At 65.0% G+C, this 50546-nt stretch carries 83 protein-coding genes and 1 pseudogene (1 of these 84 running past the window's edge); 73 read left to right on the top strand and 11 right to left on the bottom strand.

Annotation, left to right across the window (positions count from 1 at the left end; all coding sequences use genetic code 11):
• The 15 genes from OG716_RS10895 to OG716_RS10825 form a co-directional block, all read left to right on the top strand.
• Nucleotides 1–34, top strand: the end of a protein-coding gene (locus tag OG716_RS10895) for a phage tail protein (RefSeq protein WP_405137512.1). Its footprint begins 863 nt before the window's first position; 34 of the gene's 897 nt are visible here — the last part of the coding sequence; its start codon lies beyond the left edge, outside the window; it ends in the stop codon at nt 32–34.
• Nucleotides 31–1719 (top strand): phage tail protein, encoded by a 1689-nt coding sequence (locus tag OG716_RS10890; RefSeq protein WP_405137511.1) that lies wholly within the window; start codon nt 31–33, stop codon nt 1717–1719. Before OG716_RS10895 ends, OG716_RS10890 begins: the two co-directional genes overlap by 4 nt.
• A 43-nt stretch (nt 1720–1762) precedes the next feature.
• Entirely contained in the window at nt 1763–2236 is a 474-nt protein-coding gene (locus OG716_RS10885) for a DUF2744 domain-containing protein (RefSeq protein WP_405137510.1), read from the top strand.
• Nucleotides 2233–3711 (top strand): hypothetical protein, encoded by a 1479-nt coding sequence (locus tag OG716_RS10880; protein WP_405137509.1) that lies wholly within the window; start codon nt 2233–2235, stop codon nt 3709–3711. The genes OG716_RS10885 and OG716_RS10880 overlap by 4 nt, the downstream gene beginning before the upstream one ends.
• Before the next feature lie 16 nt (nt 3712–3727).
• Entirely contained in the window at nt 3728–4612 is an 885-nt protein-coding gene (locus OG716_RS10875) for a GH25 family lysozyme (protein WP_405137508.1), read from the top strand.
• Nucleotides 4612–4908 (top strand): hypothetical protein, encoded by a 297-nt coding sequence (locus OG716_RS10870; RefSeq protein WP_405137507.1) that lies wholly within the window; start codon nt 4612–4614, stop codon nt 4906–4908. Before OG716_RS10875 ends, OG716_RS10870 begins: the two co-directional genes overlap by 1 nt.
• Nucleotides 4909–5298 carry a hypothetical protein gene (locus OG716_RS10865; protein ID WP_405137506.1) on the top strand — a complete coding sequence of 130 codons (390 nt, stop codon included), beginning with the start codon at nt 4909–4911 and terminating at the stop codon, nt 5296–5298.
• On the top strand, nt 5295–5636 hold the full coding sequence (locus OG716_RS10860) for a hypothetical protein (protein ID WP_405137505.1): 342 nt from the start codon (nt 5295–5297) through the stop codon (nt 5634–5636). Before OG716_RS10865 ends, OG716_RS10860 begins: the two co-directional genes overlap by 4 nt.
• A gap of 47 nt (nt 5637–5683) precedes the next feature.
• On the top strand, nt 5684–6028 hold the full coding sequence (locus OG716_RS10855) for a hypothetical protein (RefSeq protein WP_405137504.1): 345 nt from the start codon (nt 5684–5686) through the stop codon (nt 6026–6028).
• Between the two features lie 38 nt (nt 6029–6066).
• A complete protein-coding gene (locus OG716_RS10850) occupies nt 6067–7335 on the top strand; it encodes a hypothetical protein (protein WP_405137503.1) in 1269 nt (422 codons plus the stop codon).
• A gap of 29 nt (nt 7336–7364) precedes the next feature.
• Nucleotides 7365–7727, top strand: a complete 363-nt coding sequence (locus OG716_RS10845; RefSeq protein ID WP_405137502.1) for a hypothetical protein — start codon at nt 7365–7367, stop codon at nt 7725–7727.
• A gap of 13 nt (nt 7728–7740) precedes the next feature.
• The gene (locus OG716_RS10840; RefSeq protein ID WP_405137501.1) at nt 7741–9552 is read left to right on the top strand and encodes a glycosyl hydrolase family 28-related protein; all 1812 of its coding nucleotides are present in this window, start codon (nt 7741–7743) and stop codon (nt 9550–9552) included.
• Nucleotides 9553–9617: 65 nt separating this feature from the next.
• Nucleotides 9618–9977, top strand: coding sequence for a hypothetical protein (locus tag OG716_RS10835; protein ID WP_405137500.1), 360 nt, complete (start codon nt 9618–9620; stop codon nt 9975–9977).
• A gap of 9 nt (nt 9978–9986) precedes the next feature.
• A complete protein-coding gene (locus OG716_RS10830) occupies nt 9987–10745 on the top strand; it encodes a PE-PPE domain-containing protein (protein ID WP_405137499.1) in 759 nt (252 codons plus the stop codon).
• A gap of 209 nt (nt 10746–10954) precedes the next feature.
• A complete protein-coding gene (locus tag OG716_RS10825) occupies nt 10955–11932 on the top strand; it encodes a tyrosine-type recombinase/integrase (protein WP_405137498.1) in 978 nt (325 codons plus the stop codon).
• 32 nt (nt 11933–11964) lie between these two features.
• Here the strand turns inward: OG716_RS10825 and OG716_RS10820 are convergent, their stop codons facing one another.
• From OG716_RS10820 to OG716_RS10800, 5 genes are all read right to left on the bottom strand, one after another.
• A complete protein-coding gene (locus tag OG716_RS10820; protein ID WP_405137497.1) occupies nt 11965–12573 on the bottom strand; it encodes a DUF732 domain-containing protein in 609 nt (202 codons plus the stop codon).
• 139 nt (nt 12574–12712) lie between these two features.
• Nucleotides 12713–13222 carry a hypothetical protein gene (locus tag OG716_RS10815; RefSeq protein WP_405137496.1) on the bottom strand — a complete coding sequence of 170 codons (510 nt, stop codon included), beginning with the start codon at nt 13220–13222 and terminating at the stop codon, nt 12713–12715.
• A gap of 132 nt (nt 13223–13354) precedes the next feature.
• The gene (locus tag OG716_RS10810; RefSeq protein ID WP_405137495.1) at nt 13355–13813 is read right to left on the bottom strand and encodes a hypothetical protein; all 459 of its coding nucleotides are present in this window, start codon (nt 13811–13813) and stop codon (nt 13355–13357) included.
• A gap of 493 nt (nt 13814–14306) precedes the next feature.
• Nucleotides 14307–14486 carry a hypothetical protein gene (locus OG716_RS10805; protein ID WP_405137494.1) on the bottom strand — a complete coding sequence of 60 codons (180 nt, stop codon included), beginning with the start codon at nt 14484–14486 and terminating at the stop codon, nt 14307–14309.
• Entirely contained in the window at nt 14483–14800 is a 318-nt protein-coding gene (locus tag OG716_RS10800; RefSeq protein ID WP_405137493.1) for a hypothetical protein, read from the bottom strand. Before OG716_RS10800 ends, OG716_RS10805 begins: the two co-directional genes overlap by 4 nt.
• A gap of 213 nt (nt 14801–15013) precedes the next feature.
• Here OG716_RS10800 and OG716_RS10795 point away from each other — a divergent pair, with 213 nt between their 5' ends.
• Together OG716_RS10795 and OG716_RS10790 are read left to right on the top strand one after the other, a co-directional pair.
• Nucleotides 15014–16276, top strand: a complete 1263-nt coding sequence (locus OG716_RS10795) for a helix-turn-helix domain-containing protein (RefSeq protein WP_405137492.1) — start codon at nt 15014–15016, stop codon at nt 16274–16276.
• Between the two features lie 667 nt (nt 16277–16943).
• Nucleotides 16944–17342: a hypothetical protein gene (locus OG716_RS10790; RefSeq protein WP_405140310.1), complete on the top strand. Its 399-nt coding sequence runs from the start codon at nt 16944–16946 to the stop codon at nt 17340–17342.
• Here OG716_RS10790 and OG716_RS10785 read toward each other — a convergent pair.
• Complete coding sequence (locus tag OG716_RS10785) at nt 17234–17590, bottom strand: helix-turn-helix domain-containing protein (protein ID WP_405137491.1); 357 nt, start codon at nt 17588–17590, stop codon at nt 17234–17236. The genes OG716_RS10790 and OG716_RS10785 overlap by 109 nt on opposite strands.
• Nucleotides 17591–17753: 163 nt before the next feature.
• Here OG716_RS10785 and OG716_RS10780 point away from each other — a divergent pair, with 163 nt between their 5' ends.
• The 34 genes from OG716_RS10780 (at nt 17754) to OG716_RS10615 (ending at nt 33033) form a co-directional block, all read left to right on the top strand.
• Entirely contained in the window at nt 17754–17993 is a 240-nt protein-coding gene (locus tag OG716_RS10780; protein WP_405137490.1) for a helix-turn-helix domain-containing protein, read from the top strand.
• 94 nt (nt 17994–18087) lie between these two features.
• On the top strand, nt 18088–18321 hold the full coding sequence (locus OG716_RS10775; RefSeq protein WP_405137489.1) for a hypothetical protein: 234 nt from the start codon (nt 18088–18090) through the stop codon (nt 18319–18321).
• Nucleotides 18322–18546: 225 nt separating this feature from the next.
• Nucleotides 18547–18771: a hypothetical protein gene (locus OG716_RS10770; RefSeq protein ID WP_405137488.1), complete on the top strand. Its 225-nt coding sequence runs from the start codon at nt 18547–18549 to the stop codon at nt 18769–18771.
• Nucleotides 18771–18983: a hypothetical protein gene (locus tag OG716_RS10765; protein WP_405137487.1), complete on the top strand. Its 213-nt coding sequence runs from the start codon at nt 18771–18773 to the stop codon at nt 18981–18983. The genes OG716_RS10770 and OG716_RS10765 overlap by 1 nt, the downstream gene beginning before the upstream one ends.
• A complete protein-coding gene (locus OG716_RS10760; protein ID WP_405137486.1) occupies nt 18980–19162 on the top strand; it encodes a hypothetical protein in 183 nt (60 codons plus the stop codon). The genes OG716_RS10765 and OG716_RS10760 overlap by 4 nt, the downstream gene beginning before the upstream one ends.
• Nucleotides 19159–19428: a hypothetical protein gene (locus tag OG716_RS10755; RefSeq protein ID WP_405137485.1), complete on the top strand. Its 270-nt coding sequence runs from the start codon at nt 19159–19161 to the stop codon at nt 19426–19428. Before OG716_RS10760 ends, OG716_RS10755 begins: the two co-directional genes overlap by 4 nt.
• The gene (locus OG716_RS10750) at nt 19418–19588 is read left to right on the top strand and encodes a hypothetical protein (protein WP_405137484.1); all 171 of its coding nucleotides are present in this window, start codon (nt 19418–19420) and stop codon (nt 19586–19588) included. The genes OG716_RS10755 and OG716_RS10750 overlap by 11 nt, the downstream gene beginning before the upstream one ends.
• Nucleotides 19585–19779, top strand: coding sequence for a hypothetical protein (locus OG716_RS10745; RefSeq protein ID WP_405137483.1), 195 nt, complete (start codon nt 19585–19587; stop codon nt 19777–19779). The genes OG716_RS10750 and OG716_RS10745 overlap by 4 nt, the downstream gene beginning before the upstream one ends.
• The gene (locus OG716_RS10740) at nt 19776–20354 is read left to right on the top strand and encodes a hypothetical protein (protein WP_405137482.1); all 579 of its coding nucleotides are present in this window, start codon (nt 19776–19778) and stop codon (nt 20352–20354) included. The genes OG716_RS10745 and OG716_RS10740 overlap by 4 nt, the downstream gene beginning before the upstream one ends.
• A complete protein-coding gene (locus tag OG716_RS10735; protein ID WP_405137481.1) occupies nt 20351–20620 on the top strand; it encodes a hypothetical protein in 270 nt (89 codons plus the stop codon). Before OG716_RS10740 ends, OG716_RS10735 begins: the two co-directional genes overlap by 4 nt.
• Before the next feature lie 242 nt (nt 20621–20862).
• Entirely contained in the window at nt 20863–21315 is a 453-nt protein-coding gene (locus OG716_RS10730) for a hypothetical protein (protein ID WP_405137480.1), read from the top strand.
• Nucleotides 21312–21668 (top strand): hypothetical protein, encoded by a 357-nt coding sequence (locus OG716_RS10725; RefSeq protein ID WP_405137479.1) that lies wholly within the window; start codon nt 21312–21314, stop codon nt 21666–21668. The genes OG716_RS10730 and OG716_RS10725 overlap by 4 nt, the downstream gene beginning before the upstream one ends.
• Nucleotides 21669–21674: 6 nt before the next feature.
• Nucleotides 21675–22409 carry a 3'-5' exonuclease gene (locus tag OG716_RS10720; RefSeq protein WP_405137478.1) on the top strand — a complete coding sequence of 245 codons (735 nt, stop codon included), beginning with the start codon at nt 21675–21677 and terminating at the stop codon, nt 22407–22409.
• Nucleotides 22406–23434 carry a YqaJ viral recombinase family protein gene (locus tag OG716_RS10715; RefSeq protein WP_405137477.1) on the top strand — a complete coding sequence of 343 codons (1029 nt, stop codon included), beginning with the start codon at nt 22406–22408 and terminating at the stop codon, nt 23432–23434. Before OG716_RS10720 ends, OG716_RS10715 begins: the two co-directional genes overlap by 4 nt.
• A gap of 3 nt (nt 23435–23437) precedes the next feature.
• On the top strand, nt 23438–24301 hold the full coding sequence (locus OG716_RS10710) for a recombinase RecT (protein WP_405137476.1): 864 nt from the start codon (nt 23438–23440) through the stop codon (nt 24299–24301).
• Nucleotides 24298–24864, top strand: coding sequence for a WhiB family transcriptional regulator (locus OG716_RS10705; protein WP_405137475.1), 567 nt, complete (start codon nt 24298–24300; stop codon nt 24862–24864). The genes OG716_RS10710 and OG716_RS10705 overlap by 4 nt, the downstream gene beginning before the upstream one ends.
• On the top strand, nt 24861–25307 hold the full coding sequence (locus OG716_RS10700; protein ID WP_405137474.1) for a hypothetical protein: 447 nt from the start codon (nt 24861–24863) through the stop codon (nt 25305–25307). The genes OG716_RS10705 and OG716_RS10700 overlap by 4 nt, the downstream gene beginning before the upstream one ends.
• A complete protein-coding gene (locus tag OG716_RS10695; RefSeq protein WP_405137473.1) occupies nt 25304–25717 on the top strand; it encodes a hypothetical protein in 414 nt (137 codons plus the stop codon). The genes OG716_RS10700 and OG716_RS10695 overlap by 4 nt, the downstream gene beginning before the upstream one ends.
• The gene (locus OG716_RS10690) at nt 25717–26232 is read left to right on the top strand and encodes a hypothetical protein (protein ID WP_405137472.1); all 516 of its coding nucleotides are present in this window, start codon (nt 25717–25719) and stop codon (nt 26230–26232) included. Before OG716_RS10695 ends, OG716_RS10690 begins: the two co-directional genes overlap by 1 nt.
• Nucleotides 26233–26280: 48 nt before the next feature.
• Entirely contained in the window at nt 26281–27036 is a 756-nt protein-coding gene (locus OG716_RS10685) for a helix-turn-helix domain-containing protein (protein WP_405137471.1), read from the top strand.
• A 366-nt stretch (nt 27037–27402) separates the two neighbouring features.
• Complete coding sequence (locus OG716_RS10680) at nt 27403–27678, top strand: hypothetical protein (RefSeq protein WP_405137470.1); 276 nt, start codon at nt 27403–27405, stop codon at nt 27676–27678.
• Nucleotides 27671–28003, top strand: coding sequence for a hypothetical protein (locus OG716_RS10675; protein ID WP_405137469.1), 333 nt, complete (start codon nt 27671–27673; stop codon nt 28001–28003). Before OG716_RS10680 ends, OG716_RS10675 begins: the two co-directional genes overlap by 8 nt.
• Nucleotides 27996–28265 carry a hypothetical protein gene (locus tag OG716_RS10670; RefSeq protein WP_405137468.1) on the top strand — a complete coding sequence of 90 codons (270 nt, stop codon included), beginning with the start codon at nt 27996–27998 and terminating at the stop codon, nt 28263–28265. Before OG716_RS10675 ends, OG716_RS10670 begins: the two co-directional genes overlap by 8 nt.
• Complete coding sequence (locus tag OG716_RS10665) at nt 28258–28536, top strand: hypothetical protein (protein ID WP_405137467.1); 279 nt, start codon at nt 28258–28260, stop codon at nt 28534–28536. Before OG716_RS10670 ends, OG716_RS10665 begins: the two co-directional genes overlap by 8 nt.
• Nucleotides 28537–28630: 94 nt before the next feature.
• Complete coding sequence (locus tag OG716_RS10660) at nt 28631–28828, top strand: hypothetical protein (RefSeq protein WP_405137466.1); 198 nt, start codon at nt 28631–28633, stop codon at nt 28826–28828.
• Between the two features lie 61 nt (nt 28829–28889).
• A complete protein-coding gene (locus OG716_RS10655; RefSeq protein WP_405137465.1) occupies nt 28890–29090 on the top strand; it encodes a hypothetical protein in 201 nt (66 codons plus the stop codon).
• Nucleotides 29091–29137: 47 nt separating this feature from the next.
• Nucleotides 29138–29530 (top strand): hypothetical protein, encoded by a 393-nt coding sequence (locus OG716_RS10650; protein WP_405137464.1) that lies wholly within the window; start codon nt 29138–29140, stop codon nt 29528–29530.
• A gap of 224 nt (nt 29531–29754) precedes the next feature.
• Nucleotides 29755–30267, top strand: coding sequence for a hypothetical protein (locus tag OG716_RS10645; protein ID WP_405137463.1), 513 nt, complete (start codon nt 29755–29757; stop codon nt 30265–30267).
• Nucleotides 30260–30826, top strand: coding sequence for a hypothetical protein (locus tag OG716_RS10640; protein WP_405137462.1), 567 nt, complete (start codon nt 30260–30262; stop codon nt 30824–30826). The genes OG716_RS10645 and OG716_RS10640 overlap by 8 nt, the downstream gene beginning before the upstream one ends.
• Entirely contained in the window at nt 30819–31361 is a 543-nt protein-coding gene (locus OG716_RS10635) for a hypothetical protein (RefSeq protein WP_405137461.1), read from the top strand. The genes OG716_RS10640 and OG716_RS10635 overlap by 8 nt, the downstream gene beginning before the upstream one ends.
• The gene (locus OG716_RS10630) at nt 31354–32028 is read left to right on the top strand and encodes a hypothetical protein (RefSeq protein ID WP_405137460.1); all 675 of its coding nucleotides are present in this window, start codon (nt 31354–31356) and stop codon (nt 32026–32028) included. The genes OG716_RS10635 and OG716_RS10630 overlap by 8 nt, the downstream gene beginning before the upstream one ends.
• Nucleotides 32021–32293, top strand: coding sequence for a hypothetical protein (locus tag OG716_RS10625; RefSeq protein WP_405137459.1), 273 nt, complete (start codon nt 32021–32023; stop codon nt 32291–32293). The genes OG716_RS10630 and OG716_RS10625 overlap by 8 nt, the downstream gene beginning before the upstream one ends.
• The gene (locus OG716_RS10620) at nt 32286–32663 is read left to right on the top strand and encodes a hypothetical protein (RefSeq protein ID WP_405137458.1); all 378 of its coding nucleotides are present in this window, start codon (nt 32286–32288) and stop codon (nt 32661–32663) included. Before OG716_RS10625 ends, OG716_RS10620 begins: the two co-directional genes overlap by 8 nt.
• Nucleotides 32656–33033, top strand: a complete 378-nt coding sequence (locus OG716_RS10615) for a hypothetical protein (protein ID WP_405137457.1) — start codon at nt 32656–32658, stop codon at nt 33031–33033. Before OG716_RS10620 ends, OG716_RS10615 begins: the two co-directional genes overlap by 8 nt.
• A gap of 41 nt (nt 33034–33074) precedes the next feature.
• On the opposite strand, the gene OG716_RS10610 is transcribed toward OG716_RS10615, so the two are convergent.
• The gene (locus OG716_RS10610) at nt 33075–33356 is read right to left on the bottom strand and encodes a hypothetical protein (RefSeq protein ID WP_405137456.1); all 282 of its coding nucleotides are present in this window, start codon (nt 33354–33356) and stop codon (nt 33075–33077) included.
• On the opposite strand from OG716_RS10610, the gene OG716_RS10605 reads away from it, so the two are divergent.
• From OG716_RS10605 to OG716_RS10535, 15 genes are all read left to right on the top strand, one after another.
• A complete protein-coding gene (locus OG716_RS10605; protein WP_405137455.1) occupies nt 33355–33720 on the top strand; it encodes a hypothetical protein in 366 nt (121 codons plus the stop codon). The two genes, OG716_RS10610 and OG716_RS10605, sit on opposite strands and share 2 nt — an antisense overlap.
• Nucleotides 33713–34054 carry a hypothetical protein gene (locus tag OG716_RS10600; RefSeq protein ID WP_405137454.1) on the top strand — a complete coding sequence of 114 codons (342 nt, stop codon included), beginning with the start codon at nt 33713–33715 and terminating at the stop codon, nt 34052–34054. The genes OG716_RS10605 and OG716_RS10600 overlap by 8 nt, the downstream gene beginning before the upstream one ends.
• Before the next feature lie 189 nt (nt 34055–34243).
• Nucleotides 34244–34684 carry a hypothetical protein gene (locus OG716_RS10595; protein WP_405137453.1) on the top strand — a complete coding sequence of 147 codons (441 nt, stop codon included), beginning with the start codon at nt 34244–34246 and terminating at the stop codon, nt 34682–34684.
• The gene (locus OG716_RS10590; RefSeq protein ID WP_405137452.1) at nt 34677–35165 is read left to right on the top strand and encodes a hypothetical protein; all 489 of its coding nucleotides are present in this window, start codon (nt 34677–34679) and stop codon (nt 35163–35165) included. The genes OG716_RS10595 and OG716_RS10590 overlap by 8 nt, the downstream gene beginning before the upstream one ends.
• Nucleotides 35158–35394, top strand: coding sequence for a hypothetical protein (locus OG716_RS10585; RefSeq protein WP_405137451.1), 237 nt, complete (start codon nt 35158–35160; stop codon nt 35392–35394). Before OG716_RS10590 ends, OG716_RS10585 begins: the two co-directional genes overlap by 8 nt.
• On the top strand, nt 35391–35573 hold the full coding sequence (locus tag OG716_RS10580) for a hypothetical protein (protein ID WP_405137450.1): 183 nt from the start codon (nt 35391–35393) through the stop codon (nt 35571–35573). The genes OG716_RS10585 and OG716_RS10580 overlap by 4 nt, the downstream gene beginning before the upstream one ends.
• A gap of 334 nt (nt 35574–35907) precedes the next feature.
• The gene (locus tag OG716_RS10575) at nt 35908–36138 is read left to right on the top strand and encodes a hypothetical protein (RefSeq protein ID WP_405137449.1); all 231 of its coding nucleotides are present in this window, start codon (nt 35908–35910) and stop codon (nt 36136–36138) included.
• Between the two features lie 11 nt (nt 36139–36149).
• Complete coding sequence (locus OG716_RS10570; RefSeq protein WP_405137448.1) at nt 36150–36344, top strand: hypothetical protein; 195 nt, start codon at nt 36150–36152, stop codon at nt 36342–36344.
• Nucleotides 36341–36661, top strand: a complete 321-nt coding sequence (locus OG716_RS10565; RefSeq protein ID WP_405137447.1) for a hypothetical protein — start codon at nt 36341–36343, stop codon at nt 36659–36661. The genes OG716_RS10570 and OG716_RS10565 overlap by 4 nt, the downstream gene beginning before the upstream one ends.
• The gene (locus OG716_RS10560) at nt 36658–36939 is read left to right on the top strand and encodes a hypothetical protein (RefSeq protein ID WP_405137446.1); all 282 of its coding nucleotides are present in this window, start codon (nt 36658–36660) and stop codon (nt 36937–36939) included. The genes OG716_RS10565 and OG716_RS10560 overlap by 4 nt, the downstream gene beginning before the upstream one ends.
• Nucleotides 36936–37271, top strand: coding sequence for a hypothetical protein (locus OG716_RS10555; RefSeq protein ID WP_405137445.1), 336 nt, complete (start codon nt 36936–36938; stop codon nt 37269–37271). The genes OG716_RS10560 and OG716_RS10555 overlap by 4 nt, the downstream gene beginning before the upstream one ends.
• Complete coding sequence (locus OG716_RS10550) at nt 37268–37963, top strand: hypothetical protein (protein WP_405137444.1); 696 nt, start codon at nt 37268–37270, stop codon at nt 37961–37963. The genes OG716_RS10555 and OG716_RS10550 overlap by 4 nt, the downstream gene beginning before the upstream one ends.
• Nucleotides 37960–38271 (top strand): hypothetical protein, encoded by a 312-nt coding sequence (locus OG716_RS10545; RefSeq protein ID WP_405137443.1) that lies wholly within the window; start codon nt 37960–37962, stop codon nt 38269–38271. Before OG716_RS10550 ends, OG716_RS10545 begins: the two co-directional genes overlap by 4 nt.
• On the top strand, nt 38268–38420 hold the full coding sequence (locus OG716_RS10540) for a hypothetical protein (RefSeq protein WP_405137442.1): 153 nt from the start codon (nt 38268–38270) through the stop codon (nt 38418–38420). The genes OG716_RS10545 and OG716_RS10540 overlap by 4 nt, the downstream gene beginning before the upstream one ends.
• 343 nt (nt 38421–38763) lie before the next feature.
• Entirely contained in the window at nt 38764–40050 is a 1287-nt protein-coding gene (locus OG716_RS10535) for a tyrosine-type recombinase/integrase (protein ID WP_405137441.1), read from the top strand.
• Here OG716_RS10535 and OG716_RS10530 read toward each other — a convergent pair.
• Nucleotides 40047–40652 carry a cytochrome P450 gene (locus OG716_RS10530; RefSeq protein ID WP_327139412.1) on the bottom strand — a complete coding sequence of 202 codons (606 nt, stop codon included), beginning with the start codon at nt 40650–40652 and terminating at the stop codon, nt 40047–40049. The two genes, OG716_RS10535 and OG716_RS10530, sit on opposite strands and share 4 nt — an antisense overlap.
• A gap of 122 nt (nt 40653–40774) precedes the next feature.
• Here OG716_RS10530 and OG716_RS10525 point away from each other — a divergent pair.
• Together OG716_RS10525 and OG716_RS10520 are read left to right on the top strand one after the other, a co-directional pair.
• Nucleotides 40775–42001, top strand: a pseudogene (locus OG716_RS10525) (epoxide hydrolase family protein).
• A gap of 68 nt (nt 42002–42069) precedes the next feature.
• Nucleotides 42070–42714: a maltokinase N-terminal cap-like domain-containing protein gene (locus tag OG716_RS10520; RefSeq protein ID WP_405137440.1), complete on the top strand. Its 645-nt coding sequence runs from the start codon at nt 42070–42072 to the stop codon at nt 42712–42714.
• On the opposite strand, the gene OG716_RS10515 is transcribed toward OG716_RS10520, so the two are convergent.
• Nucleotides 42677–43846 (bottom strand): erythromycin esterase family protein, encoded by a 1170-nt coding sequence (locus OG716_RS10515; RefSeq protein ID WP_405137439.1) that lies wholly within the window; start codon nt 43844–43846, stop codon nt 42677–42679. The two genes, OG716_RS10520 and OG716_RS10515, sit on opposite strands and share 38 nt — an antisense overlap.
• A gap of 81 nt (nt 43847–43927) precedes the next feature.
• Between OG716_RS10515 and OG716_RS10510 the strand changes: the two genes are divergently transcribed.
• Entirely contained in the window at nt 43928–44656 is a 729-nt protein-coding gene (locus OG716_RS10510) for a MerR family DNA-binding transcriptional regulator (protein ID WP_405137438.1), read from the top strand.
• 43 nt (nt 44657–44699) lie between these two features.
• Nucleotides 44700–45119 (top strand): DUF4440 domain-containing protein, encoded by a 420-nt coding sequence (locus tag OG716_RS10505; RefSeq protein WP_405137437.1) that lies wholly within the window; start codon nt 44700–44702, stop codon nt 45117–45119.
• Between the two features lie 5 nt (nt 45120–45124).
• Here the strand turns inward: OG716_RS10505 and OG716_RS10500 are convergent, their stop codons facing one another.
• A complete protein-coding gene (locus tag OG716_RS10500; protein ID WP_405137436.1) occupies nt 45125–45691 on the bottom strand; it encodes a dihydrofolate reductase family protein in 567 nt (188 codons plus the stop codon).
• An 82-nt stretch (nt 45692–45773) separates the two neighbouring features.
• Between OG716_RS10500 and OG716_RS10495 the strand changes: the two genes are divergently transcribed.
• Nucleotides 45774–47225, top strand: a complete 1452-nt coding sequence (locus tag OG716_RS10495; RefSeq protein WP_405137435.1) for an amidase — start codon at nt 45774–45776, stop codon at nt 47223–47225.
• Between the two features lie 106 nt (nt 47226–47331).
• Here OG716_RS10495 and mqo read toward each other — a convergent pair whose 3' ends face one another.
• A complete protein-coding gene (gene mqo, locus OG716_RS10490) occupies nt 47332–48816 on the bottom strand; it encodes a malate dehydrogenase (quinone) (RefSeq protein WP_405137434.1) in 1485 nt (494 codons plus the stop codon).
• Between the two features lie 92 nt (nt 48817–48908).
• On the opposite strand from mqo, the gene OG716_RS10485 reads away from it, so the two are divergent.
• Nucleotides 48909–49823: a LysR family transcriptional regulator gene (locus OG716_RS10485; protein WP_405137433.1), complete on the top strand. Its 915-nt coding sequence runs from the start codon at nt 48909–48911 to the stop codon at nt 49821–49823.
• Between the two features lie 99 nt (nt 49824–49922).
• Nucleotides 49923–50489, top strand: a complete 567-nt coding sequence (locus tag OG716_RS10480; RefSeq protein WP_405137432.1) for a DUF308 domain-containing protein — start codon at nt 49923–49925, stop codon at nt 50487–50489.
• Nucleotides 50490–50546 lie beyond the last annotated feature (57 nt).

Genomic DNA, 50546 nt, shown 5'->3' with positions numbered 1-50546 from the left:
CAACTGGTCGCGCCCGTGGGGACTGCAACAGTGACGGCCGTCGCGGACCTGCCCGGTATCTACTGTGCGGCACGGAAGGTGCAGGCCGACAGGCAGATTCGCCGTTTCGCGCGGCCCCTGATCCGGTTGTGGGACGGGGACTGGGTGCTTCGTGGCCTGGTGACAGGTGAAATGTCCGGGTCGTTCATCTGGATGTTGAACGAGTCCGGCACCGGGAAACTCGTGTTGCCCTACGACCACTATCTGGCGAAGTGGGCCACCGGCACGGTCGGCACCAGCAAGCAGAACGTGCACATCACCGTGGACACCGCGACCGGTGCCCGCTGGGGCGGGCGCCTGTCGAAGGCGATCATCAAGACCGACGAAGAGGGCATCGTCACCGTCGAACTCGATTTCCTGCACGACTACGAGGAACTCAAACACATCGACGTGTGGAGCAACCCGCTGCTCCCTGCCATTTTCCAGTTCCCGAAGGATTTCATCCTGGCCGGCCCCTCGGTGTGGACGCTGAAGACGGCCCTTTTTCTCCAGCTTCTTCGCCTGGAGGCCAGCCTGTGGGCGCTGCCGGACGATCCGATGGACGTCAACGAATGGTTCGATCTCGATCAGAGCACCTGGCCGATCGTGGTCGCACCGGGCGACATCCTCTCCGACGGCAGTTTGTGGACGGTGTTCGTCTCGCGGTGGAAGATCTTCCACGAGGCCGCCGCTCCCACCCTGGATTTCGCGCAGCTCGCGGTCTCGACGCGGCGCTGGCTGACCGGTGACCCGCCCCCATGGCCGGGCGCGGTGTTACGCAACGGCTGCCTGGTCATCGATTTCGTCGACAAGAGCGGCTTCTACGGCCCCGGCGGAACCTCTACCGGCGGTAACGCTTTCACCGGGTTGGCCTACACCGGCGAAGTCCTGATCAACGACTTCCTCGACAACCAGGGCGTTATCCTTCCCGATCCGAACGACCCCAGCGAGTACCGCAATCCGGGGTGGATCGGCACGCTGCCCTATGACCCGTGGGTGATCTACCGGCCGGAGAAACACACCGGCATCCAGTCCTCCACCTTCACGATCACCCCCTACACCGACGTCCAAATGTTGAGTGGCGGGCACTCGATGCCTGGGGTGAACGAGGCGATCGAGGCGGGGATCGAGTTGGCCGGCGAGCTGTTCGGTGCCGCGATCCAAGCGACCGGCATCGGCATCCTCGCCGGTGGCACCGGCATCGGTGCGTCGATCGGCAATATCGCGGAAACGATCTTGTCGCCGATGCTGACCGACGTGGTGCTGGCCTGGGTCAGCTTCAAGGACCCGATCAGAGCGCTCAACGCGGGCTGGTCGCACTACTACGAGCATTTCCAGACCGGCGCCGATAACGCCTACACCCTCGACAGTCTCATCGCCTTGGTCGCAGCGCTGTGGGCGACGCGTTCGTTCTTCTCCCACGACCTGATCGTGGCGAACGGCGCCCCGTTCCTGATCGGTGATCAGGGGCTGGGTGACTTCTTCCTCGGTGACCGGGTCGGGTCCACCGTGCAAGGGATGCCACCAGGGGAGATCTTCGTCGACCAGGTCTCTCAGCTCGAGCTGGCATGGGACCGCAAGACGATCCCGGACTGGAAGATCGTCATCGGGACCAGTCGCGAGACCGAGGACCCGTTCGGGAAGCTGCTGAAGATGATGCAAACCGCCCTCGGCGGCCTGGCCGACCTCTCCTTCCTCTGAAACACACACTCACACAACTGAATACGGACAGGGAGGTGGCGGTGTGATCCCTTTGCAGGAGCACCAGGACCCCGAGAACCCCGAGGAACATTTCCTGTGGGCGCTGGTCTCGTTGCCCGGCCCGAAGGGGGCGCCGATGCTGGTGTCCCCGAAGATTCTCCGCAAGTGGTCCGAGCATTTATGGAACGCCGGTTTCCGCCATCACCCCCATGAGCAGACCCACGAATATCATCCGCCGGCGCGTGGCCCGCACCATTGGGTCAACGGGGCAGGGCGTTGGGTGCAGACCGGCACCGTCGCCAGGGCACAACGCATCACGGCCCCCGACATCTCCGGGTTCACCCCGGAGGAACGCCGCAACCTGGTCGAGCAGTTGCAGGCGCACGGCGAACTGAAGCATCTGGTCGACCGCTCCGAACTCGACATCGAGCACACTCACCGCAAGGGGTCGGTCGGTGAGTATCGGCCGCCGCGTCCCGGTCGCGGCGGCGCAGGCACCCACCAGGGCAAGCAATGACCTCCCCCGACGGTGACAAGCCCACCGGTGCGTATACCGGTGCGGCGGGGTCGTCGAATGTGTCGAATCTGCAATCGATCACCCAAGCCTCCGCGCTGTCGGTTGTCGGGACCGGGCCGGTCACCGCGTTCAGCGGGGCAGCGAACAACACCGGTGGTTTCGTGAAAGCGGCCGGTGATGAGGGGATGGCGGCGCTGTGCCGGGCGGTCGCCAATGTCGACATCCTCGGGATCGAACCCTTCCAGTTCATGAACGGGTGGGCGACGAACCTGGACCAGCAAGCCCAGCAAGCTTTGACGACCGGTAACACCGCACTCTCGACCGCCAACAGTGCGGTCACCTCCATCACCACCCAGCAGACGCAGACCACGACCGGTGGCAACTCCGTGACCGTGCCCTCGTTCCCGCCGAAGCTGACCGGCAGCCTCGGCACCACCTCGGTGTGGACCCTGTCCGGTACTACCGGTTCCGGTTCGCAGGTGCAGTGGAAGACCGACAGCAACGGCAATGCCGGACCGCACTCACTGGCCTCCACCGGCAACTACACCGCGTTCCTGACAGCGGTGAACGGGCAGGTGATGGCCACCGACGCCCATCAGGTCACCACGGTCGTCGGGGTACCGGCTGCCAGCGGCGGCACCGCGGTGTCGGGGGTGGTGGCGCGGGCGACAGCGAACATGTCCTCGTTCGTATACGCGCTGGCCTCGTCCGCGCAGATCCTGCTGGGCTACGGCGGCCTGTCCGGCACCCTGTCGGCGACGACCTGGCAGACGGTGAACTACACCCTCAATGCCGGTGACACACTGCAACTTTCGGCGAACGGGTCCCTCTATACGGTGTCGGTGAACGACACACCGGTCACGTCCTACAACGATTCGGGTGTGTCCTCACCGGTCGGACCGTCCAACCGGTCGGTCGGGATACTCACCGAACAGGTCGTGCAAACCAACTTCGGCGGTGCCACCGTCAATCAGGGCTGGTGGATGGGCTCGTTCAACGCCGCCGACACCATCGCACCCCCGGTGGTCGGTATCGGCTGGATGCTCTCGCAGCAAGGCACCACACCCGTCGCACTTCCCGGCTCCGGCGGCTGGTCCACCTTCGGGACGGGCGCCCTGGACACCAAGCAGGTGAACCCGAACACGGTCACGGTCGCCGATCTGGGGACCGGGCGCGTCACCATCCCCGTCACCGGCTGGTACGTCCTGGCGGTATCGGCGAACTTGGACCTGTCCTGCGGGACCGGCAACTTCTTCCAGGCCGGGGTGTACAAAACCCCGTCCGGTGGCAGCAAATCGCTGGTCATGACCGGCAGCCAGGTGTGCGGTGCCCCGATCTTCCAAGCCGCCTGCTCCGGGCCGGTGTTCTGCGTGGCGGGCGACATCGTGCAACCGGCCGTGTACCAGGCGGGCACCAACTCCACCGACGGCAGCGGCGAAACCTACTTCTCCGGCACTTTGTGCTCCTCCAACTGACCGCTCAGGAGGTCCGGTGACGCTTTTCGGCATCGACATAAGCAACAACCAGGGTCCCGGCATCGACATGAATCAAGTTGCCGCAGAAGGATTTTCGTTCGTATTTTGTAAGGTGTCGCAGGGGACCGGGTTCCTCGACGCAACATGGCCGGCATACCGGGACGCCGCACTGGCCGCCGGTCTGCTGGTCGCCGGGTACCACTACCTCGAGGACGGTGACCCGCAAGCCCAGGCGGCCTGCTACCTCGATCACCTCGGCGACGGCGGCCGGTGCGGGGTGATGGTCGACTTCGAGGCCGGCAGCGGCAACGAAACCAACTACTGGGGTTTCGTGAACGCGGTCAATGCGCTCGGGCGCACCGTGAACCTCTCCTATGAGCCGCGCTGGTATTGGGACCAGATCGGCGACCCGGACCTGACACAACTGCCTGGGCTCATCCAGTCCAGCTATGTGAGCGGTACCGGATTCGCCGCGTCCCTCTACCCGGGTGACGACTCCGCGATGTGGAGCGGGTTCGGCGGCGCACAGGTCCAGATTCTGCAGTTCACCGATTCGGCGCAGGTCGCCGGGCATGCGGTGGACGCCAACGCTTTCCGCGGTTCCCGCACCGATCTTGCGGGGCTGCTCGGCTTACCGATCAACCACCCTGGAGGTACCGTGTCCAACCCTGTTCCTGACCCCGGCACCCCCGCCGACCTTGCGTTGAGGGTCGCTGACATCGAAACCCAATTGCGTGGCCCGGGTTTGACCGGCTGGCCGCAACTGGGCACCAACACCGCGGGTGAGCACCTGACCGTGGTGGACGCGATCGCTGCGCTGCGCGCGGATGTCGCCACCCTGCTGGCCCGCATCCCGGCCCCGCCCAGCACGCCCGCTGTCCAGGTGAAGGCGGCGTTCTGATGGGAACCATGTTCTCGCGCAACGCGAAAGCGGTGGTGTCCGCGATCGGTGGTGTGCTGGCGGTGCTGGCATCGATTGCCGCACTCGCCCAGTACGCCCCGGCATCGGTGTGGGCACCGACCGGGGGTGTCCTCGCCGCGTTGGAGGCGTTGCGCACCGCGAACGTGTGGTTCGTGGGCAACGAGCCCGTGATCGAGCAGGCGGTCGGCGCGGCCGGTGACCTGGTGGACACCGTGGCCTCAGCCGTGCACCCCGCCGCGGCCGCTGCGCCCGCAGTGCCTGCGGCGGGCGTGTAGGTGCCCGTGCTGGAAACGGCGACGTTGTCGGCGGCCACCTTCCTCGGTGGTACCGGCACCTCGGCGTTCTTCTCCTGGTTGCGGGCACGCCGTCGTGCCCCGGTGGAGGAGATGCAGGGGCAGGTCGCCATGGCGAAAGGCATCAACGACATGGCTTTGGCCACGCTGCAAAAGGTGGGAGCCGAACTGGGGGAGGTCACGGCCCGCCTCGACCGGGTCGAGGCCGCCCAGGAAAAGACCCTCACCGAATTGCACCGGGTGGACGGGTTGTTCCGGGAAGCGTTGAGCGTATTGCGGTTGGTCATCGAGACCGTGCAGGCCGAGCGGCTGCCGAAGCTGTCGATGTCCGATGAACTGCTGCGCGAAATCGCGAAGGTCGCCAGACAATGACCGCGCCGACCCTGCCGTCCTACCTGGGTGCCGAGGCGACGGTGATCCCGATCCTGCTCTACGCGGGTACCACCTGGACGCAGGCGATCATCCCGTCCGGTACGGGGGTGTACCCCACCGGTACCACCGTGGCACTGATCCTCACCAGCCCCGGCGGGGCAGCGCTGGGCACCTGGGCCGCGACGGTCACACCCACGGCGGCGACGTGGTCGGTGTCCAACACGATCGCCGACGCGATACCCGTCAACACCCACTACCTGATCACGGTCACCTATCCGACCGGGCCGCCGACGACATTCCCGTGGTTCACCGGCCCGATACTGCGGCCCCGGTTCTGAAACCTGCTGGCACACAACTGAATCCGATAATCGAATAGGAGCCTGTCATGGCTATCGCTGTCACCGCGACCAAGAACGCGATGTGCACCACCTACTCCACCCAGGGCAACTACATCAGCCTGCACACCGCCGACCCGGGAAGCACCGGCGCGAACGAGGCCACCGGCGGCACTCCCGCCTACGCGCGGGTGCAAACCACGTGGGGGACCGCCGCGTCCTCGCAGATCTCCGGGAGCCAGGTGACGATCAACGTGCCCGCCGGCACCTACGCCTATGCCGGGATCTGGACGGCTTTGACCGGCGGCAACTTCGTCGACAAGGTCGCGATCTCCTCCACCACCCTCGGCAGCCAGTCCACGCTGCTCATCACACCGACCTTCTCCATGACCTGATCCCCGACCCCGGCATCGCCTGAAGGCAGGAGTGGATCGTGCCGACCTGGACCTATCCGTTACCGTCGGCGCCGATCCTGGCGGCCCCGCTCCCGGCCACACCGGTTCGGGTAACCACCGCACCGGCAACCCCGGGCGCCCTGATCGACGCGAGCACCATCCCCTACATCCAACCGGCCGCCACCGCCGCCGCCAGCGGTGCGGGCACCTTCACCGCCCCGTACACGGCGAGGCAGCCGACACCGATCACCGCGTCCAGTACCGGGTACCTGTCCGGGTGGTCACCGTCCTGGACATGCACCCTGACCACTACCGCCACCGCGACCGGTGCGCTGACAGCCGCGGTCGCGGCCGGGTCCGGTGGCGTGGTCTGCAGCGCACCCTTCACCGGTATCGGGTCGTTCCAGCGCCCGGACGGCCCATTCGGTGCCATCGGCGTCCTCACCGTCGCCGTGACCCCGGTCCCCATCATGACCGTCGCCTACAGCGGCGCCGGCACTCTCACGGCGGCGTCGTTGAACGGGGCCGCGTTCTCCGGCACGGGTGCGCTGACCACCATGGGCGCTTTCGCTGTGACGACACCCGGCAATTGGGGTGCTCAGGGCACGCTCCTCACCCCGACTGTGATCGTCGGATCCGGCAGTCCCAGTGTCGCTGCCGCGGCGAGTGCTGCCGGTACCCTCACCGCCGCTCTCACCGCGGCCGCCGCCGGGGCGCCGGTGTTCGCCGGGGCAGGAACATTGGTCGCGGCCGTCGCACTGGCCGCCACGTTCACCGCCGCCGGTACCGCCGGCACCGGGGCGCCCTCCATCGGCGTAACCGCCACCGCCTCCGCTACCGGGGCCTTGTCGTCGCCGGTGAGTATCCCCGCCTATTTCAGTGCGGCGTCGGCCGCGGTGATGAAGATTCCGCCGTTCGCGCGGTTCAACGGCAGCGGCACCACCACCACTGTGCTGGTCGCCCGCGCGACCGGCACCGCGGCTGCCACCGGCACCGGCGCCTTGTCGGCCGTGGTCGCTGTGGGGTTGACCGCGAACCTGTCCGGTGCCGGCACCTTGTTCGACGCGATCTGGGTGGCCATGGCCGCCAACGGTTCCGGTAGTGGCGGCGCGAGTGTTTCGGTCCTGTGGTCCGAAGCCGAAGCGGGCGCCTTCACCGGCACCGGCCAATTGACTGCGCTGGTCGGATCGAGTGCCCCGGCCTACTCGCTGGTGTACGAGGAGCCGCTGTATCGCGGCTTCTCCCCATCCAACGCCGCATTCGGGGAACTCTTCGCGGCACGCCAGTCCGACGAATCGTTGGCCTAACCCGTTGCCGCACAAATGAATAGAGGAACATGTCCACGAACTTGCTCGCGGCTACGACAATGACACCGCAGATCCTGCTGTCGGGGTATCTGGGCACCTCCGATGCCGCCGTGTACACGTGCCCGGCGTTGAGCTCGGTGAAGATCGCGACGGCCGTCATCTGCAACGTCACCACCTCCGCGGCCACCGTGTACATCGGTGGCGTTCCTTCCGGCGGCACCGCCGGAGTCAGTCACCACTCGATCCACGCGTATCCGCTCGCGGCCGGCGAATCAGTCAGCCTCACCCCGTACTTGGGCACCGCTGCAATGACCGCCGGCGACTTCATCGGCGGCTATTGCGGCACCGCCTCAGCGGTCACCCTCTTCCTCACCGGCACCGTTTCCTCCTGATGAAGGGCCACCGATGACACTTCTGAGCGGCCCCACCCTGCACTACCCGGTCACCGGTGAACGGTTCGTGTCCGTGCGCGACTTCGGCGCTGTCGGTGACGGCGTTGTGGACGACACGACGGCGATCAACACCGCGCTCGCCGCGTCGGCGTCGGTGTACTTCCCGTCCGGTACCTACAAGGTGACGAGCGCGCTGACCGTGACCAGCGGCGCGGTGCTCTACGGCAACGGCATCAACAGCGAACTCCAATACAGCGGCACCAGCACACTTTTCACCCTCACCAGCTTGCAGGACGTCACCTTCACCGGTTTGTCGATCTACCTTTCCGGTGCGGGCGCGACCGCGATCTCCCTGTCCGGGTGCTTCCTGATCCAGATCGACCGGGTCCGTATCCGCGGCGCACACACCGACAAGACCGTCACCACCTACCGGGGTCAGGTCGGGTTGCTGCTGACCTCCAACACCGGCAATACCAGAATCCACAGCACGCATTTCGCGAACCTCGGTGCCGGAATCAAAACCTCGTGCATCCAAAATGAGGTCACCAACAGCCGTTTCACCAACTGCTACTACAGCGTGTGGGGTACCGGTAACTCCGGTAACGCGGGGCTCGTGGCGGTGGCGTGCGAGTTCATCGGCACCGGCAGCAGCCCGTTCTCGACCCTGTACCACGTCTGGATCGACGGCAGTGCGAACACGTGGAGCTTCACCGGCTGCTGGTTCGAGGGCGCCGACTACGGCCTCGTCATCGGCGACTCCACCAACGGTGGCCCCAGCTCGCTGTGGTTCTGCGGCAACAAAATCGCCGCACGGACCGTCGGCATCCAGGTCAACTACGTCCGCCAACCGCATTTCGAGGGAAACGAATTCAACCTCGATTCCGGCGGCACGATGACCGAAATCACCTTTCCCGGTGCGGGTTTGAACTATGAGGGCGTCTTCTTCAACAACGTGACGACGCTCCGCAGCGACTTCGCTGATTCGGATATTCCGCAGTACTTCAACGTCGCCCGCCGCGGCTCCTTCCGGGTGCCGAACTTCCTGAGCAGCTCGAACCTCACGGTCTCCGGTACCACCTCCACCGGCAACCTCGCGGTCACCAACTCCGTGACCAACGGGTACGTGCTCAAGTCCGATGCCTCCGGGAACGCGACCTGGCAGCCGCCGGTCCAGATGCCGACCGCGTCGAAGACCGCGAACTACACCGCAGTCGCCGGGGACCTGGTGTTGTGCAACGCGGGCTCCGGCGCATTCACCGTCACCCTGCCCACGACCCCCCTCAACGGCACGCGGATCTTGGTGTTCAAATCCGACACCAGCCAGAACGCGCTCACCATCACCGCCGGCGGTGCGGATCTGATCAACGCCACCGGCACTACATCGATCAAGCTCACCAGCCAGTACGCGGTCGCCTATCTGGAGTATTCGCTCGCGACGACGACCTGGTACAACCTCGAGGCAGGCGCACCCTGCAAATTCTCGTGGGCCGTCCAATCCTCCACCCGCGCAACCGGTTACGGAGACCTACCCGAAGGCCCCTACTTCGATCAGGCCGCATCCATCTGGGTGCGCTGGCGGTCCGGGACAGCGGACGCGTCCGGCTCGAACACCGTCGCCCTCTACTCCAACACCAGCAACACCGCGACCGGCACAGCGGTGACTTCCGGATCGACGACCCTGACCGCGACCAGCGCGGGCGCCACCACCTCCTGGATCGGGCCGTTCACGATCGCGGCGGGCACCTATGTGCAGACCAACGTCACCGCGCTGGGCACCACACCCGGTGCCCGCCTCTACATGGATGTGACGGGGGTGTACCTCTAGTGTTTCTTCTCCGGGGTGCCGCCCGCCCGCATTCCATGGGTATGGACCTGTCCACGAACTTCTCGATGGCTTCGGGTACCGGGCCGGCGCAGGTCACGACATGGTCGGCGCGGTCGGGGTTCACCGGCACCGTCATCACCTCCTCCAAGCTCGTGGCCGACGGTGTCGGGACGTGGACAGTGAACTCGAAAACGACGTTGACCGGGTCGTGGGGCAATGCCACCAGCATCGTGATGACGATCATGAAGAACGCGTCGACGTTCGGTACCTACTCGATCGCGTTCGGTGCGACCTCCACGGCGTTCACCCCGGCGAGCATCACCCTGGCGGCCAACGACACCGTGTGGCTGCAATACACGACCCCCTTCGGCGCCAGCGGCACCATCTTGTCCGGGGCCGCGAACACCTACCTGTACTTCAGCTGAAAGGCACGCATGGCGGTCGACATTCTCACCGTCCGGGGGACGGGAGAACCGTTCCAAGGCGCGAACAACATGCTCACCCACGTCACCGCACTCCTGGACCCAGCGAAATTCCGCATCATCGGAGATGTGTCGTATCCGGCGACGGTCGGCGAGGCCGGAGCGGGCTGGACGGTCTGCGGGACCAGCGAGAACGAGTCGGTCAGCGAAGGGGTGGTGAATCTGGCCAACCTGATTCGTTCGACCCCGAACACTGTCGGTGTCCTCGGCTACAGCCTGGGCGCGGAGGTCGTGTCCCGGTTCCTCGAGGCACAAGCGCGCGGGGAGTACAGCGACTGCGGGATCGCGTTCACCGCGACCATCGCCAATCCGCTTCGCCGGGTGGCCGATTCGATCGACCCGTACCCGCGCGGGTACGGCATCAACGGGCAGATGCAAGCGACCCCGCCACACCAGCATTTCGAGTGCGCCAATCCCGCGGACGCGATCACTTCCTGCCTGCCCGAGTCGCCGTTGCGGACGTTGGCGGACACGGTGTCCGCGTTCTCCCTCGCCCAATTGGGTGGGTGGACGCAGGATCTCACCGACCGGCTACTGCGGCGCCGCTGGCAACCGGTCAGCTTCGGAGACCTGCTGCACCCACGGCAGATGTGGGACCTGTACACAGCAGCAGCCACAGATGTCCTCGGCTACCCGTACCAGCACACCGCCGTCTACGTCCAAGACGGCTACTGCGACCGGCTCGCCGCAATCATCAACGCCAACAACTAGATTCGCCCCGATCACGCCCCGCTCCTCCTGGTCAAACAGGACGAACGGGGCGTTTTTCGCGTTCCCGCCCACGCGTCGAACGGCACTGAACCACTACCGTTTTCGGAGAATCTGGGTGTCTCGGCTTCCGAAAACCCTCACATGGCTGAGTTTGTCGGTGTCACCTGCGATTCTGGAGGCGTCCACGCTGACATGGGAGGCGGAAGCCGATGGACGCGACAGCGTTGAGCGGACAGGATTTGGCGGTACTGCGGGAGTCCGGTCCGGCCGGCCTACGTGGCAGGGACCGGGATGAGTTCTGGTTGTGGCTCGCGGGGCGCTCGTTCACCGAGCGGACACGTCAGGAGTACTACAAGCAGGTGCGCCGGTACCGGAAGTGGTTGGTGGACACCGGTTCCCACCCGAACGCGTTCGAGGATGGGCCTGCACGTGATGTCGCGGTCAGTGCGTATCTGGCGGAGTTCCCGGCCACCCACAACGTGACGTTGGCGGCGTTGTTCGTGTTCTACGGCTATCTGGGGCTCGGTGAGGTGGGTGTGGACTTGGTGGACGTGCCGCAGGCGGTGCCCGGTGCTTTGACGCATTCGGAGGTATCGCGGGTGCGGGCGGCCGCGGCTGCCCGGTCGGCCCGCGATTACGCGCTGGTGGAGCTCGGCCTGGAAGTCGGCCCGTCGATGTCGGAGTTGATGGCCCTCAATGCCGAGGATCTGACCTTGTCGGCGCGAGCCAGCTCGGTGCGGTTGACCTCTTTGGATGGCACGGTGCGAGAGCGGGATCTGCGCAGACCCGCGAAACGGGTGCTGGAGGGTTGGTTGGCGGAGCGGCGCGCGATCTTGGATGGCCGCGGTTCCACCCGTCCTCGGGATCGGTCCGAGCGTGCGTTGTTCATATCGTTGAGCACCCGCAAAAGGTTCGAGGACGAGCGAGGTCTGCGCGGGGTCCTGGCCCGGATCGGGGCTGATGCCGATCTCGGTCGTGCACTGTTGAATCCGGCTCGGTTGCGGGCGACGAAGGAAACACGGCTGATCGATTCCGGGATGGACCCGAAGGAGGTGGCCGCGTGGATGGGCGTGAAGCATGTCAACCGGGCACGAGTGCGTGCATTGACGTGTGGCGCCGGGGCACTGTCAGCTGAGGTCGCGGTCGGCCCGGCGGGGCAGCAGTTGAGCTTGGATCTGGGAATCTGAGCAACCGAGCAAGCTACCCTGCAACAGGGCTTTCACTTGTACTGAGGGCAGTACGAGGCCTCTGCTGCACCGACAATGGTCCCCGAGTCCGCAGCCGAATACGCTCCGGTCTTCAGGATTGCCAGCCCCACCTCGGTTTCGCTGTTGCCGTCGGCGCGTGCGTTGCATATCTTGTGCGCGACGTCGATCGCTGCGTTCTTGTCGGTGTAGTGAACATGATTCATGTCGAGCACACCGATGAACGCGAGATCGTCGATCTGCTGATCACTCAGTCCCGCAGTGGTTGTGGCGGCATCGGTGGTAGTCGGCGCCACTGTTGTGGTAGTCGCGCCGGTGGTAGTGGTCGGTGACGGCGTTGTGGTGGTCGGCGGCACCGTGGTGGTGACCTGAGCCGCCGTAGTCGCAGCGACGGTCGCGGGCGCCGATTGGGACACTGCGGCTGCAGGTTTCGTGCCAGCTTTCTTCGGCGCGATCAGCCCACCTGCAATGACCACAACGAACGACGCGGCCAATAGCGCGCCGGCGGATTTGCGATTCCGTAGCCTGAGCCAGTCGATATGACCTCGGATGAGGGCAATGATCGCGACGGCGACCATGACCATCCAGAGGAGAACGAGGATGGTCCCGATGGCTTGCCTCATGAACGCGTCCCTCCAGGCCGGATAGATGATGGAGCCTGCCAGCAGAAAGCCCCGACCGATACATGGTCGGGGCTTTTCCCGTATTTATGGCACAGAACGTCATGCGGCACCGAGCAAATGAGAGCGGCTCCGAGCCGGGTTACGGGGCCACAAGGTTCTCGCCGGTGGCGAGATGGACGATCACGACGGGGGTTTCACCGGGCCGGGCCCGCACAGCAGCCAGCACCAGCCCGTCGGCACCAACCTCGACACGGTCTGAGCTGACGCTGGAGACCACGGTCACAGCGACCGCGTCTTCGGCGGCGTACCCGGTCAGCCCGAACCAGCAGATCTCGCCGTCGGCCCTGCAGTAAGACCTGGTGCGTTTGTCCTCCAGCGGCCACGCGGCCCGGGTGGTGGCGGCGCGCGTGGTGTGCCGGCAGGGCGACCCGCTGACCACGCTGACGCCGGGCAGACGCCACTGGGCTCCATCGTGGTCGACGAACATGAGCCCGCGAACTTCGCTGTCGCTGTCGAACGGGCTGGTGCTGGCGACCAGCACGACCACGGTGTCGTCTCGGTCGATCGCGGCAACGAAGCGGGCCGCGCGGCCGTCCTCGGAGAACGCGCCGACAGCGAGAGCTATGGCCGGGTGCGACAGGGTGGTCATGAGATCAGATCCTTCCACCGGGATGGCTCTCAGCATGTCAGTTGGCTGTCGTGGCTGTCGATGTCCACCGTGGACGGTGCGCCCCGCAATTCCTCGCGGCGCACCGTCCACGGTCCCTTCACGGGCGAGAGATCAGCAGGAGATCGGATCCGGGCTCTCGGTGTGGATCACGGTCTGTTGATCCTTCGCGAACCCTTTCGTCGCTTTGAAGGTCACTTCGGCATGAAAGTAGCTGGTGGGCGCGCCTGCCTTGCACGGCTCGGTGTACGACGCTTCGACGTCCTGCTGGAGCAGGAAGTCATCCGATCGCGTGGCACCGCGCTGTTCGACTTTGGCCTTGGGGTCGGGGGTGTCGGCGCGCCATAGCCTCGTTTCGGTGTGGATGGTGTCGGAGACGATGGTGCAGTGCGCCTTGTACCCGAAGTGGACTTCGGATGCGCCGCGTTCCACTTGCTGGACATCGACGAAGCAGGTGAGGGCGTCAGCACGGGCGGCAGGGGCAGCGAGGGTGTCGATGCTGCCCGCCAGCAGGAGCGCGGAGGCGATAGCGGCAGAGACGGCGGTGGCGCGGGCCATCAGGTTGGTACGCATAAGGGGTTTCCTTCATCGAGGTGTCGTGTTCCGGTTCGGCCGTAACCGCCAAGTTCGCAACCAATCCGGTCCCTCAATTGTACCGCCCGAACAACCCGCGCCGCATCGAATTACGCTGCCGCACAAAGATATTCGAGAATTCTGCGACAGCGTGTTGGCGAGGGTTCGCTGTGCTCGCCTACACTGCGATCTGGCGACCCTCATCGGTTGTCGTGTGCCGCCGGGCGGTGGTAACCGCCAACTGTTCGCAGCCGCCCGGCGGACCCAGACCGTCAGATCGAGAACGTCCGCCCCGTGGTCGGCTGACCCAAGTCGACATCGGCCTCCCGCGACTCGGGATCGCGCAGGAATTCCAGCGCTGCCGTGACGCGCGGACACGGGGGAGTGCAGGAAGCATGGATCTTTGTAATCCCCTCGGCGCGTACACGATCCATGTCCGGGATGTAACTCAACTCGCAGCCGTCGTTTACCCAGTGCTGGGCTGAGTGGACGTTCATCGGCTCTCCACCGATACGTGATCGAGGGCGGCCCGCAGCTGCAGGCAGGTGTCGTCGTGCCTGCCGTGGTCGCCCAGGACGGTGCGCGCCTGTTCTAGGACGGTGATCGCGGCGGGCTCGTCGTGGCAGAATCGATGGATATTGCGCCACTGATCTTTTCGCTCGGCGGGGCTCATCGCTTGCTCCTCGCCCGGGTCACTCCAGCACCGGTGAGGACATCGAAGGCGGCAGCTTTGCGCCCGCATTCCTTGGTTGTGCATGTGAGGTGCGATTGCATCGCCTGGTGCGCTTCGAGGAGGCTCAGCGGCTGCTCGGGTGCTTCGTGTGGCCATCCGGGCGGCCACAGGCTGATGTCGATGGGATGGTCCTGGGTGGTTCGCAGGCGAGTCGGTGCGGCGTGTCTGGGCTCGGTGAGCGGCAGACGTAGTGCGCCGTAAGCGAACGCCGCGAGCGTCACGATCAGGCCGGGTACGAGCGATGTCGTCAGCATCGTGTCCTCGAGGGGTTTGGCTGTTCAGTTCGGTGGGTGTCCGGATGCCGGGGGCGTCGCCGACCGGGTGCGCTGTATGGCTACGAACGCAGGCTGGTCGGCGACACTTCCCCTCGCGGGGTTTCAGCTACCCGGCATCGGGTGCTGAACTCACGCTAAATCTCGGACGGGAACCGACGGGTACATTCCGTACCCCATACCTTTTGGTTAGGCTTGACCTCGACGAGCATTACCCAGCGGAAGGCCACGACTGTGGATGGCGGGGAAAGCGCTGCAATCGGTGAGCGCATCAAGGCACAACGTATGCGGGCGGGGATGTCGCGGCCCGTCCTTGCTGATTTGTTAGGTCGTTCGACGGAGTGGCTCAAAGCCGTGGAGAACGGCCGACTGCAAACTCCGCGGCTACCAATGCTTTTGCGCATCGCGCAGGCGTTGTCCCTGAAGGATCTGTCGATCCTCACCGGAGACGACCTTTCTGTGCCGGTGACAGTGTTCGCGGGGCAGCGGCATGCCGCGCTGACCGAAGTTCAGGCGGCGCTTACGGATTTCAGGATCACGAACAGCGAATTGCCGTCAAGTCCGCAGTACCTCGCCGAACGGCTTCGCCAAGCATGGCACGTCAGGCATTCGAGCCCCGACCACCGCACCCAACTCGGTTCCCTATTGCCGGGCCTGATTCGCGATACGCAGAGTGCGGCGCGACAGCCTGGAGAAGAACGCCGCACCGCGCGCAAGCTGCTGGCCGGCGTTTATCAGTTGGCGGACTTCTACGTCGCCTATCAGCCTGCGCCGGAGCTGGTGTGGATGGTCGCCGACCGGGGCATGAACGAAGGCTATGAGAGCGACGACCCGTACGTGATCGCTTGCAGCGCTTGGGCGATGGTGCAAGCCCTGCGTGACAGTGGCCGGTGGGAGGAGGCCGTCGACCTCGCGATCGACTCCGTGTCCAGGCTGTCTCCGTATGTCGATCGAGATGAGACTTCCGACGATTGGCGTGGAATCGTCGGTGCGCTGGAGTTCGAGATCGCCTACGTTTACGCACGCCGAGGCCGTTACGGAGATGCCTGGGCGCGTTGGGAGCGTGCCGAGACAGTCGTGAAGAAGCTCGGGCCTGCCTACCGGCACGTGCAAACGTCGTTCTCGGTGCCGGTGATGGGCGCGCACGCGGTCACTTTGGGTGTGGAGTTGCGGCGAGCTGGCGAAGCGTTGCATGCCGCAGGGGGATTCGATGCCAATCAGATCATCTCGGTGCCGCGACGTAGCAGGCACTTCATCGAGGTAGCGCGCGCGCACGCGCAGCGCGGGGAGTCGGTGGCGACGCTCCAGATGTTGTCCAAGTCGGAGCAGACGGCACCGGAGACGATCAAGTACAACGGGTTCGCCCGGGAGATGTTGATCGACTTGCAGAAGCGACCCCCGGCGGGGATGCGTGAGGAGGTACGAGAACTCAGCCTCCGCGTGGGTATCGCGGCGTAAGCTGTAGGGGTACATGTGGGAGTGATTCCGCTGTGCTCGTCGAGATACAGGCCGTCCCGGTTCGCCGGGGCGGCTTTTCGTTGGCCTGGCGGACCGGTTGCAGCTGGGCGCGCGAACTCGAAGGCAATCCGCCGCAGATGGTTTCGAGGGTTCACCGCCAGAGTATTTGTGCATCGTCTCTGGCTTTTCAGAATGTGAAGCGGCTACAGTTCATGCGTATTCCGCTACCAATTCCGTGCCATTCTAATGACAACCTGTGCCGTCCATTTTTAGAGTATCCGGCAGTTACAGACAATTGCAAAATCTTGATTGGCCGAATTCCACACGTTACACCTGGTTATTACCAGTGCCCGCAGTTTCGGGTAGATTTCAGAATGTTTGCTGACAATTCGACACGATGTGCCCGGGATGCCCCTTCGGGCGAGCTGGCTATTTCGCGATTTGCGCGGTCCGCAGGCGTGTCGAACCGAACGGTCTGTGTGGTTTGACCCCGAAACTTGTTGTATAGCTGGATATTTGCGACATAGCAGGAGTTGCTCGTAGTCAAATTTTGAAGGAAAACATGCCCCGAAAGTCTTGATTGTTATCCTGCGCGAACTAACATTCATGGCACATCTGCGACATATTGGGCGCAGGGGTCGGGGCGTTAACTAAGAGGTGGCATGCGGTGTTCGACGATCATCTAGACCAATCGTATTGCGATGCGGCCGATTTCAAAATACCTGGGATCACGCGGTCACAACCCGAAGGTGAAGTCTCTTCGGGCAATGGGTGGGCGACCATCGGAACGCTTGTCGACACAGGCGATCTGGTCGATGCGATCCCGCGGCTCGCCCTGAGCGCATCGCAAGCAGCCTTCCTGCTCATGGCTGCCATTCAGGTGTTGTTGTTCGGGCGGCCCTGCATGGAAGGCTGGGCGAGGCACGGTGCGAAGTGGATTGTGGACGTGAAGATGCGTTATCCCGCGTCCGACGAAGTATGGCGCGCAGCTATGCGTGCGATTGTCTCGGCCGAAGGGGCCGTGCCCGCGATGAGTTCCGGGTTCAGCCGGCCGTTGGGTAAGTAGATGTTCTCGTTGTGACGGGCGGCGGCGATCAGCTCCTCGGGGCTGATGCCGAACGCCTTGGCGATTTGGTCGAGTTGCTCGACGTCGAGTGCACTGTCCGATCGCAAGATCTTCTCCAACGTTCGTAGAGGGACTCCCGCTCGCTCACTGAGGTCAGGTTGAGTCCATCGCAGGCGACTGAGAGTCGCCCGTATCTCCGCAACGAGTAGCCGCGTGAGCTCCCCGATAGTGCGTGCGTTCGTAGCCATATGGGTAGCTTACTGCCCCATATGGGGCGTGAGGTAGGTCTCCGGCGTAGCTAATCCGCAGGCAAACGCGGCAATTCCCCCGAAACTCACGACCGACCATCCTGTCTGATGGGGTCCGGCAAACCCATTGCATCCGCCCCATATGGGGCGTACGGTACCCCATATGGGTGGTTCAACCGCATGGTCGCAGAACATAGCCGCGAGAGTAAACACAACAATCGAGGACTCCGGACTTTCGGTAAGAGAGGTCGCGGACCAATCAGGAATCGCCCGGGAAACCCTCCGTCGGCGGCTGGCCAACCAGACACCGTTCACCGTCAACGAACTCGAGGCCATTGCCGAGGTACTTGAGGCCGATTCCGACACCTTCCTGAACTCCGCCTACTGGCCGCAGGCGTCATGAACGCCGTCATCGTCTTCGTCACCGCCTGGTCGCTCGTCTTCCTCGCCTTGTGGCCGTTGGTATCCCGTGCGTTCTTCTCGCGGGGGAGGCGGCGATGAACCGCTTCCGCAAGGCGTGGCCCATCGCCAAGCTGATCGTCGCGTGGGCGGTCGACATTCCGGCGGCGCTGCTGGTGGTGGCCTGGGCGGTCTATGGCAAGGGCTGGATCAACGCGGACGAGTTCACTTCCGGTGTCAGCGCATGCCTCGCGACGATCTTCACGGGAACGGCCGTGGCCGCGCTCTGGATGGTCGGTGCCAGCCTGTTTTTCGATGACGAGGAGCGGTGATGCGCCCGCTGGTTCGCGCCCTGCTCCCTGTCCTGACTTCCTCACTGCCAGCTGACATAGCTCCTGGTGATGAGGCCGCATCCCCCGCAACGCACTACGTGACGGCGCATGTCGTTGCGGGGGATGTTTCCAACTTCCCGACCGACGAAGTCGGGGATAGGCCGGTCTGAGTTAGCGCTCTCACGGCCCGTGTTCCACCAATCTGAACAATAGGGAGTCTACCCAATGGCAATCCACTCTCCCCTGTGCGAGAAGTATCTCGCCGAATTGTCCACCGAGCCAACCGGTTCCGTTGAATTCGGGATGGCGAGCATCATCCGCCGCCTGTCCGAGCCGCGAGCGTTCGGCTACCTCACGACCGTCATTCTCGACGACCAGGGCTCGCCGGCCGCCGACATCGCCGCACACATCTGGGTGCTGGCGGCCGCCGCCGAGGAGGTCGTCCGATGATGACTGCGGCCAGCGTCGACTACGCGAAAGAGCTGGTGTGGTGGCCGGAAGGGACCGCCGAGCACGAGATCGGCACGCGGGTTGGGGAGTTGTCCACCCGTGAGGAGATCCTCGCCTATCTGACCGAGGTCATGACCACCTACGCCCCGGACACGCGATTGTTCGACATCGCTTGGGACGTGTGGGTTCTGATGACGGAGGCCAGCGCATGAGCCGTCTCAGTGTGGCCGACCTGCTGCCGTTCATCCGCATGGCACTGCATGCCAGCGAACCGGAGGAGATCGCACCCGGGGAGATCGTCGATCGTGGCGAGTTCGCGGGACCGATCGATGGGTGGCTCCCGACGCACACCTGGCTTGCCCGCCACACCGGTGGGGGAGTGTCCGAATGAGCGCGCAGCCGTCGTTCTTCTCCGTCGAAGGCGCTGTGGCGATGCCGTCCGCGTACTGGTCGCAGGACATCGGGAAAGTCGTCATCTATCTGGGTGCGGGCCTGAATCTGTTCGTGGACCCGCAGCACGCCGCCGCGCTGCTCGAGGAGATCTCGGTGGCCCTGGCTGCACGGGAGATGCCGGCGGATCTTTCCGGTGAGGCGGTGGCCGCCGGGTACGAGCCCGAACACACCCCTGCCGGACGGGGGCACCGTCATGACCGATGACCTGGTCGAAAAGGCTCGAAAGCACATTGCTCGCGACCACGAGCGTGACGAAAAGCTCGACGCCGCACAGCGTTTCGCCGAAAAGCTCGGCGAGGACAACGATCCAGTCCGCCGTGAGGTGGGCAAGGAATTCATCGCCATCGTAGGAGAACCAGCGTGAACGCGCTCGCATGGGAATTGGTCCGGTCGCACATGGTGTGGGTGGCTATCTGGCTGGTGATGCTCAGCGTCTTCGCCGCGGCCATCGACGACGACGATGCGTTCGACTACGACTACGACGGCCGAGACGACGGCGCCCAGTGGGACATCGGCCACGACTACTGGGTCGCTGACGAACTGGGTGTGGCATGAGCCGCGCGCGCACGTTGACCTCCGCGCAAGCACTCGCCGTTGTTGCCGAGTGCCGTCGCGGCACCTCGCAGGCACGGATGGCGCATGTCTTCGGGGTGTCCGCGCAGCTGGTGGGCAGCATCATGAACGGCCGAAGCTACAGCGATGTGACCGGTATCAGTCCCTGCTGCACAAACTCGGGCTGCGAACAGTGCCGGCCAGGACGCCGAGGCACGACCCGGGACCGCAACATCGCCGTTGTGCGCGCCTCGATGGCCTATATCGGTTGTGTCGCTTGCGGTAACGCGATGAGCAGGCCGATCGGCGCTGTGTTGGCTGTGCGCGGGCTACACCGCTGCATCTGGTGCGTGCCGTCGGATACGCCCGGCTCCGGGCATGTGCAGTGCGGTTCGGATGCACCGTGCACGAAATGCCGGACCGAGGACGCCCGTGAGGAGAACGTGCGCCTGGTGCGCGCGGTCGACGTCGACGTGGAGTGCGTGGAGTGCGACTCGACGATCACCCGCCCGGCCGGACTGGTCCTGGACGGACAAGGGACCGCCTACTGCCACAAACATATTGGGAGCGTCTGGTGAACGAGCACGTGACAGCAACCGAACTCATCTCGAGTCCTACGCTCAGCGACGACACGAAACACCAGGCAGGGCGCATCGTCGCGGCCTACGCCGCCGACGCAGGCGAGTACGCCATGTTCGCGGCCATGCTGGGCATCGACGACGTCGCGGCGCCCCCGCCGGGGCAGTGCCTTGAGTGCGGAACTGTTTTGCCGTTGACTGCCCGGACCCGGCGCGTCGGGTACGCCGGGTACTGCGCGGCCCACCGTAAGGCGGGGCAGTCATGAGTGCCACCGCGACGGTGAAGAGGTGCACGAACCCGACATGCGGTCGCCAGACTCCTCGCCCGCTACGGCGAGGGGTGTGCAACGCCTGCTACACGCGCCAGCGTCGGCGCCAAACCACTGACGGGCGTTGGGAGAACGGGCGAACCGATGTCGCACCGGTCCGCGCCCACATCCTCGAGCTGAAAGAGGCGGGTGCGAGTTACCGGCGCATCGCCGCCGCAGCCGGTGTCCATCGCGACGTCGTGGAGTCGGCGGTCCGCGGCCACGGTGGGAAGAACCCGCAATGGGTCCAGAAAGACACTGCGACAGCCATTCTCGCTGTCGACGCCGCGACCGCACTGAGTCGCCCCGCCGGTGAGTGGGTTCCGGCGCTCGGTGCGCGCCGACGGTTACAGGCACTGGTCACGGACGGGTGGCCGATGGGGAGCTTGGCCGAAAAGCTGGGCACCGCACCCACCACCGTGTCCTACCTGATCCGTCAGCGGGCCATGATCCCCGCAGCCCTGCACCAGCGGGTGGTCGAGTTGTTCGATCAGCTGCAGACGACGCCGGGGCCGTCGGCATATGCACGCCGGTACGGGCGATCCCAGCGGTGGGCGCCGCCGACGCGATGGGACGAAGAAGATCCCGACGCCCCGCAGGCCGCAGTGGTGCAGGGCTCCTGCAGCACGACACGGGCGGGGGTGCCGGCATGAGGCAGGTGTTCCTCGAACCGTGGCGGCGCGCCTGGAAAGACCGGTACACGACGCTGAGTATCGAACGCGACCCGGACGGGGGTGCGTTCGTCGCAGTCGACGAACCGGGGAGCAGCGGGTTCGCGGTCACTCTCGGTGCGCACGCCGCCGCTGAGATCGCCGCGTTCATCACGACCCCTGCCGGTGTTCCGGACAACGAATGGCGCAGCGGCGGGTCGCGGCTGCTCATCATCCACGAACCCGACGGACGTGTCCGCTTCGTTGTGCACGACATCGAAATATTCGGTGCCGCAACCATTTTCGACAGCGAGGTCTCCCGTGAGATCGCCGCATTCATTTCCGGGCAGGAGTGAACCATCGTGACCGACCAACTCACCACAGGTCCCGTCAGGCAAGCGAGCTGGCGCGAAATGCCCTTGGCGGCTTTCGATCTGGAAACCACCGGCCGTGACCCGCTGTCCGCGCGGATCGTGACCGCGTGCGTGATCCGTATCGACGGCATCGACAAGACCAACCGGACGTGGTTGCTCGACCCGGGTGTGGAGATCCCCGCCGAGGCCGCCGCTGTGCACGGGGTGAGCACCGAAACCGCCCGCGCCGACGGAATGGACTACCAGCAGGGATACCACCAGATCCGCGAAGACCTGCACCACGTGTGGGACCAAGGCGCGATCGCCGCGATCTTCAACGCCAACTACGACCTGACGGTCATCGACACCGAAGGGCGCCGCTTGGGGTACCCGCCCCTGTTGGTGGGTCCGGTGGTGGACCCGTTCGTCATCGACCGAGAAGTCGACCGGTACCGGCGCGGGCGCCGCAACCTCGCTGCCATCTGCGAGCACTACGGCATCGAGTTGGGGGAGGACGCGCACACTGCTGACGGGGACGCGCTGGCGACAGCCCGGGTGGCGTGGAAGCTGCCACGCCTGTTCCCCCTCATCGCTGACCTGACCGCCGAGCAACTGATGGCAGCACAAGCGGATTGGCATCGGGCACGGCAGGTCGATTACGCCGCCTATCTGCGCCGCTCCGGCGAAGACGACTCGCAGGTGTGCGGGGACTGGCCGCTGCGCGCCGAGGCGGTCACCCGATGAGCATCACCGACCACTGCGTGGAAGTACTGCCCTACGGTGCCGGACGCTCCGAGTGGTTGCGGGTGCGCCGCGAGGGCTTGGGCGGGTCGGACTGCGCGGCGGTCATGGGGATGCGCGGCCCCTATGCCAGCCCGTACACGGTGTGGGAGGACAAGACCGGTCGCGGCCCGGAGGTCGACGAAACCGAAAACATGTTGTGGGGCAATCTCCTCGAGCCGGTCATCCGCGCCGAGGCGATGCGCCGACTCGGCCTGACGTTCACGCTGCCGGGCACCCTGCGCTCGCTCGAACATCCTTGGCAGCAAACCAATCTCGACGGATTCGCCAGCGACGGCGGGATCATCGAGTGCAAGAACACCGGGCAGTGGATGGCCGCCGATTGGGACGGACAGGTCCCCGACCCCGCCGAGCTGCAATGCCAGCACAACATGGCGGTCAGTGGCGCCACACACGCATGGGTGGCCGGCCTGGTCGGCGGCAACCGGTTGAAAACCGTGCGGGTCGAGCGCGACGACGGTCTGATCTCGGACATCATCGCCGAGGAACACCGGCTCTGGCACCGCCATGTCCTCACCGATATCCCGCCACCGATGGACCCCTCCGACGCGACCCGGGACGCGCTGATGCGCCGCTTCGCCCTCGAGGATCGGGTGATCGCCCTCGATGATCTCGACGATGACACTGTCCTGCTGCGGGCACTGGAGTTGGCGGAGCAGTGGCAGAGCGCCCGCGCACGAGAAGCCGCGGGCAAGTCCGCGAGGGTTCAGGCCGAGGCCGAACTGCGGTTGATGATGGCCGGCGCGAACCGGGTGACCGTCGCGGGGGAGACCATCGCCCGGATCACCGGTGGCGGCTGGGCGCCGAAGCGATTCGAGGACGCCGAACCACAGATCGCTGCCCTGTACCGCAAGAAGGTCGACCTCCTCGACTCGGCCGGGCTGCGCAAGGACCACCCGGACTTGTGGCGCAAGTACCAATCGCAGGTCTTCAAGGCCATGCCCTATATCTCCGATACGGAAGGCTGACTCGTGGGACAGAACCTCGGTGATCGTGTCCGGCAGCAGGTCGCGCAGCGCGACACCGACGCACCCGACACCACAGAAGACACCCGACCCAAAACCATCTTTCAAGCGATCCAAGCGGTACAGGGTCAGCTCACTCTCGCCCTGCCGAAACATCTTGATGCCCAGCGCATCGCGCGTCTCGCGCTCACCGCAGTGCGGAAGAACCGTGACCTGGCGATGTGCTCACCGGAAAGCTTCGCCGGTGCGCTGCTCACCAGCTCGGCGCTGGGGCTCGAGCCGGATGTGAACGGTGAGTGCTACCTGGTCCCGTTCCGGGACAAAGGCCAGTGGGAATGCCAGCTGATCGTCGGGTACCAGGGGTACTCGAAGCTGTTCTACCAGTCACCGACCGGCGCCCACCTGGACGCCCACACCGTGTACGAGGGCGACGACTTCGACTACGAGTACGGCACCGCGTCGTTCCTGCGGCACAAGCCCACACGCGGGGACCGCGGTGACGTGATCTTCTACTACGCCACCGCCCGACTCACCACGGGCTCAACACATTTCGTGGTCCTCACTCCCGAGGAAGTGAAGGAACTTCGCAACGGGCGCGTCGGACCCAAAGGCAAGATCGCCGACCCGCAACGGTGGATGGAAAGGAAGACGTGCATCCGCCAGGTCCTCAAACCACTCCCGAAATCGCCGCTGCTCGGGGTCGCTGTCGCTGTCGACGAACGGGACGGGCGCGGCCTGTTCCGTGATCGGCTCCTCGAGCGCCAAGCCCAAGACGATCTCGGTGACGTGATCGACGTACCCGCCTCCGATATCGGCACCGGCCCCACTGACATCCCTTCCGCGCCCGAGCCGGGCGGAGAACCAGCATGAGCGACTGGAGGCGTCAAGCGGCGTGCCGTGGCCACGAAGACCCAGAGATGTGGTGCCACAACTACAACGAAGAGGCTGCGAAGGCCGAAGAGGACGCCATCTACATCTGCCTGGCACGGTGCGAGGTACGGCTCGCGTGCGGTGAATGGGCGTTGATCACCGGCGAATCCGACATCATCGCCGGCGGTTACCGCACATGGATCGACGCGGACATAAAGGAGCTCGAAAAGGAGCTCCCGCATGTAACAGCCAAGCGCGTCAGGCGGGCACGAAGGACCTACGAGTGCGACACCTGTGGTGCAACCTTCACCACCACCACCACCCGGTACTCGGAGCAGTGCCGTGCTTGCCTGCAGGGGCTTGTGCCTGCTGAGCCGGTGCGCGAGTGGATTCGCACGCTGCTGGGTGCCGGCATGAAGACCTACCAAATTGCTGAGGCGGCTGGGCGCAAGTCCAACACCATCTCCGGAATCATGGCCAAAACCGATCCGCCGCAATGGGTGAGAGCAACGACGGCTGCATGCGTATTCGCTGTCGGGCTGCCGGAGGCGATGTCGGCATGAGTGTTTACCCGACCCCCAAGAACTTCGCGGTCGATGTGCTGCGGCGGCTGTCGAAGCAACAGCCCCATGCGTCGAAGATCAACCGTGACGGATTCCCGCCGGGCGCGGAAGCCATCGTGGTCTCACGATCGGGTGGCATCTGTGAGCTTGATTCCTGCGGCGTTGCCGACGTTCTGCATCATCGGCGCCCTCGAGGGGCTGGCGGAACCTCGCTCGCCTGGGTGAACCAGGCCGCGAACGCAATGCATCTCTCCAACGAGTGCCATCTGAGAGTTGAAGGGCGCCTGCCGGATTCCTCACGCCATGTGTCTAAGGTGCGCGGCTGGCTGGTGTCGCAGAACGGTACGCGGACCGCGGTCGATGTTCGTGTGCTGTACCGCGGCCGGTGGGCTCTGCTCACCGACGATGGCCAGGTAAATCCGGTCAAGGGCGGCCCGGCATGAAGCCCTACGAGGAGTACGAGAAGACCGCCACCGACGGCCGCGCGTTCTCGTGCGGCACCGACTGGGAGGTGTGGCAGTACGCGGTGTGCCTCGGCAACGGGCGCATGGACCGCCGCTGTGTCAATGACGACGGCATCGACGATGGCAACGGCTGCCCATTGATCCTGTTGTCCCTCAATGACAAGACGCCCGTCGAATGGCTGGGTTCGAGAGGTAAGTCCAAGGGTGAGGTGGTGATGTCGTGCCGCGCCAAGACGACACCTGCAGACGTCCGCAGATCCGAGCGGGAAGCTGAAACTGCTGCCGCCCGTGAGGCTCTGGATTCTGCGCACTACCCGATGTTCGACGGGCCGGAGTCGGACTCGGGTGCGACTCCACCCGCATCCGCTTCCATTGCGGAGGGACCGTAATGGGGCGCGAGCAGGTTCTGCTGAAGGCATGGCGGCGCCCGGCATTCCGGTCGCTCCGCCGCAGCGCACAAGCGCTGTTCACCCAGATCCTCACCCAGGACGCACCCAGCATGGCTGGCGTCGTGCCCTTGATGCCGGCCAAGTGGGCATCGGTGTGCGAGGAGATCAGCGAGGCCAGCGTCATGGCCGACCTCGCGGCAATGTCCGAGGCTCATCTGGTCGTCGTGGATACGACGACGTTCGAAGTTCTGGTGCGCGACTACATCGATGACAGCGGTGCGGTCCGGCATCGGATCCATTTCAAGGGTGCCCTGAACGCCGCGGTGATGGTCGAGAGCGAATTGTTGCGCTCAGTCCTGGGTTTGGAGTTGAAGACGATCGGCACACCGGAGGCACTTGAGTTCCTCGAAGTGCTTGTCCCACCGGAGTCGGACTCCGATCCGAGTGAGGGAGCACCGGAGTCCGACTCGGGTGAAGCCGAAGCTGCACCGGGGTCGGGGGTGAGCGAGACGTGAGTTCGCTCGCGAAGGAGTTCGGTTCAGGGGCAGCAGAAGGCGGGTGCGATGGTCTCGATCGAGTACACGGTCGGCGACGTCGCGAGCGTTGTCCCGGTGTCCCGGTACGAGTGGGAACGCCTGGTTCGCAGTATCGAGATCCCGAGCGGGGTCAAGTACTTGGCGCTGACGATGGCTACCTACGCCGACCCGGACGGGACTCGTATTCACCCAGGGGTGGAGCGGCTCGCGTTGGTGATGTGCGTGGGGGAGCGGACGGTGACTCGGGCGCTACCGCAGCTGGTGTCGTTGGGGCTCGTGGTCCGCGTGAAGCAGGGCAATCGGTACGCGAACGAGTTCGATGCGTACCGGCTCACTGCTCCGCGGGACCTGTCGCAGTGGGCGCATGTGGACCAGGACGTTCCCGCGCGGCCGTTGATGGAGTGGAAGTCCGGGTACATGACGTTTCCCGGCGGGGTGACGCGGTGGCCGGCCGATCGTCACGAGTGGATCCGGTGGATCCGGCGCGTCCAAATCCCCAGCGGAGTCAAGTACGTGGCTCTGATGCTGGCCACATATGGCAACTCGGATGGGACACGTATCCATCCGGGGTCCAAGTTGCTGGCGTTGGTGATGAAGGTCGGGGTGAAGATCGTCGACCGGGATCTGCCCGCACTTCGGGATTTGGGTTTCGTCGAGTTGGTCAAGCAGGGCAGTCGGCGCGGCGGGGAGTCGAACGAGTACCGACTGTCGTATCCGCCGGATTTGTCCGAGCGGTCGATGCTCGATCCGGGCGAGACGAAGCTCTGCGAGTGCGCGGTCTGAGGGTCGTATTTGGCGTCTGGAGTTATCCACAGGCTGCGGTTCTGAGGGTCGTTTTTGGCGTCCAGACTTGTGAAATGCGAGTGGGTCTGGGGGTTGTATTTGGCCTCCAGACATGTGAAACGCCAATAAGTCTGGACGCCAAATTAGACGAGTCTGGACGCCAAATACAACCCTTAATACAAAGTCTGGACGCCAAATTCGACCCTCCACCAATAAAGAACCCCCCCACTACCAACCCCTGCGGCGTCCCCGGCTTGAAAACGGACATCACTACGCGCCCCGGCGCCCTGTGGATAAACCCGAAATCTCTCTGGTCGAAATCAGCTGCCTACGACGAGTCACCCACCACCCAGGAGAACCAGATTCATGCCTGACCGGACCACCGCCCCCTTCACTGATGACCAACTACGTGCGATCGCCAAGTCCGGATGGACGCCCACGACCCAACGGCTCGCCACCGAGCTGCTCGCCCACCGCACCGCCCTCGCCGCGATCAAGGCCGCGGACCCCGACCTGTTCGACGACTCCGAGGAGCGCGGTCGGGCGTACGAGACGTATGGCAGCGCGGGGGACAGCCTCCGACGGGCGTACGTCGCCGCAATCGCAGCCCTCGCCACCCAGGAGACGAATGTCCATGCCTGACAACATCCGCCAGTTCCGCAAGTTGCCGGTCGAGATCATGGCCGCCGAATTCACCGGGCTCATCGAACCCGCCCGGGAAATCCTCGGCTGGATCACCATGTGCGGCGGCACCGCCCGGTTCGTCGGCCCTGGCACGCCACACGAACTCCGGCGCGAAGACGAGCAATTCGCGGCCGCCTTCCTGGTGATCGACACCCTCGAAGGCCCGCACCGCGCGGACATCGGCGACTGGATCATCCGGGGCGTCGCGGGCGAATTTTATCCGTGCAAAGCGGACATCTTCGACCGGACCTACGAAGCGGTGGACGAGGAATCCGATGCCTGACACCAGCATGACCACCTACACCGGCCGCCGCGGCAACACGATCGCGGTCGGAGATCACCTGCGGGACAAGCGCGACCACAACACCCGCACCCTGCGCGTGGACGCCATCTACGAGATACGCGCCGACATCCGGGCCGCGTGCACCGTCGTGGGCGTGGACGGAGTCGCCATCGCGAAGACGCGGGCCGCCGATCTCACGGCTGTCTCGTTGGCCGGTCCGATGTTCCTGCCCACCACCGCCCCGGCGGCTCCAAATGCCTGAGACTGCGCAGCGATTCCTCAAGCGCCCCATCGTGGTCGAGGCGATGCAGTTGACCGGCGACACGACCATGGCCCTGATCAGTTGGCTTCCGGCAGGCCGGTACCTGATCGATGACCAGGCCGGGATGCCCGCACTGTGGGTCAAGAGCCTGGACGGGGGCAGGCACCGTGTCCATCTCGGGTGGTGGGTCGTCCAGGAGCGCAACGATTTGCGCGCGTACTCGCCCAGCGCCTTCGAAGCCGCCTTCGAGCCAGCGGCGACGCCCCGATAGGGAGTCCACGCCTGACCTGCTCGGCGAATTCCGGCACCGCCTGCTCCTGAACCCATTCCACTTGCAGCCCAACACTATTCGATTTGGAAATCACATGCGCGCCCTCGCGTCAGCACTACTCATTCTCGTAGCCACCCTCACCAGCACCGCGGCCACCGCAGCGGCAGACCCGGGGGCGGCCCAATGCCAGGAAGGGTTCTGCGAACCCCCCAGCATCAACCTGCTGCCCACCGGCAGCGCACAGCTGCCGTCCCCCAGCATCGAGACCATTCCCGCGGTCGACCATGCCTGACCAGGACCGCGCCCCTCAGCGCTTTTCGCCCGCGGACCGTGATGCTGCAGGGCATTCGGCTGTGGCAATCCTCGAAGCCGTTGCCGCACACGACCGGTCGGCAATCCTGCAGCTTATCGGCGACTGCGACAAAACTTTGACCATCGCTGCGCTGGCCTCCGCGTGGCTTGTGCTCGCTGAAGCGACCGGCAACGACGTGCCCGCTCTGCTGACGGGCATGAGCGCTGGCATCCCGGCGAATCCGCAGGGGGGCAACCGATGACGCAGCCCGACACCCCGAGCTCTGACTTCCCCTCCAAAGGAGAACCCATGTCCCGCACCGCCATGTCCGTAGCCCTAGCCGTCGTCGTCCTGAGCGGTGGTGTCGTCCTGACCGGGTGTTCCTCAACCGACGCCGACGTGGTGAACAACAACATCAGCCAAGACTCGGACAACTTCAAGGTCAACCGCCGGGTGAGCTTCTACAACGGCATCACGGACAAGGTGATGCTGGTCGTGGAGGGATTCTGCTCGATCGACATCGGCCCAGACCGGCTGACCGTGACATGCAAGGTCGGCGACGGCTACAAGCGCGACTATCTGGGCCGGTCGAACAACGTCACCTTCATTGTGGAGCAGCTCGACTCCGCCAACGTAGATCCGAATCACTACAAGGTCGTGCTCAAGCCGGAGGCTCTTATCCCCAACTTCGAGACTCGCTGAGCGGGGACATCCGATGACGCAGCCCGCCACACCATCCCAGCGCGAATGCCGCCACTGCGGCCGCCGCGGCACCCAACAGTTCACTAAGGCCCCTGGGGGTTGGAAGTGCGTCGCGCACGCCGCGTGCACCGACCGGCGCCAGCGCCGCGCCGACCTGCTCGCCGGTGCACGCAAGATCCCCACCCGCCACCTGCCCGGAGACACACCCGTATCGGAGAAACCCCATGCCTGACCTGGACCTCGCCGAAGAGCAGGCCGACGAATACGCCCGCCGCTTCCACCAGCTCCTCAGTAGCAGCCCGACCGAGCTGACCGGCAAGGACCTCGAGGCCATAGCGCGCGTCCACCGTGACGCGTGCGCACGGCTCGCGGCCGCCGAACTGCTCAGCACCCGTGCCGAACTCGTCACCGTGCGAGCGGGTTCCGACCTTCTGGGTGCCGCCATCGCTGAATACAACTCGATCGCCCTCGCCGCCACCGGCACCGTCCCGGACATGCTGCGCGGCGACGGCACCACCGGGCACGTGGACTGGCAAGGCGTGTGGGAGCAGGTCGCCGAACTGCGACCGCACCTGGACGCCGCACACAAGCGCATCGGCGGGCTGGAGGCCGAGCGGGACGGGTACACCGAAACCGCCAGGCAGGCAACCGCTCTCGGTATCGACCAGGCCGCACGCATCGCCGAACTGGAGCACCGGGTCGGAATCCTCGAAGGATTGGATCCCGAACATGCCTGACCAAGCCCTCATCACCGAACCGGACTGGAGCAAGGTCCGTACCGTCGCCGATGAGCATGGCAGCCATGTCGAGCCGCACCTGGACGGGCTGTGGCCGCACCTGTGGCAGCTGCGCTGGCTGGCCGCGGTCATCAGCGAAACCATCGGAACGACCATCACCATCCACGAGGACGAGAAGTCCCGCGGACCTGGCCGGTTCGGAATCAGCTACCGAAACGTCGGCACCGCACAGACCAGAACCTTCGACTCGATGTGGTCAGTTCTCGTAGGCATGCAGTACGGGCATGGGATCGCCCGCGCCCGTATCGACGAACTGGAGGAACCCGCCGATACCGCAGCGATCGCCTTCGGTCAGCAATACCGCAATGATGCCGGCGCCGAGATCACGATCCTCGAACCGGTGCAACGGCACCCCGGCAGCGATCTGCCTGTGGTCGGCGAGATCTGGGTCGGCCGCAACGAGAACCAGTTGCTGTTCCAGCACCACATGTACGTGACCGCCGAGGGGCTGGCGGCTTTCGGCTACAAGCTGATCGAACAGGGGGGCCGTCATGCCTGACCCCATCGCCGAAGGGTGCCGTGCCGCGGCAGCCGACCAATACACGCTCGTGCCCGCCGCATACGTCGTGCGGCTGCTCGATGAGCTGGAACAGACGCGCACCGAGCAGTCCGCGGTCCACGTGCAGTTGATGGATGCCCGCGACCGTGTCACCGAGTTGGAAACCTTCATGCCCGGCATTGGTGCCGGTGAACCGATGCCCTTGAGTGCTTTCGCGAACTGGCTGCACACCGCGGACCGCGGTCTCAGCTCGCACGCGATCATCGGTGCACTGACCGGCCGCCGAACACTGCCCGGCCGACCGGTCGTGGTGGGTATCGAATGGCCGCTGGACGCCGGCGACTTCTGGCGGTGCGAGCAGCTGCTGCGCGCTGTCCCCGAAGCGCGCGAGCACATGCTGCTCATCGCCGAACTCAGCCCGGAATGGTCTGCGCTGGTGGCGCATTGGGACGACCTCGCGATTCTGGACCGCCCCACGCTGACTGACCGGATCTGGGAACTGATCGAAACTCCGAGAAGGAACCGCCGTGCCTGAACTGGACCTCGTGGCCGAAGGGCGGCAGCTGCTCGCCCTGCTTGTCGACTCGCACATGGCGAAGGCCGACGCCGCGTTCAGCTTCACGGAGTCGGCGCGGTCGCTGCTGCCCGCCGTGCTCGCCGAACTGGAGCAGGCCCGCGCCCGTGTCGACTTCCTGACGTCCGAACGCGACCCGGCCGTCATCATCGCCCAGGCGGTCGTCGAGCAGCTCGACAAGCTGGCCGGTCCGGCGGTGATCCGTGAGACGCGGGCGTACTCACGGCAGGTTGTGGCCGAGCGTGACGAAGCCCGAGCCCGTATCGCCGAGCTGGAGAAGCAGGTCAACGAGGACGTCATGGTCAAAGGCATGTTGGTCAAGCGCACCCAGCTGCCCGCAGTGTGCGCAAGCTACATGGTCACCAGCGAGACCAACCTCCGTGTCGCCAAAGATGCAAGGGCACGGCTCGAGGCGGCCAACGCCCATATCGCCGAACTGGAGGCCGAGCACTCCCCGCTCGGGCATGTCGTGGTCGCGGTCGTCGATGGCCGCGGGCCGTTCATTCACGGCGAACACCGGCAGGTGATGACGGCAGCTGACGCGATCCGGTCCGTGGGCCGGTCCGACCTGCCGCGCGGCATGACCCTGAAGCTGTGCGAGCTGCGCGAGGTGGATGACCGTGGGTGATCGCCTTTCCAATGAGCAGCTGGCCCGATTTGTGAATGACTCCCAACGGCTCGGCCTCCACGACGCCGTGTCCGCCGGCGAGGAGCTCATCCAATTGCGCAGCCTCGTAATCGCCTTCACCGACTCGGGAGCCTGCTGGTTCGACCACGACGGCGGATGCCTGGCACACGGATACCTGAGGCTCGAGCCCGGAGCGCTTTGCCCGCATGCCCAAGCGAGAAAGCTGATCGCCGAATGGGAATCAGAGGTGAAAGACCATGGCTGACCACGAACCCGAATGGTCGAACCCCGGTGAAGCGCTGATAGTCGGCCGCCGCATCCTCACAGAACGGGGCATCGACATCGGCGCCGCGAAACTCGCGTTCAAGTCGAACCACCCGCAGGTGGCAAACGAGTGGATCGAGACCGCGATCTCCCTCAAGGTGGCGGCCTTCTCGCAGCGGCGCCCGCCGTACACGGTCAACTCCGTCGCTGAGCAGATGGCCGACAGTGACGGCGCCTACCCGTGGTCCGGGCCGGTAGGCAACGGGCTGACGTTGGACCACTACCGGGGAAAGTTCCGCGACTACGCCCGCGACGAACTGTTCCTGATGCGGCAACTCGGCATTCTCGGTGAGGACGCCGACCATGCCTGACCAGATCCTCATCTCCGATGACCGCCTGTCCCGGTGGGTCTCCTACGTCGATCTCCCGGTGGGTGATGAGTTGCTGCGGGCGTTCGACGCGATGGCCGCAGAGCTGCTGGCCGCCCGCGGCCGCACCGCGTGGCTGGAGCGGGAAGTCGCTGACGCCGCGGTGATCCTGCGCAACATGAACGCTCATATCGATGAGGTGCTAGCCCGGAACCTGGAGATCGCCGCCCCGTTGGTTGCATTGCGTGACTTGGCCACCGGGTGGGCCACGCAGAGCACCGACTACGACGAGGACACCGAGCAGCAGATCGCTGACGGCCGTGCGGTTCTCGCAATCCTCGATGGGCACCCGGAGGTCGCGGACCATGCCTGACCAAATTCTCATCTCCGACCCCACCCGGTACCGCGACCAGCTCAAGCAGGCAGCATGAATCCCCTTGTCACGGGCGTGTCCATCATCGGGTTCATGGTCAGCGCTCCTGCGGCATTCGTGCTCACCGAGAGCACGTCGTGGAGTTTCCGCCGCTGGATCGCCACTGCGGTAGCGGCGGCCGCACTGAACGGCGTCCTTATCGGCGCCATGACCTGGTCGAGCCTGAACTCAGCGGGTGTCGCGTGAATCCACTTGTCACCCAGCAGATCGCCGACGGCCGAACCGTTCTCGCGATCCTCGATGGGCAGCCCGAGGTGAGTCATGGCTGACGTCATCGTGCTCCAGGCCGCTCTTCAGGCCGCGTGCGTCGTTGCCATCGCGCACGGTGTCGACCAGCGCATCGACCCGGATGCCTTCGGGATCCAAACCTCGCCGGAGGGAACCACCCATGCCACCTACGTCGATGCCGACCACCTGGTCTCGGTGTGGCTCGACCGCAACGACTGTGCCGTGGTGCGCATCGCTGATCTGAGTTGGACGCACTGGCCCGACACCGACTCGGACGACGACGCGGAATGCGATGTGTGCCAACCGTATACGCCTCAGCGTAACCACTTCCGGGGTGTGCCGATTGAGAACGCTTACCTGCCCGGAGACGCACCCGTATCGGAGAACGCCAATGTCTGAAGCCGTGAATCTCGAACTGGCCGTGCGGATGCCGTGGCTGGTCGCCGAGCCCGAATCCATCTGGGTCATCACCGGCACCTACCGCAGTGGCAAAGACAGGTTCACCGACTGCTTGGCCATGGTGTTGCCGCTGGAAATCACCGATGGACATCGGCTGTTCCAGCTGATCCACCCAGCCATCGTGGACACCGATCCGGCCAACCCGGATCGGCTGATAGCGCCGAACCGGATCACCCACGGGCGCCGGTTGGTCCTGGTCCACGCAGAAGAACCGCGGACCGCGTACTGGGCTGACGAACAAGACCTGATCGACCGAGGGGAAGACCATGCCTGACCGAGATCGCATCACTGAAATCCAGGATGGCGAGCCTATGGATCCGCACCCACCCGGCGGCTATGTGTCCACCTCGTGCCGTCATGCCATCGACCGCCCAGACCTGCACGACCGCTGTCGGCTCATATGCAAGTGGTGTAGCCAGTCTTGCCGCTGCTCCTGCCATGAAACCACCGAAGGGAAGCGGCCATGCCTGAACAATTCCTGATCCCCGACGACCGCCTGTCCCGGTGGGTCTCCTACGTCGATCTCCCAGTGGGTGATGAGTTGCTCCGGGCGTTCGACGCGATGGCAGCAGAGCTGCTGGCCGCCCGTTGGCGCATCCACGTGGTGGAGGCCACTTGCGCGCAGTGGGCCGACGCATTCGATAGGTCCAAGGTCAGCCACCGCAGCCGGGTGAGTCAGCTTATGGGCCGCATCGCCGAGCTGGAGCAGCGAGTGTCTCTCGCTGTCGCGATCTGCGATGTCGAACAGATGCACCGGCACGATCCCGGCGCCCCTGTGCCTGCGATATGGACCGCCTACGCGTTGCGCCCAGATCTCTACGAGCGCCCATCCGATTGGGACGCAGTGATTTCCGAGGTCCGCAAATGGCATCCGACCATTCAGGATGTGACGGACCATGCCTGACCAACCGCTCATCGCCGAGGACCGTCTGCGGCAATTCCGCGACGACGACAACGTGTGCGCGTCCCCTTTCGAGCGAGCGATGGCAGAAGAGCTGCTGGTAGCCCGAGCCCGGATCGCCGAGCTGGAGACAGAGCTGGATCTCAATCAGGGGAGTCAGGCGCGGCTGGTCGTCAAGTTAGCCAACGCCCACCCCGAGCGACTGGCCGATGCGCTCGCCGAGCTGGACCTGGCCCATACCCGTATCGCTGAGCTGGAGCAGCAGGCCGGCCAGTCGCTCGGCTACGTCGTCGTGGCGGAGCAGCCGGTTCATCGCGCAGCAGTCATGCACCGGTACCGCGCCATTGGGTGTATCTGGCCGGAGAGCGAGGGAGCCGAAATCCAGTTGGCCGAGCGTTCGGACCGAGCGTTGATGGACCCCGCGTGGTTCAGCGGCATGAGGCACTTCATCGCCGAGCTGCGGGAGGTGACCGGAAATGGCTAGCTACGAGCACCGGGAAGTGCAGCGTACCCGGTATGAGTGGCGTGTCCCTGGTGCCACCTATGGCGGTTGGGGTTCGGCGGTCGCCGAAGTCCACAAGGCCATAGCGGCAGCCGAAACCCGGTACCGCGAGGTGATGGGCAAGGACCCGACTCATGATGACTGGCTTCGTGTTTGGGCTGAGGACGACGACATCGTGCTCTGGTTCGAGTACCAGGAGAGTGACCGATGACCGGCCGCATCGTGGGCTACGCCGTCGGCCAGTACCAGGGCTCACTGTTCCCGCCCAACATCGACGACGTTCACCTGACCCGTGAAGGCGCAGAAGCAGACGTGGTTGCACTGAGCTTTGCGCAGGAGTGTGTCGACTATCGGATCTACGAGGTGCGGGAGGTGCCCGATGCCCGCTGAAGCAGCCTGCCGCTACTGCTGCCCGCATCTGAACGTCTGGCGCGGTCATTGCGTCTCGTGTGGTGCGACATGGGACCAGATCACCGAGCGGCAGGCGGAGGTACCGCGCGATGCCTGACCGCTTCGGAGAGCCCGAGACGCGGAAGAAGTGCCGCAACCCGAACTGTCGGCCGCCGGGGTGGCTCGGCACCGATGACGAGGGCCGGCCGATCCCGTGCATGGAGTGCAAGGACCACCTCCTGCACCGGCGGGACGTCAACGATTTCGCCGAGCGCACACCCAGCGCTCGAGCCCAGCAAGCAATCGATGCAGCAGCGAAAAGAGAGAAGCGGCCGTGATCCCACCTGAAGAAGCCCTGACCAGCTCACCGACCGTTGCCGGTCCCGGCGCGAATCTCGGAATGATGGACATGTCCAAATGCGCATTCTTCGTCTACGTGGACACCGATGGGCATGCGGTCGTCCAGGCCGAGGGTGTCTCGAAGGCGCAGGCGGCCGAGTGGATGCGCCATCTGGCGGACTCATGGTCAACCGGTGATGCGGACACCACCGGCGGTGCCGAATGAGCCAGCACCCCATGACCTCACAGCCCACCGCACTTTGGATCGAGCAGCTCGCCGCGTCCCCTGGCAGTGCGTTCTCGAGCGGCGGTTGCGGTGACACCGCGTGTGACTTCTGCCGCGAACAATCCCTGCCGATGCCCGGCCCGCCCACGGTCGGCGGACTGCTCGGTGCTGTCTTCTCGATCCTCCGGAAGGTGGTGCGGCCATGAGCCCCGAACCGGTCGTCACCGTCACCCGCTACGAGGTGTCTTGCCTGCCGGAAGAGCATCGCGACCGTCGAAGCTTCTCGATGAGTGTCGCGTACCGAGGCGGTGAGAAATGGTGCGTCACAGACACATTCGAATGCTACGACCTCGACGGTCACCCGAGCTTCGAGGGCCGAGCATCGTGCCGCGACGACGCATGGTCGGCGCGGCATTGGTTCGACCTCGTCACCGCACTCGCACTGGCGAACCGCCTTGCTCCCGCTATGAGGGTCAACGGGCAGTCCGTCGCTGATGTGCTGGCGCGCGGGGGTGGGCAGTGAACACCGCGAACATCCTGACCAGGCGTGAGCAATGCCGTCTGCATTGTCGATCCACCTGGCACGGCGAGCATGGCGCATCGTCACCCGGCGGCCCATTCCCCGGCACGATGGCCAAGATCGGAGACGTCCGCCGATGTGAGCACGGCAAGTACTGGCGGTACACCGAGACCAGCGAGAACGCGTTCTTCTGCATGATGGATCGCTGGGAACCGTTGTCCCGCATCTGGAACCCCATCGCATACCGTCGGGCGTTTCTGGCGGTCGGGGGTGGGCAGTGACCGCCGAGCTGCATCACCTTCCCACCTCGGACTTCGCGATTCGGCAACTCCACGCGGAGATCGAGCGGCTCGCGACCATCGCTTCGCAGGCGTACATCTCCCGCACGCCACTGCGCACCGAGCAGCAAGGCTCCGATGAGGTCGCCTACTGGTACGACGATCTCGGCCTGAAGATCCTGACCGCCGGTGGCGGCGTGCACATGTCGACCGAGCTTCGATTCCAGGACTGGCCGGACTGGAACTCGGTGAGCAACAAGGACGCTCGGGCCATCGCGAATGCCCTGCTGTCTGCGGCGGCATATGTCGAGCCTGGCTACGAGGTGACCGAATGACCCCCGAGGAGATCCGGGCCGAGGCAGCTCAACGAATCGCGAAGGCCGAGCACGCACGGCTCTATCCCGGAATGCCCTGGGAGAAGGTGCGCGCCGAAGACCTCGTCTGGCTACTCGAGGAGGCTGCGGCCGTAGTCGATGCCCTCGGCGACATGCTGCCGACCGGGGCGGAAGGTGTGGCTGTGAGCGAGCAGCCCGCTGACGGCACCCTCTTCGCCGGTGAGCCTGGCGGCAGCGAGTATCGGTGCATCGACACTCTCGCCGATCCCTACGCGGAGATCACCCAGAACATCATGGGCACCGGCCGCTACTGGGCGGGGAGCATCTTCGCGGCCGATGTCAGCCGCGAGGCATTCAATGCGCTCAGCATGGGCTGTGTGTGGGTGGTGTGGGCAGGTGTGTTCATGCGCATCAACGGCGCGGGTAATAGTTCACCCGGCCCGGGTGGCCGCCTGTGGCGGATCGAATGCAGTCAGCGTCAGCATGTCGGTTATGTAGAGCTAGGGCGCGACCCCGTCGCCCTTGATCTGATCGAACCGTCTCCGCCGATGCCTCCCGAGTCGTGGTGGATGAGCGAGTGTGCCCGCGCGGTTCGCGATTTGGTCGGCACTGAGCCGCGCCCCGACCGCGTGTTCGTACCGGATATGCGCGGGAAGCTTGCGCAGATCGACCCGTGGGAGGTGACCGAATGAGCTCGAAGGACAGCCGGATCGCGGACCTCGAAGCGGACCTCGCCGAACTCCATGGGTTCAACACACGCAGCCGTGAAACTGCTGCCCAGCACACCAAGATTCTGCGGGCCATCTATGCCGAGCACCAGCCGATCCTGACCCAGGACAGGGATCGCGCGTTCGAATTACGTTGCCGCCGTTGCCATACCGACGAACACCACACCTGGCATTCGGACAACTACATGCCATGGCCGTGCCCCACCGTGGCGCCGTTCGTGGCGTACGCGGTCTACACACCGCGCGAGGCCGAGCAGGAGGCGGCCGAATGAGTCTGTTTCATCGCCACGACTGGGGTATGTGGGAACGCATCCAGGTCGAATACACAGACCATTTCGGGGACCGCGGTGGCACCGACACCAAGCAAGCACGCCGTTGCGGCACCTGCGGCAAATACCAGCTGCGCAGGATCCGCGGATGATGCCTCGCGACAACGGTCGCATGACCGCCGCTAGTGATCAGCAACCGGCCGACCTCTTGTTACCCCGCACTGCGGCAAGGAGATTCGTGTGTCCACCGATGAGAAGTATCTGACCAGAATGCAGGTCGCGACGCGATTGAAGATCACCCCGAAAACACTCGCGAATTGGGCTTCCGACGGAAAAGGGCCACCGTTCATGCGGCTCGGTCTGGTCGGCGCTCCGGTCCGTTATCCGTGTGAAAGCTATTTCGAGTGGGAGCGATCGCAGACCGAACTGTTTCGACCGACATAAACGCGGCCTCCTGAATGCCTTTTAGGGCTGGGGCCGAGCGAAGGGAGTGCGATGGGTAGCGACCGGTTGGTAGCGGGTGGTCGCCCGAAGAAGAAGTCGTTGGAGCCGGTCAAAGGTTCGGACGGGATGTGGCGTCTGGACCGGGTCCGTCACCGGACCTACAGTGGCATGTACACGCGCACGAGCGCCAGTGCCCGCACACGCAAAGGGTGTGCGCAGCAGTGGGAGATAAAGTTCGAGAAGAATCGGCACAAGGGATCGGTGAGAACCGTCCGAAGCGATGCCGTCACAGTACGGTTCACCGCCGACGACAAAATGACCGGCGTCTTCACGCACTTCCTCGCCACGTGCGAGAAGAAGGTGAAGCAAGGGCTCATCAAACAGAGCACTGTCGACGGATATGAACGATTCATCTTCCCGTCCACCGGAAACAAAGCCGCCAAGAACTCCATAAAAATGGCGACAGAGCTGGGTGGGTTGACCGTGGGAGAGGTCGGGGATCCGGCCTTCCTCAGTGACTACCTGGAAGGTATTCACGACGTAGCGAAAGGCACTGCGAGTGTTCACTACGCGCTGCTGAAGCAAATATTCGGGATGCTGACGTTGAACGGCCCCTTCAAATACGACCCGATGGCACCGGTGTCCAACCCCTACCGCTCCGGTGGCGGGCAGCGGGCGTTGAAACGCGCCGAACGCGACGCGTTGTTCGAGTTGTTCCTGGCCCGTATGCCGCAGAACCCGTACTGCCGCATCCTGTTCCTGCTGCTGCTGGGCACCGGGATGCGGATCGGGGAGGCGCTGGGGTTGCGGTGGGCCGATGTGGACTTGAAGGACGGCCCGCAGTGCGCGGTGATCTACATCTGCGGGACCGTGGTGCCGGGGCCGGCCGGGGGTAAGGGGTACCGGCAGGACAAGCGCAAGAACGACGGCGCCCCTTACTATCTGACCCTCCCGATGTGGCTGACGGTGGAGCTGCGGGAATGGCGCGCCAAGGCCGGCGATGTCGACGAGCAGAGAGCTGTGTTGTCGACCAAGCGAGGCACGTTCCGGTCGGTGTCGGGTCTCGAGGGAGTGCTGCGGCAGATCGTCGGGGGCACGGCGATGGATTGGGTGCACTTCGGCAACTTCCGGGATACCGCCGCGACTCACGTCAAAGGCAAGACACGCAGCGGCGCCAGGGCAAGCGCCCAACTGGGTCATGCGGAAGGCTCGACGGTGGCCAGCACCTACTATATTGACAAGGAGGGATACGAGCACCCGGCGGTGGACAACGCGGCCGCGATGGAATCGCTCAAGCCCTCAAAGTTGGAGCGAGACTGGAATTCCGGTGCTGTCTAAGCCGACTGCAGGGCGCCGACCTCGATCGATTCAAAATTCGGATACTTCCAGCCGAAGAAGATGATCGGGTTCACGTTCACAATGCGCCGCAGTCGCGGGGCCAGCTGCGCGCGGCGGCGCTCATCGGTCATGCCGAACACGACCTGCATGATGACATCGAGTGTCAGCTCGTTCATGCGGTCGAGCGTGTGCACGGTCGACCCGCCGCCCCAACGGTCGAGATGAGTTTTCGCGATCGCCTCGACCAGCGTCCGGTACCCGCGCAGCGAGGATCCGGCGAAGGCGGGCATGAGCAGTCGCCGGGCGCGCGCATGCTCACCTTCATCGGTGAGCAGCACCGAGTGCTCGCCCATAATGTGCACCAGCAGCCGATTACCTTCTCCCGCATGCAGATCGGCCGGGTCGCCGGCGAAGATCTCCCGAATATGCTCGGGTCGCGAGAACACCACCAGATTCTCCGCATACGGCGCGACCAGATGCAGCGTGAACACATCGCCGTAGCGCCGCGCCGCCCGCCCGAGCAGCATGCCGCGCCATTTCGCATACAGGAGCGTCTGGACGATGACCGGCAATCGAGGGCCTGGTGGAAATGCGGTAGTCACGACGGCGATCCCTTCGCGCGAGCCGCATCGATGCGGCGAGCCTCCCCACAGCGTAGAACGCCCGTTCCTCAGCTGTCGGAGTCCTGGAAGAGTCGACAGGCAGACGCACTGAGGCATCGGGAATGAATGTCACTGTGACGCAAGGCGCTTCGGTGCGAGGTGGGTGGCGATGTAGGACATATACTGGCCTAGTTGGCTCCTATCGTCGAGTCATGACCACTCTCGAGCCCTTCCGCATCGATGTTCCGGCCGCCGCGATCGATGATTTGAACGCTCGTCTTGCTGCTACGCGCTGGCCTGCGGAACTGCCCGGAGTCGGCTGGAGCTACGGCATTCCGACGAGTTATGTGCGGGAGCTGGCCGAGTACTGGGGTAGCGAATACGACTGGCGGGTCCACGAAGCGGCGTGGAATTGATACCCGCAGTTCGTCACCGATATCGACGGGCAGCGGATGCACTTCTTGCATATCCGCTCGCCTGAGCCGGAGGCGATGCCGCTCGTTCTGGTGCACGGGTGGCCGTTTCAGGATTTCACCGAGATGATCGGCCCGCTGACGGATCCCCGGGCGCACGGGGGAGTGCCGGAAGATGCGTTCCACCTGGTGATTCCGACTCTGCCCGGATTCGGCTTCTCGGGGCCGACCCATCGGCCCGGAGAAGCCGCGACCGAGCGCAGTGCCGAGCTGATCGTGAAACTCATGGCGGGTCTGGGCTATGACCGCTACGGCGCGCAGGGGGGAGATGCCGGGTCCTTCATCGTTCCGCAGCTGGGCCGGATCGATGCCGGGCATGTGGCGGGTGTGCATCTCAACGACCCGATCACCATCCCGGCCTGGGGTGATGACGGATCCGGCTACAGCGCAAGCGATCAGGAGAAGCTCGCATCCATGGCGGATTGGAGCAGTAAGGAGACCTCCGGTTATGCGGGCATGCACGCCACGCGACCGCAGACTCTCGCTCCGGCGATCGCCGATTCTCCGGCGGGTTTGCTCGCCTGGATCCTGGACGTGGTCCAGACCTTCAGCGATCCGTCCAAGGCGACGCCCGATGCGGCGATCGACCGCGACATGCTGCTGACGAATGTCTCGGTTCTCTGGTTCACCAACGCCATCGGATCGTCCATGTACCTGTACAAGGAATCGCAGCAATGGGGCGCGGAAGTCTCGAACTCCGGGGTGCCGACCGGCGTCGCGGTCTTCCCGGGCAACAACACCATTCGTGGTCTCGCGGAGAAGCGGAACACCGTCGTGCACTGGACCGAATTCGATCGCGGGGGACACTTCGCCGCCATGGAGACCCCGGATCTGCTGACGACCGACCTCCGCGACTTCTTCCGCACACTCCGCTGATCCGTCTGTGGGCGGGGCGTTCGCCGCGCTGCCCACATTTGTACACCCGGATCTGAGAGTCTGGGGCCATGGCTATCGTTCATCGCACCACCATGGTCCCCGGCAAATTGGAGCTGCTGGCGGCGTGGCTGCCGACTCGCGCCTGGTACACGGGCGGTTCGCAGCCGCGGCTCGCCAAGGCCGGCGGGTTCCGGCTCGACGATCCGGCCGGCGCGGTCGGTATCGAAGTCATGGTCGTGAGTGACAGTTCGGGTGCGCGGCCGGTGACCTATCTGGTCCCGATGACCTACCGCGGCGCACCGCTGCCCGATGCGGCCGACGCTTTGATCGGTACCTCCGAGCACGGCGTGCTCGGCACCCGCTGGCTCTACGACGCCACACACGATCCGGTGTTCGTCGAGCAGATCGTCCGCCTGCTGGCCGCCCAGGCGCAGCCGCAAGCCCAGAGCGAGAGCGATACCACCGACCCCACCGTCACGGTCCGGGCAGCTGAAATCCCGGTTCCGGCAGCGGGATTCGGCGGCAGCTCGGTGCTGGACGCGGCACGCTGGACCGATATCACCCCGGCCGGAACCGAGGTGCCGGTGCTTCGGCTCCATCGAATTCTCGGCGACGAGTTGCCCGCCGACCTCTACGCATGGGTCGAAGCACCGTGGTCGTCCCCCGACGGTGAGATCAGCCGCGGGGTGTTCGTATCGACTCAGGCCGGATAGCCGCGCCGTCGCTGATGTGCAGGACCGCATCGGCGACGTCGAGGGTCGCCGCGTCGAGCGGGAAATAGCCCTGCTGCGGGGTGGTGTCGGTCCGGCTCCGGGCGGCGGCGACCGCACTGCTCGCGATCAGGCCCCAGGTGCTGATGCGGTTGTGCAGAAAGGCTTCGGAGGTATCGGGTTCCGGCTCGTGAAGCCCGAAGTGATCGTGTCGACCCAGGCTGCCCGCAATGAACGAGTACTGGTCACCCATCAGCGAGCTTGCGATCGAGCCGGCGCCGGTCCAGGCGATATCGCTGTCCGCCCGGCTGAAGTGGCTGGGATTCCGCTGCAGGTGCGTATTGTTCGCGAAGACCAGGGTCGGGCCGCGACGGGATTCGATGCGCCGAATGGCGAGCAGGTTCTGCGCCATGATCACATCACGGGCGCCGAGAAGTAGGGCGATTCGCTCATTCAGTTCGCGGCGCTGTGCTGCGACCCTGTGATAGCGCAGCAATCCGATACCGGCGGCGAGATATGTTTCCGCCCTTTGCCATTCGGTCCGCGAGGTAGCCGCGATTCGCTGTGGGGCGCATTCGTACAGTGCGTCGACGAGGTCGTCGGCAATCGATCGCAGTCGCCCGGCCGCTTCCGATTCGCCCATCGACATCTCCGGGTCCAGGATCGCCTCCTCGCGGCCCCATTGCTCATCGTCGCCTGCGGCGCTCGCGATATCGATGTCGAGTCCCAGGTAGTCGCGGGCGTATTCGAGATATCGGCGCGGGCTGGGCGCGCTGGTGTTCTCGGTCTGTGCATCGATGCCGTAGAAGGTCAAATGTGCTGCAGGAGTGCGACTCCGGTTGTATTCACGCATCCAGGCAACCAGCTGCCTGTTCGTATCCAGTGCGCCGAAGTCGTGCGAAAACCCTTCGCGCATCACGGTATCGAGATCGCCGACACCGTTCTGGACGAAGTCGTTCACGGCCAGAGCCGCTACCCGATCAGTCTCCAAGCCGATGGATCGAAACCCGAGCTCGACCAGCTGAACGAACAGTTCGTTGCGGACCCAGCCGAAGGCCGGTACCTGATGGGTCGGTTCACCGAGGGCCAAAAGCTCCGATGATGACGTGACGAAGTCCTGAATATGCTGACTCATGAGCCTCAATCGTATCGTTGAAAGAACGGTTGATAGTTTGGTCGACTGACTCAGGTATTCGACGGGTAAAGTCTCAAATTAATGCCTACCCTGCGACCAGCGGATCTCGCCCGAGAGCATGGAATCTCGACCCAGGCTGTCCGCAACTACGAGCAGGACGGCTGCATCCCACCCGCCGCCCGCACGCCCACCGGCTACCGGATCTACACCGAGGCGCATGCCGCGGCCCTGCGCACCTACCTCGCACTCATCCCGGCCTACGGCCACTCGGCCGCCGGTCAGATCATGACCGCACTCCACAACAACGAACTCGACGCCGCCCTCACGGCCATCGACCACGGCCACAATCAATTGCTCCGAGACCGGGAAACCCTCGCCACGGTTCGCAGCGCAATCGATCATCTGACGACGGAGTCCGCCCCTGGCCGCCCGGCAGCCGACAGCGACCGAACCATCGGCGAACTCGCCCATCGACTCCGCGTGACTCCGGCAACCTTGCGAAAATGGGAGAACGCCGGAATCCTCACCCCGGCAAGAGATCCCGCCACCGGATACCGCACCTTCGAGGCCACCGACCTCCGCGACGCCGAACTCACCCACCTCCTCAGACGCGGCGGCTACCCCCTGGCGCACATATCCACCGTGGTCCACCAGATCCGAACCGCCGGCGGCACAGCCGCACTCGCCGCGTCGATGACCGACTGGCAAGCCAAGCTCACAGCCCGCGGCCTCGCCATGCTCACCGCATCGACCCACCTCAACGTCTACCTGCTCCTGCTCAATCGTGCTGATCCACAGCAGGAGTTCTAGCCGCGGCCGATCCCGCCGCTCAGCGATCGGCAAAATGCTCATCGTGGAGCACTCGACATCCGAACCCGATCGCCGCACCGCCGACCACCTGCAGCCTGTACTCGTCGAACTGGAACGCCGCGAACCGATCTTCCATCGTCCCGAACTCGGCACCACGCGGGCCGATTTCGAGCGCTCGACGGCACCGGACTTCTGGGAAACCGGCGCCTCCGGCCGGCGCTACAGCAGGGAATTCGTCTGGGCCACTCTCGAACAGCGGCAACTCGATACAGCGCAGGATCAGGGCGAGCCCGACTCGTGGAAGACCAGCGACTTCCAACTACGCGAGATCGCCCCGGACACCTACCTACTCACGTACACCCTCGAACAACCGGATCGACTGACCCGGCGACTGACCGTCTGGCAGCGCACCGCAGACGACTGGACGATCCTCTACCACCAGGGAACGGTCGTCACCGATTAGCGGTGTCAGTCGTGTTTCGCCTCGTAGCGCAGCAGGACCGTGCCGCCCGGGAAGGTGCGGTTCTCCAACAGTCGCAGCGATATCCAGGACGGCAGGCTCGGGAAGAACGGGGTGCCGCCGCCCACGGCGGTGGGCGCGACAACGATCCGGAACTCGTCCACCAGCCCGGCCTGCACGATCGGTGCGGCCAGCGTCGCGCCGGCCACCTCCAGCCTGCCGTCGGTTTCGGCTTTCAGTTTCCGCACCACCTCGACCGGGTCGCCGCGTTCCAAGCGGGAGTTCCAGTCGACCGACTCCAGGGTGCGTGAGAACACGACCTTGGGCATATCGCGCCAGATGCTGGCGAAGTCGACGATCAGCGGGGTGGCGTCCGGAGCCTTGTCAGCGGTCGGCCAGTACGCGGACATCAGTTCGTAGACCCGCCGCCCGTAGAACGACAGGGCGGTCTCCCGCTCGAAGTCGTTCCAGTACTGGTGAAGCTCTTCGCTCGGTTCGGACCAGTCGATATTGCCCTGTGCGTCGGCGATGTACCCGTCCACCGACACATTGAAGCCATAGATGAGTTTGCCCATACAGATCAGACTGCACCGGGGGACAGAACTCATCGCTGTCTGCCCACTGTTGTCGGTCGGATCGCCCGGTAGGGTCGGTTCGATGGAGTGGAGTTTTCAGTCGGCCGAAGAGCTTTCGGCGGCATTGCGGGCGGGTGAGGTTTCCTCGGTGGAATTGACCGAGGAGGTGATTGCTCGTATCGAGCGGGACGACAAGGCGATCAATGCGGTGTGTGTGCCGGATTTCGATCGGGCGCGAGGAGCCGCGCGCGAGGCTGATGCGGCGCGCGGGCGAGGGGAGGACGGCGCACTGCTGGGGATTCCGGTGACGGTCAAAGAGTCCTATAACGTTGCCGGGTTGCCGACCACCTGGGGTGTGCCGGAGCAGCGGGACTTTGTGCCGCAGGAGGATGCGGTACAGGTTTCGCGGTTGAAGGCCGCGGGTGCGGTGGTGCTCGGGAAGACCAATGTGCCGATCATGCTGGGGGATCTGCAGAGCTACAACGAGATCTACGGGACCACCAACAATCCGTGGGATCTCGGGCGGACCCCGGGCGGATCGTCCGGTGGTTCCGCCGCGGCGCTGGCGGCCGGGTTCGGGGCGCTGTCCATCGGGTCCGATATCGGCGGTTCGCTGCGCACGCCCGCGCATTTCTGCGGGGTCTACGCCCACAAGCCGACCTACGGGCTGGTACCGACGCGCGGGCATGTCCCGCCGCCCGCACCGGCACTGCCGTCCGACCGTGACCTCTCCGTCGTCGGCCCGATGGCACGCACCGCCCGCGATCTCGCCCTGCTGCTGGACGTGATGGCCGGGCCGGATCCGCTGACACTGGGCGTCGGATACGACTTGGCGCTGCCGGCCGCGCGCCACGAGCGGCTCGGTGATTTCCGTGTCCTGATTCTGGAGGAGCATCCGCTCATTCCGACCGGGTCCGCGGTGCGGGCGGCGGTGAACAAGGTCGCTGACACGCTTGTCGCCGCGGGCGCTCGCGTCGAACGGCACAGTCCGCTGCTGCCCGACCTGACCGAAGCCGCAACGCTTTACACCGAGTTGCTGCTGGCGACCCTCGCCGCCGGCTTCCCCGAGGACCGGTACGAACTGATGCGGACCTTCGCCGCCGCAGTGGGCCCGGACGACCGGAGTCTCGACGCAGCCCGGTTGCGTGGCGCTGCGTTCAGCTATCGCGATTGGATCGCCGCCAACGATCGGCGCGAAGTCCATCGCCACGGCTGGCGGCAGCTGTTCGCCGAATTCGATGTCGTGGTCACCCCGATCACGCCGACTCCGGCGTTCCCGCACGACCACAACCCCAACTTCGTGGAGCGACGGCTCGACATCGACGGCGCCGCATACCCGTTCGGCGATCAGCTCGTCTGGGCGGGCCTGGTGACAATGCCCGGGCTTCCCGCCACCGTCATCCCCGGGGGCCGGTCGCCCGAGGGTCTGCCGGTGGGTGTGCAGCTCATCGGCCCGATGCTGGAGGACCGCACTCCGCTGCGGCTGGCCGAACTGCTCGAGCAGGAGATCGGCGGCTTCGTAGCACCGGAGTAGGTCGCGCCGGCTCGGCGAAGCTCGGGGCGCCGCCGACTGCTTCCGGCGCACGCTGGTCCCGATGCTCCACGGTCAGCCCGTGGAGCATCGGGACCAGCACGGCGGATTACTGTGCCAGCCTGAGGATTTCACCTGTTCGAGCCAGATAGTCGTCGACCGAATGCTGATCGGAGTCGATGGCGGGCAGCATCTTCCGGAGTGGCGGCTCCCATGCCAGTTGCTGTTCGGAGAAGCACCGATTCAGTAGCTCGATCATGATCGCCGGGGCCGTCGACGCACCGGGAGAAGCACCCAGCAAGCCTGCGATCGTCCCGTCTGCCCCGGTCACCAATTCGGTGCCGAAGGTCAGAATTCCGATCTTGCCGGGATCCGGTTTGACCAACTGCGCACGCTGACCGGCCTGCACCGGATACCAGTCGGCAGGATCGGCGGCGGGGTAGAACCGTTGCAGCTGTGCGAATTTCCTGCGGCGCGTCGACAACAGCTGCCCGATCAGATAACCGACAAGCGCCAGATTCTGCACTCCGACCGCGAGCAGTACGCCGATATTGCGCAGCCGCAGGGTCGTGAACAGATCGACGAGCCGACCGTGTTTGAGCAGCCGTGTGCTGAATGTCGCGTAGGGACCGAACAATAGCGATTCGCGTCCGTCGACCACCCGCTTGTCGAGGTGCGGTACCGACATGGGCGGTGCGCCGAGTGCGGCTTGGCTGTAGACCTTCGCATCGTGCTGCTCGACGATTTCGGGATTGTCGGTACGCAGGAACTGGGCTCCGAAGGGGAACACCGCGTAGCCCTCAACCTCGGGAATCCGCGCCTTCTGCAGCAGCTTCAGCGCGTATCCACCCGCCCCGACGAACACGAACCGCGCGCGGACAGCGAAGCGCCGTTTGGTATTCCGATCTCGGCCGGTGACGGTCCAGAGCCCGTCGGAGTCTCGATGCAGTCCGGTCACTTCGTGCCGCGTCCGTACCTGCGCGCCCGCAGCGGTCATGGATTTCACCAGTGCCCGCGTCAAAGCACCGAAGTCGACATCGGTACCGCCCTCGTATCGAGTGGCTGCGACCGCTTCCGCACGGTCACGCCCGGCCATCAGCAGCGGCGCCCATTCGGCGATGACCTCGGGATCCTGGCTGTACCGCATTGCCGAGAACAATGGCAGGTCCCGCAGTGTCTCGAATCGCGTTCGCAGATAGGCGATATCGTGCTCACCGAACACGACATCCATATGCGGGGTGGAATTGATGAACGAGGCCGGATCCGCAATATCGCCATCCGCGACCAGCGATGCCCAGAACTGCCGCGACAGCTGGAACGCCTGCCCGATCTGTTCGGACTTCGCGGACTCGCTGGGATCGGGCATGTAGTTCAGTTCGCACAACCCCGAATGCCCGGTCCCCGCGTTGTTCCACGCATTCGAGCTCTCGGCCGCGACCTCGTCGAGGCGCTCGAACATGACCGTCGACCACTCCGGCCGCACCTTCGCGAGCAGTGCGCCCAGCGTCGCCGACATCACGCCGCCCCCGATGAGAACCACATCGAATACCTCTGCCGCTGCGGTGGATTCCGCTGCCTCGCGCACGCCTTCCATACGACTGCCTCCTGATCTGTGGTCCTGAAGACATCGTCACGCCGCATCGTCTCATCCGTCCAATGTCGATTTCGGGCGCATATGATCCGAATATGGATGGATATCTGTCGGCCGAGGTCGAGGCGCTCGCTCCACTGCTAGCCGCCTTCGACGCAGCCGCCGGTGAGGGTCACATCACACGCGCCGCACAGGTTCTGGGCATCCCGCAATCGTCGTTGAGCCGCCGCTTGAAGAGCGTCGAGAAGACGCTGGGCGTGCAGCTGTTCCAGCCGGTGGGGCGCGGTGTCACGCTCACCCCGGCAGGTCGTGAACTGTTCGAGCGCACCCGGCATCTGGTCGGCGCACTCGACGACGCGGTGAGTGTGGTGCGCAGCAATGCCGATCCGGAAAGCGGCCTCGTACGCTTCGGCTTCCCACTCACCCTGGGTCCGGTCAGCATCCCCTCACTGCTCGCCGACTTCCACAGCAGTGCACCGCGAATCCGCTTGCACCTCGTGCAAGCTCATGGAGAAGCGCTTGCCGCCCAGGTCAGGGAAGGGCTACTGGACCTCGCGGTGATGATTCCCGCGCCGGCCGACCTACCCGCAACGGTGCTGGGCCACCAGCGCATTCACCTCTACGTCGCCCGCACGCACCGCCTCGCCGATCGGGACGCGATCGACCTCGGCGACCTGGCCGAAGAATCCTTCATCGCCAGCCCGCCCACCTACCATCTGCGCCACCTCCTCGACTCCTGGTGCGCCGAGGCCGGATTCATTCCACGCGTGCCGTTCGAGATCACCGAATTCGAAACCCTGCGTGCCTTCGTCGCACACGGCCTCGGCATCGCCCTGCTGCCCGAACCCGAAATCCCGCACCCCGACCTGCATCGCATAGCGCTCGCCGGTCCGCGCGACCGCAGCATCGGCCTGGTCGCCGGAAACCATCGGCCGACCCCCGCCGTCGCGCGCCTGCACGACTACCTCGCGACGCACGCCATGGCCCACATCGACAAGGCCGCATCCTGAACAATGCGGCGATTCAGCTGACCCGCCCGGCATGCCGTGCAGACGTGCGGGATACGCCATCCTCCGATCATCTGGACTAATCGGTCATATCATCGATCTATGCCCACCAATCGGATCGAGGGGCGTACCGCGGTGTTTGCCGACTGGGCTTGGCAGGCACTGCTGGTCGTGGGCGCGTGTTCGGTGCTGGTGGGACTCACCCTGGCGGTCTGGCCGAACAAGTCCGTGACGGTCGAGGGCATCCTGTGCGGACTGGTCCTGCTGGCCACCGGCGGCGCGCAGTTCATCGTGGCATTCGGTGCAAATATCGCGACGCCCCTGAAGGTGCTGGAGTTCTTCGGCGGCCTGACGGCACTGCTGTTCGCCCTGTGGTGCATCAACAGCGGGCAGTGGGTGCTGTTGCTGGCCTTGTGGATCGGCATGGGCTGGATGATCCGCGGCATCGTGCAGGCGCTCGTCGCGGCCTGGTCCGACGAGTTCACGGGTTCGGGCTGGCAGGAGATCTTCGGGCTGTGCACGACGGTGGTGGGTGCCGTGGTCGCGGTCGGGCCCTTCCAGTCGACCGTCTCGCTCTCGGTGGCCGTCGGGTTGTTCACGATCGCCCTCGGCATTACCGAGATGTCGACTGCCGCGCGCGTGGAGCGCGCCGGCATGGCTTTCCAGTAGCGCCTCGCAATACTCTTCCCGCTACTGGGAGGTTGCCCAGATTGCACTGGCCACGGT

The sequence above is a fragment of the Nocardia sp. NBC_01388 genome, from assembly GCF_045040085.1.
Lineage (GTDB): Bacteria > Actinomycetota > Actinomycetes > Mycobacteriales > Mycobacteriaceae > Nocardia.
This window is presented reverse-complemented; position numbering and strand designations above follow the sequence as displayed.

Excerpts from the sequence above, each read along its gene's own strand:
- OG716_RS10495 (WP_405137435.1), top strand. The coding sequence starts at position 45,774 with ATGGAGTGGAGTTTTCAGTCGGCCGAAGAGCTTTCGGCGGCATTGCGG.
- OG716_RS10855 (WP_405137504.1), top strand. The coding sequence starts at position 5,684 with ATGGCTATCGCTGTCACCGCGACCAAGAACGCGATGTGCACCACCTAC.
- OG716_RS10805 (WP_405137494.1), bottom strand. The coding sequence starts at position 14,486 with ATGAGCCCCGCCGAGCGAAAAGATCAGTGGCGCAATATCCATCGATTC.
- OG716_RS10660 (WP_405137466.1), top strand. The coding sequence starts at position 28,631 with ATGCGCGCCCTCGCGTCAGCACTACTCATTCTCGTAGCCACCCTCACC.
- OG716_RS10545 (WP_405137443.1), top strand. The coding sequence starts at position 37,960 with ATGAGCTCGAAGGACAGCCGGATCGCGGACCTCGAAGCGGACCTCGCC.
- OG716_RS10815 (WP_405137496.1), bottom strand. The coding sequence starts at position 13,222 with ATGACCACCCTGTCGCACCCGGCCATAGCTCTCGCTGTCGGCGCGTTC.
- OG716_RS10705 (WP_405137475.1), top strand. The coding sequence starts at position 24,298 with ATGAGCGACTGGAGGCGTCAAGCGGCGTGCCGTGGCCACGAAGACCCA.
- OG716_RS10675 (WP_405137469.1), top strand. The coding sequence starts at position 27,671 with ATGCCTGACAACATCCGCCAGTTCCGCAAGTTGCCGGTCGAGATCATG.
- OG716_RS10515 (WP_405137439.1), bottom strand. The coding sequence starts at position 43,846 with ATGAGTCAGCATATTCAGGACTTCGTCACGTCATCATCGGAGCTTTTG.
- OG716_RS10765 (WP_405137487.1), top strand. The coding sequence starts at position 18,771 with ATGACTGCGGCCAGCGTCGACTACGCGAAAGAGCTGGTGTGGTGGCCG.
- OG716_RS10690 (WP_405137472.1), top strand. The coding sequence starts at position 25,717 with ATGGGGCGCGAGCAGGTTCTGCTGAAGGCATGGCGGCGCCCGGCATTC.
- OG716_RS10585 (WP_405137451.1), top strand. The coding sequence starts at position 35,158 with ATGGCTAGCTACGAGCACCGGGAAGTGCAGCGTACCCGGTATGAGTGG.
- OG716_RS10665 (WP_405137467.1), top strand. The coding sequence starts at position 28,258 with ATGCCTGAGACTGCGCAGCGATTCCTCAAGCGCCCCATCGTGGTCGAG.
- OG716_RS10740 (WP_405137482.1), top strand. The coding sequence starts at position 19,776 with ATGAGCCGCGCGCGCACGTTGACCTCCGCGCAAGCACTCGCCGTTGTT.
- OG716_RS10650 (WP_405137464.1), top strand. The coding sequence starts at position 29,138 with ATGTCCCGCACCGCCATGTCCGTAGCCCTAGCCGTCGTCGTCCTGAGC.
- OG716_RS10785 (WP_405137491.1), bottom strand. The coding sequence starts at position 17,590 with ATGGCTACGAACGCACGCACTATCGGGGAGCTCACGCGGCTACTCGTT.
- OG716_RS10800 (WP_405137493.1), bottom strand. The coding sequence starts at position 14,800 with ATGCTGACGACATCGCTCGTACCCGGCCTGATCGTGACGCTCGCGGCG.
- OG716_RS10610 (WP_405137456.1), bottom strand. The coding sequence starts at position 33,356 with ATGACTCACCTCGGGCTGCCCATCGAGGATCGCGAGAACGGTTCGGCC.
- OG716_RS10520 (WP_405137440.1), top strand. The coding sequence starts at position 42,070 with ATGGCTATCGTTCATCGCACCACCATGGTCCCCGGCAAATTGGAGCTG.
- OG716_RS10540 (WP_405137442.1), top strand. The coding sequence starts at position 38,268 with ATGAGTCTGTTTCATCGCCACGACTGGGGTATGTGGGAACGCATCCAG.
- OG716_RS10880 (WP_405137509.1), top strand. The coding sequence starts at position 2,233 with ATGACCTCCCCCGACGGTGACAAGCCCACCGGTGCGTATACCGGTGCG.
- OG716_RS10670 (WP_405137468.1), top strand. The coding sequence starts at position 27,996 with ATGCCTGACACCAGCATGACCACCTACACCGGCCGCCGCGGCAACACG.
- OG716_RS10615 (WP_405137457.1), top strand. The coding sequence starts at position 32,656 with ATGCCTGACCAGATCCTCATCTCCGATGACCGCCTGTCCCGGTGGGTC.
- OG716_RS10750 (WP_405137484.1), top strand. The coding sequence starts at position 19,418 with ATGACCGATGACCTGGTCGAAAAGGCTCGAAAGCACATTGCTCGCGAC.
- OG716_RS10825 (WP_405137498.1), top strand. The coding sequence starts at position 10,955 with ATGGACGCGACAGCGTTGAGCGGACAGGATTTGGCGGTACTGCGGGAG.
- OG716_RS10810 (WP_405137495.1), bottom strand. The coding sequence starts at position 13,813 with ATGCGTACCAACCTGATGGCCCGCGCCACCGCCGTCTCTGCCGCTATC.
- OG716_RS10595 (WP_405137453.1), top strand. The coding sequence starts at position 34,244 with ATGCCTGAACAATTCCTGATCCCCGACGACCGCCTGTCCCGGTGGGTC.
- mqo (WP_405137434.1), bottom strand. The coding sequence starts at position 48,816 with ATGGAAGGCGTGCGCGAGGCAGCGGAATCCACCGCAGCGGCAGAGGTA.
- OG716_RS10485 (WP_405137433.1), top strand. The coding sequence starts at position 48,909 with ATGGATGGATATCTGTCGGCCGAGGTCGAGGCGCTCGCTCCACTGCTA.
- OG716_RS10860 (WP_405137505.1), top strand. The coding sequence starts at position 5,295 with ATGACCGCGCCGACCCTGCCGTCCTACCTGGGTGCCGAGGCGACGGTG.
- OG716_RS10830 (WP_405137499.1), top strand. The coding sequence starts at position 9,987 with ATGGCGGTCGACATTCTCACCGTCCGGGGGACGGGAGAACCGTTCCAA.
- OG716_RS10480 (WP_405137432.1), top strand. The coding sequence starts at position 49,923 with ATGCCCACCAATCGGATCGAGGGGCGTACCGCGGTGTTTGCCGACTGG.
- OG716_RS10755 (WP_405137485.1), top strand. The coding sequence starts at position 19,159 with ATGAGCGCGCAGCCGTCGTTCTTCTCCGTCGAAGGCGCTGTGGCGATG.
- OG716_RS10640 (WP_405137462.1), top strand. The coding sequence starts at position 30,260 with ATGCCTGACCAAGCCCTCATCACCGAACCGGACTGGAGCAAGGTCCGT.
- OG716_RS10550 (WP_405137444.1), top strand. The coding sequence starts at position 37,268 with ATGACCCCCGAGGAGATCCGGGCCGAGGCAGCTCAACGAATCGCGAAG.
- OG716_RS10835 (WP_405137500.1), top strand. The coding sequence starts at position 9,618 with ATGGCTTCGGGTACCGGGCCGGCGCAGGTCACGACATGGTCGGCGCGG.
- OG716_RS10770 (WP_405137488.1), top strand. The coding sequence starts at position 18,547 with ATGGCAATCCACTCTCCCCTGTGCGAGAAGTATCTCGCCGAATTGTCC.
- OG716_RS10570 (WP_405137448.1), top strand. The coding sequence starts at position 36,150 with ATGACCTCACAGCCCACCGCACTTTGGATCGAGCAGCTCGCCGCGTCC.
- OG716_RS10535 (WP_405137441.1), top strand. The coding sequence starts at position 38,764 with ATGGGTAGCGACCGGTTGGTAGCGGGTGGTCGCCCGAAGAAGAAGTCG.
- OG716_RS10685 (WP_405137471.1), top strand. The coding sequence starts at position 26,281 with ATGGTCTCGATCGAGTACACGGTCGGCGACGTCGCGAGCGTTGTCCCG.
- OG716_RS10680 (WP_405137470.1), top strand. The coding sequence starts at position 27,403 with ATGCCTGACCGGACCACCGCCCCCTTCACTGATGACCAACTACGTGCG.
- OG716_RS10845 (WP_405137502.1), top strand. The coding sequence starts at position 7,365 with ATGTCCACGAACTTGCTCGCGGCTACGACAATGACACCGCAGATCCTG.
- OG716_RS10600 (WP_405137454.1), top strand. The coding sequence starts at position 33,713 with ATGTCTGAAGCCGTGAATCTCGAACTGGCCGTGCGGATGCCGTGGCTG.
- OG716_RS10820 (WP_405137497.1), bottom strand. The coding sequence starts at position 12,573 with ATGAGGCAAGCCATCGGGACCATCCTCGTTCTCCTCTGGATGGTCATG.
- OG716_RS10775 (WP_405137489.1), top strand. The coding sequence starts at position 18,088 with ATGAACCGCTTCCGCAAGGCGTGGCCCATCGCCAAGCTGATCGTCGCG.
- OG716_RS10780 (WP_405137490.1), top strand. The coding sequence starts at position 17,754 with ATGGGTGGTTCAACCGCATGGTCGCAGAACATAGCCGCGAGAGTAAAC.
- OG716_RS10605 (WP_405137455.1), top strand. The coding sequence starts at position 33,355 with ATGGCTGACGTCATCGTGCTCCAGGCCGCTCTTCAGGCCGCGTGCGTC.
- OG716_RS10715 (WP_405137477.1), top strand. The coding sequence starts at position 22,406 with ATGAGCATCACCGACCACTGCGTGGAAGTACTGCCCTACGGTGCCGGA.
- OG716_RS10590 (WP_405137452.1), top strand. The coding sequence starts at position 34,677 with ATGCCTGACCAACCGCTCATCGCCGAGGACCGTCTGCGGCAATTCCGC.
- OG716_RS10760 (WP_405137486.1), top strand. The coding sequence starts at position 18,980 with ATGAGCCGTCTCAGTGTGGCCGACCTGCTGCCGTTCATCCGCATGGCA.
- OG716_RS10700 (WP_405137474.1), top strand. The coding sequence starts at position 24,861 with ATGAGTGTTTACCCGACCCCCAAGAACTTCGCGGTCGATGTGCTGCGG.
- OG716_RS10565 (WP_405137447.1), top strand. The coding sequence starts at position 36,341 with ATGAGCCCCGAACCGGTCGTCACCGTCACCCGCTACGAGGTGTCTTGC.
- OG716_RS10870 (WP_405137507.1), top strand. The coding sequence starts at position 4,612 with ATGGGAACCATGTTCTCGCGCAACGCGAAAGCGGTGGTGTCCGCGATC.
- OG716_RS10580 (WP_405137450.1), top strand. The coding sequence starts at position 35,391 with ATGACCGGCCGCATCGTGGGCTACGCCGTCGGCCAGTACCAGGGCTCA.
- OG716_RS10840 (WP_405137501.1), top strand. The coding sequence starts at position 7,741 with ATGACACTTCTGAGCGGCCCCACCCTGCACTACCCGGTCACCGGTGAA.
- OG716_RS10635 (WP_405137461.1), top strand. The coding sequence starts at position 30,819 with ATGCCTGACCCCATCGCCGAAGGGTGCCGTGCCGCGGCAGCCGACCAA.
- OG716_RS10500 (WP_405137436.1), bottom strand. The coding sequence starts at position 45,691 with ATGGGCAAACTCATCTATGGCTTCAATGTGTCGGTGGACGGGTACATC.
- OG716_RS10695 (WP_405137473.1), top strand. The coding sequence starts at position 25,304 with ATGAAGCCCTACGAGGAGTACGAGAAGACCGCCACCGACGGCCGCGCG.
- OG716_RS10620 (WP_405137458.1), top strand. The coding sequence starts at position 32,286 with ATGGCTGACCACGAACCCGAATGGTCGAACCCCGGTGAAGCGCTGATA.
- OG716_RS10725 (WP_405137479.1), top strand. The coding sequence starts at position 21,312 with ATGAGGCAGGTGTTCCTCGAACCGTGGCGGCGCGCCTGGAAAGACCGG.
- OG716_RS10645 (WP_405137463.1), top strand. The coding sequence starts at position 29,755 with ATGCCTGACCTGGACCTCGCCGAAGAGCAGGCCGACGAATACGCCCGC.
- OG716_RS10510 (WP_405137438.1), top strand. The coding sequence starts at position 43,928 with ATGCCTACCCTGCGACCAGCGGATCTCGCCCGAGAGCATGGAATCTCG.